This is a genomic window from Amycolatopsis silviterrae, from assembly GCF_042684085.1.
Lineage (GTDB): Bacteria > Actinomycetota > Actinomycetes > Mycobacteriales > Pseudonocardiaceae > Amycolatopsis > Amycolatopsis silviterrae.
In genome coordinates this window covers 135,570-186,968 of record NZ_JBHUKS010000001.1, presented here as the reverse complement: position 1 = coordinate 186,968, position 51,399 = coordinate 135,570, and the positions used below count along the sequence as shown (strand labels likewise).

The following is a 51,399-nucleotide window of genomic DNA, read 5'->3' as shown; positions in this document are numbered from 1 at the left end:
GCGGCGGCTTCCGTCCTGGCGGCGGCGGTGGCGCCCCGGCAGGCGGCGGCGGCTTCCGCGGCGGCGGCGGTCGTGGCGGCCCCGGCGGTCGCGGCGGCACGGCCGGTGCCTTCGGCCGTCCCGGCGGGCCCTCGCGCAAGGGCCGCAAGTCGAAGCGGCAGAAGCGCCAGGAGTACATGGACAACATGCAGGCGCCCAGCGTCGGCGGCGTCCGCCTGCCCAAGGGGCAGGGCGAGACGATCCGGCTGCCGCGCGGCGCTTCGCTGACCGACTTCGCCGAGAAGATCGACGCCAACCCGGCTTCGCTGGTGCAGGTGCTCTTCCACCTCGGCGAGATGGTCACCGCGACGCAGTCCGTGTCGGACGACATCCTCGAGCTGCTCGGCGGCGAGATGAACTACGTCGTCCAGGTCGTGTCCCCCGAGGAGGAGGACCGCGAGCTGCTGGAGACCTTCGACATCACCTATGGCGAGGACGAGGGCGGCGAGGAGGACCTGCAGGTCCGGCCGCCGGTCGTCACCATCATGGGTCACGTCGACCACGGCAAGACCCGGCTGCTGGACACGATCCGGAAGACGAAGGTCCGCGAAAGCGAGGCCGGCGGGATCACCCAGCACATCGGCGCCTACCAGATCGAGACCGAGCTGGAGGGCAACCCGCGCCTGATCACCTTCATCGACACCCCGGGTCACGAGGCGTTCACCGCCATGCGTGCCCGAGGCGCGAACTCGACCGACATCGCGGTGATCGTGGTGGCGGCCGACGACGGCGTCATGCCGCAGACGGTGGAGGCGATCAACCACGCGCAGGCCGCGAAGGCCCCGATCGTGGTCGCGATCAACAAGATCGACAAGGAGGGCGCGAACCCGGACAAGATCCGGCAGCAGCTCACCGAGTACAACCTCATCGCGGAGGAGTACGGCGGCGACACGATGTTCGTCGAGATCTCCGCGCGGCAGAACATCAACATCGACGGTCTGCTCGAGGCGATCCTGCTGACCGCGGACGCCGCCCTCGACCTCCGGGCCAACCCGGACATGGAGGCGCAGGGCGTCGCGATCGAGGCGCACCTCGACCGCGGCCGCGGCCCGGTGGCCACCGTCCTGGTCCAGCGCGGCACGCTGCGCGTCGGCGACTCGGTCGTGGCGGGCGACGCCTACGGCCGCGTCCGCCGGATGGTCGACGAGCACAACGAGGACGTCACCGAGGCGCTGCCCTCGCGTCCGGTCCAGGTCATCGGGTTCACCTCGGTGCCGGGAGCGGGCGACACCTTCCTGGTGGTCGACGAGGACCGCGTCGCCCGGCAGATCGCCGAGCGCCGCTCCGCGCGCACCCGCAACGCGCTCAACGCGTCGCGGCGCAAGCGGGTCAGCCTCGAGGACCTCGACTCCGCCTTGAAGGAGACGAGCAGCCTCAACCTGATCATCAAGGGTGACAACTCGGGTACCGTCGAGGCGCTCGAAGCGGCCCTGCTGCAGCTGGACGTCGGCGAAGACGTCGAACTGCACGTGGTCCACCGCGGCGTCGGCGGCGTGACCGAATCGGACATCGACCTGGCGACCGCGTCCGACGCGATCGTCCTCGGGTTCAACGTCCGGGCGCAGGGCAAGGCGACCGAGCGGGCCACCCGCGAGGGCGTCGACGTGCGCTACTACACGGTCATCTACCAGGCGATCGAGGAGATCGAGCAGGCTCTGAAGGGCATGCTCAAGCCGGAGTACGAAGAGGTCGAACTGGGCCGCGCCGAGGTCCGGGACGTCTTCAAGTCCTCCAAGATCGGCACGATCGCGGGTTGCCTGGTCATGTCCGGCGAGATCCGGCGCAACGCCAAGGCCCGCCTCCTGCGCGACGGCAACGTGGTCGCGCAGAACCTGCCGATCAACTCGCTGCGCCGCTTCAAGGACGACGTGGTCGAGGTCCGGGAAGGGTACGAGTGCGGTCTCACGCTGGGCTCGTACAGCGACATCAAGGTCGACGACGTGATCGAGACCTACGAACAGCGGGAGAAGCCCCGTAGCTGACGGCTTCTTTGCGGGAGGGGCGTGCTCGCAAGCTGCGCTCGCCCCTCCCGCCGTCAGCGTGCTGTGCGGGGGTCGAACCCCCGCGCCCCCGCCAGGGGGCAAGCCCCCTGGACCCCCGCCGGGGTCCAGTCGGGCTTGTCCGTCGAGTTTCGTTTTCGTCGAGTTTGCAGGTGGTGACTAGCTTTGTTTGTCGGAGCTCTAGAGCTGGACCTGCTGCTCGACGACGTGCATTCGTTGAAGCAGAAGCGATCCGTGGTACGGCCGGTGGTGGCCGAACTGCGGAAGCGATTCGCCGTCTCGGTCGCCGAGGCGGGACATCTGGACCTGCACCGGCGCGCGCTCATCGGCGTCGCCGCGGTCGCCCCCGACGGAGAGCACGTCCGGGACGTGCTTGACGCGTGCGAGCGGTTCGCGGCCGGACGCCCGGAGTTCGAACTGCTCTCCGCGCGCCGCCGGCTGCTCGGCCCGGACGACTAGAACACCCGGAAATCCGGAGAAGGAGACCTCAGCCATGGCCGATCCCGCTCGAGCGCGCAAGCTCGCCAAGCGGATCTCGCAGATCGTGGCCTCGGCGATCGAACACGACGTCAAGGACCCGCGACTGGGCGCGGTGACCATCACCGACGCCCGCGTCACTGCGGACCTGCACGACGCCACGGTGTACTACACGGTGCTCGGCGAAAGCCTGGACGCGGAGCCGGACTTCGCGAGCGCCGCGGCCGCGCTGGAAGCCGCGCGCGGCGTCCTGCGCACCAAGGTGGGACAGGGCACCGGCGTCCGCTACACCCCGACGCTCACCTTCATCGCGGACAGCGTCCCGGACGACGCCCGCCGCATCGAAGAACTGCTCGCGAAGGCCCGCGAATCGGACGCCGAGGTGGCCCGCCGGGCGACCGGAGCCCAGCCGGCCGGCGAAGCGGACCCGTACAAGGCCCCTCGTGCCGAAGAGGACGAGGAGCAAGCAGAAGAGGAGACGCGCGGCTGAAGCGATGCGGTCAAAGCCCGGTGTCACGCGACGCGGCCTGCTGCTCGGCGGTACCGCGGCGCTCGTCGCCGCCTGCACCGGGCGCTCCGCCCCGGTGGTTGCGCCGACCTCGGCTGCCCCGGCCTCCAGCCCGTCGCCCCTGAAGGCGTCGATCACGATCCACCGCAGGCACTCCGCGGCCCGCGGCCGGGACGTCGACGTGGTGCTCATGACGCCCGACGGCGTCCCCAGCACCGGCCTCCCGGTCTGCGCCGCACTGCACGGCCGAGGGTCGACCGCCCGCACGTTCCTGGACCTGGACCTGCCCGCGGCCCTCACCGCCGCGGTCCGGTCCGGCACCCCGCCGTTCGCGGTCGCCGCGGTCGACGGCAGCCACTACTGGGTCCCCGACGGCCACGACGACCCGAGCCGCATGCTCGCCGACGAACTCCCCGGCTGGCTGTCCGAGTCCGGCCTCCGCCCGATGACCGGAGTCCTCGGCATCTCGATGGGCGGCTTCGGCGCGCTGAACCTCGCCCGGCACCGCCGCGACGTGACCGCCGTGGCCACCTGCAGCGCGGCCCTGTTCCGCACCTGGCCCGAAGCCCGCGCCCGGCACATCTTCCCGGCACAGCAGGACTGGACGGCCGCCGAACCGCTGCGCCACGTCGACGAACTCCCGTCCCGCGGCCTCGGCGTGTGGTGCGGCGACGGAGATCCTTTCCTCGCGGCCAACCGGAAACTGATCACCGGCGCGAACCCGGAGGTCTCGCGGATCACGCCGGGGGAGCACACGTCGGAGTACTGGCGGGGAGTCCTGCCGGAGGTACTGCGCTTCCTCGGGCCGCGGCTGACGTAGAAGACCACCTGGTCGGGTGACGGGGGTTGTGTAGGCAATTGGTAACAGGGCTACTTGCCGACGTGGACAGCGATCGAGGCGGGCTAGTCGGCAGCCGACTCCGGCGGCAGCTTCGTGGCCGGATCGGTGCGGGCCAGCCGGAGCGAGCCCGGATCGAGACCGCGCACGGACGTCAGATCGACGCCGGCGAGGACAGCGTGCTCGAACACCGCACCCGACACGTCCGCGTGGTTCAAGGTCGCCCCGGTCAGATCGGCGTCGCTGAGGTCGGCGCCGGCCAGGACCGCCTCGGTCAGATCGGTGCCGCGGAGACTGGCGCCGGTCAGCACCGCGCCGCGCAGGTCCGCGCGGCGGCAGTTGGCGTGATCGAGCGTCGCGGCGGACAAGCTCGCGCCGGCCAGCTGCGCCGAGGTCAGGATGGCGCCGGAGAAATCGGCACCGTCGAGCCGCGCGTCGGCGAAGTCCGCGCCGGTCAGCTTCGCCGTGGCGAAGGACGCGCCGCGAAGATCGGCCAGCCGCAGCTCCGCACCGGGCAGCTGCACGCGGATCAGATCGAGCCGTGCCTGCGGGGGAGGGGGATGAGTGCGAAGCGCCCGCAGCGCGACCCGGACGTCCAGCGGCAGCGGGTCGGCGGCTCCGCGGTGGCAGCGCAAGAAGTCAGTCAGCGTTTCGACGATCCGGGACCGGTCGCGCGGGGAATCCTCGTACATCCTTTCCAGCGTCCGGACCCCGCCGGCTCGCGTCGACGGACTCTCCGAGCCGAGATGGCCGATCGCCGTGGCGTAGGTGTCGGTGACGTGCTTGTCGCGGTCGAGGAGAAGCTTTCTGACCGCGACCCAAGCGGGGACGCCGATGCCGAGAGGCGTGAGAAAACCGGCGATCTGGCCGCGAATGCCGCTCAGCACGGCGGCCCGTTCAGCGACGGCGAGGTGCGCGACGTCGGCACCGGCGATCCAAGAAACCAATGGCCCCAACAGAAACCACAGCACGGCGACTGCCCCGGCGGTTCCGGCGGCGGCAACAGCTAACGGCCGGAGGCGGCGGTGAACCGGGAGGCGGCGATGCCGCTCGCCCCTCACCGCTCAGCCTCGCGGGAGGCCGGAACAGACCAGCCTCCCGCGATGTCCCCGCGCGGATCGAGCCCGTACTTCCGGAACTGCTTGTGATTCCAGTCCGGGTCCTTCGCGGCCGCGAGATAGCGTTCGATGCGCCTGCGCGCGCCCGGGTGCCCGTAAGCCAGCGCGGTGCAGTAGAGATCCAGCACCCCGCTCGGCTGACGGGCGTTGCGGCGGAGATCGGCCAGCAGGACATGGGATTCGATGTCGCCGCCGCGGACCCCGCGCTCGGCGAGGTCCCAGGCCTTGTCGAGCTTCCCGTGCAGGATGAACCCTCGCGCGACGCCCGTTACGCCGCTGAAATCGCCGTCCGTGATCTGCCCCTCGACCATCCGCTCGGCTTCGTCCAGATCGCCGAGCCCGGCCAGCGCTTCCGCCCGCAGGCTTTGCCTCCGGGCGGGAGCGAGGGTGCTGCCGGAGCTGAGCAGCTGTATCGCCTCCGCGAAGCTCTGGCGGTCCAGCAAAAGGCGCACGGCGCGTTCCCCCGCCAGCGCTGATCCCGCGCTGGCGGCTTCGGAGTAGAGCCCGGAAGCCACGATCAAGAGGGCGGACGACGCCAGTTCCACGCCGGATCCGCTCACGGTCGCCCGGTCCGTTCCGTCAGGCCGGACGCTGTCCGCGTGGACGAGCGCGTCGGCGACCCAGAGCCGCGCGTGGGCGCGCGGAACGTTCTCGCGGGTGCGATAAGCCGCGACCAAGTCCTCGACATAGAGATCAGTGATGTACCGGGAGACCGGGGCGAGCGCGCCGACAGTCAGCGAAACGGTTCCGACGTACCACTTCAGCGCGTCGGCGATCAGCGGGGAGTACTCGTATTCCTCGGATTTCCGGGATTCCCCGAAACCGCAGAGCAGCAAGGCGATCTCGGCGGGGTCCGGCGCGTCGCCGGCTCGCTGGGCGTTCCGGTAGTAGCTGGCGGCGTCGTCGAGGAGACCGTGCCGTGCCGCGGCGAGCGCCGCGGCACCCAATGCGCGGGGCTCGTGTTCGGCCGCGTCGTAGTAGCACTCAAGGGCTTTCCTCGGGAGCCCGGACGCGGAGAAGGCGTCGCCGACCGCGATCAGCGGACCCGCGTCGCCGCCCGCCGCGCATTCGAGGGCGACTTGCTGCGCGGCGGTTTCCAGGCCCGCGCTCAGGTTCACCTGGACAACGGCGGCCAGCGCTCCCGGAACGTCGTACTGCCGCGCCGCCATCACCCAGTCGAGCGCGTCTTCCGCCCGGCCTTCCGAAGCCAGCACCCGGGCGCCGAGCAGATACGCGTCATGCCGGCCGCGAACGGTCGCTTCCTCCGAGAGCATGGCGATCGCCGCGTCGGGGCCGACGGCGTCGACGGTCAGGTCCGTGATCATCGGCAGCAGGTCGAGCCCGGTGCGTTCGCCCAGTCCGGTCAGGTAGCGGACAGCTTTGTCGAGTTTCGCCTGCCGGCGCCGTTGTTCCTCGGCCCGCACCTTCGGCGTCGCGAGAGCGCGGCGAGGTTGCGGCGAGTTCTCGCGAAACGCGATGCGTTCGGCCACGACAGCCGCCGAACGCAGGTCTCCCTTCTCGGCGAGCCGCTGATGGATGTCCAATGCCAGGTGCGGCTGGTTGAGCTGGGTGTGCGCGACCGCGACCAGCACCTCGGCCGAACGGATCCCCTCGCCGGCGAGCGGGCCGAGCCAGGCGAGGACGTCCTCGGGCCGCCCGGCGGCGAAGAGCGTGCCGGCGCCCTTGTCGATGGCGTCCTTGACGTCGTCCGGATCGGTGCTGGTCCGCACGATCGTCTCGTACTGGCTGAGCGCGTCGTCGATGCGGCCCGCCTTGGTCAGCATCGCGGCGACTTCGGCGCGTGCTCCCGGGCAGCCGTTGTCCGCGGCTTTCACGGAGAACTGGGCGCTCAGTTCCAGCAGATGGCGATTCGCGCATTCTCTCGCCAGCGCGAGGCAATTCTCCGCGTCGGCCGTCTCGAGCAGCACGGGCCACACGTGTTCGCCCGGCAGCACCGGCTTCGTCGCACCGGTCACGTAGTGCCGCTCGAGCGACGGAGCAAGGCAGTAGGCGTCCTCCGCCGCGCCGGATTCCCGGGAGCTCCGGACCAGCACCGCGGCCCCGCCGGCTACTTGCTTCGTCAGCTCGCTCAACGCTCCGGCGAACCACTCGGCTGAATCAGGAGTGCAACTGCCGAGATCTGCCTGCGCGCCTCGACGCAACAGTTCGCGCGGCAGCCATCGGCCGTGCCCGGCGTGCCGTGCCTCGATTAGGAAGTCCAGCAGTGCGCGAGCTTCCGTGCCCACGTCGCGGCACCGCGCGCGTAGCTCCGGCTCGGCGACGAGATTCTGGATCACCCGGCGGTCCGGCGCGCTAGCCGCGGCTTCGGCGAGCCTCGGTTCCGGGGAATCGAGCGCCCGGAGAAGCTCGGCCTCGGTGAAGGAAACGGGCACCCGGATGACGGTTCCCTGTCGCAGGAGCAGCTGGGTGTGGGGACGGTCCGGATCCGGCGACGTCCGGCCGTGCGGCGCGTTGATGGCCTGCCAGCTTTCCCGGGTCAGGCTGGCGAGGATCAGGCAGGGAGCGCGGGTCTCGTCGTCGAGGAGGTCTCGCAGGCAGCGCGCGACCCGTTCGCCGAGTTCGCTGTCGTCCGGCAGGAGATAGCGTTCGGCGGACGGAATCCACACGGCCGTCCGGGGAGCGAGGCCGCCCGCGTTTTCCAGCAGCTCTTCCGGCTTGCAGGGGCTGAGACCGGGCCAGATCCGCCACCCGTCGAGAGGAAAATGCTCCGCGTCGTTCTTCGTGCGCACGGCTTCCCACAAAGCGCGTTTCTTTCCGGTTGCCGGGTCGCCAATAAGAGTGACCATCCGGCTGGTTCCCCCGGCTGCCGCCGCCACGACGGATTCCAGTTCCTCGTCGAGTTTCCGCGGGAAGTAGATCGTCGATTCGGGAGGTGTTTCGCCGCACTGGCCGCCGTTGTCCAAAGGGACCAGCGCGAGCTGGCCGGGAGTGCAGGCCGACAGGTCGGCGGAGGGGACGAAGAGGGACGTCGGGGTGGTCTGCGCTGTCGTTTCCATCTCTCGCCCGAGAGTGCCGGACCGGCCCGGCGCCGCGCTACTTCCCGCCTTCTCCCGGCGGCAAACGGTCTACTCTACGGGTTAAATGCCCGGCGAACTTCGCCCCCGCCGAAGCCTTGTTCACTCAATTCGGTGAACGTGACTTGCGCGTCGTAACGCTATTTCGACTTGGTGCTCAGGCGGGCTTTCCCGCCACCACGAGGTCGCGCACGATCGCCTGGTCCACCCGGTGCGCCAATTCCTCGTACGGACCGCCGGACCGCACCGCCAGCCCCGCCCGTTCCAGGATCGCCACCAGCTCCTCCCGCGGCAGCACGTGCGTGTTCCACGAGATCCCCATCGCCCCGCCGGGCCGCAGCACCCGGTTCCACACCGGAACCGCCGCCGCGAGGAGGTCGCGCGGGCTGCGGGCCAGACCGGTCTCGCGGTGGCTGCCGTGCTGCACGCCGTACGGCGCGTCGGTCACGATGAGATCCACGGACGCCGGGCGCAGGACTTCGTCGGTGGTCAGGGTGTCCGCGTTGAGATAGCTGAGCCGGCGGGTGCGTCCGGCCTTGTAGTCGTCCTTGTCGAACGCGTACTCGATGTCCAGCCGACGGCCGAGGCGGACCTTGTTGCGGCGCAGCTGCCCGGCGTCGGCGGTGTGCTTCACCCGTTTTGTGCGCAGCCACGTCTTCACGAACTGTTCGTATGCTTCGAAATCGCGCTCGCCGACGTCGAGGCCGGTGGCGTCGAAGCCGTACATCACGGCCTGGTTCAGCGTTGTACCGCGGCCGCACAGCGGGTCGAGCACGTGCAGTTCGCGGTCCGGCCAGTCGGCGGGCCGCGCGGTCGCCAGCAGGGTGAGGTTGAGCAGCAGTTTGGTGAACTGCTCGTTGGTCTTGCCCGGGTATTTCTGGATGGTCAGCAGGTCGGAGTCGGCCTTCGCCAGCGGGTGCACGGCGACCGGCCGGAGCACGCCGTCGCCCAGTTCGAACAGGGCGTACAGCGAGGACAGATTCGACAGCAGCGCCAGATCGCGCTCGCCGAGCGGTGCCGCGCAGGCGAATTTCACGTACCCGACACCGCCGAGTTCGATCTCTTCGATCGCCGACACCTCGGCGGAAAGACCAGCGCCGAAGGCCGCCAGTTCGGCGCGCAGCAGCGCCGGCGACGAGGCAGCGTACACGCGGTTGGCGGAAGGCAGAACAAGGATCACATACTCAGGCATCCCGCAGAGCGTAGCGTGACACTTTGTGACAGCTTCCCTGGTACAGGACATCGAGGCCGCCGCCGCACTGCTGGCCGGGGCCACCGACGTGACGCTGCTCGGACACGTGCGCCCCGACGCGGACGCCCTCGGCAGCGCACTGGCCCTCGGCCACGTGCTGCACCGTCGCGGCGCGCGCGTGCGGGTCTCCTTCGGCGAGCCGGACGAGGCCCCCGAAACACTGGCCTGGCTCGACGTCGACGGCCTGATCACTCCCGTCGCCGCCCTGCCGCCGACCGACGGCCTGCTGGTCGCGCTGGACACCCCCACCCTGGCCCGCCTCGGCAGACTCGCCCCGCGCGTCGCCGCGGTCCGGGACGCGGGCAGTCCGGTCCTGGTCGTCGACCACCACGCGACGAACGCCCGCTACGGCACCCACCACGTCGTGGACGAGACCGCCGAGGCGACGGCGATCCTGGTCACGCGGATCGTCGAGGCGATGGGTGCGGAACTGGACGCGGCCGCCGCGCGCTGCCTGTACGCCGGGGTCGTCACCGACACGAGCGGCTTCCGCCGGGCGAGCCCGGAAACGCACCGGATCGCGGCCCGCCTGCTGGAAGCGGGAGCCGACCCGAGCGAGGTGGCGCGCCGGATCGTCGACGATCACCCGTTCGCGTGGCTGCCGATGCTGTCGACGGTCCTGTCCGAGGCGCAGTTGGAACCCGAAGCGGCACAAGGCTTTGGCTTCGTCCACACGGTAGTGCGCGCGGCCGCCGCGGCGACGGTACGGCTCGAAGAGGTCGAGTCGGTCATCGACGTGGTGCGCGCGACGCGGGAGGCCGGCGTCGCGGCGGTGCTGAAGGAGGCGGGGCCCGGTCCGGTGTGGACGGTCTCGCTGCGCTCCGCCGGCGACATCGACGTGTCCGCGGCCGCCGCGGAGTTCGGCGGGGGCGGTCACCGGATGGCGGCGGGCTGCACGGCGGAGGGCCCGGCGGAGGAGGTGCTGGACCGGCTGCGGGAGGCGCTGGGGAGGGCACCGCTGCTGCGGGCTTCCTGAGCGCGGGCGGTCTGCTGCGGTCCGGTGCTCACAGGTCGAGTGGCTTCGCTTGCGCAGGGAGTGCAGCGGTCCGCCGTGCCTGGATTACCTGTATCTAGCGCGGTCCGCTGTGGACCTGGCGCGGGGTAACTGAACGCGACTGCGGTCCGCTGCGCTCGCGGGTCTCCGCTGAACGTCCGTCTACCTGAACGCGACTGCGGCCCGCCGCAGTCGCGTTGGTCTCCGCTGAATGTCCGTCCACTGCGGTCCACTGCGCTCGCGGGACTCCGCTGAACGTTCATCCACCTGAACGCACCTGCGGCCCATCGCGCTCGCGGGCCTCCGCCGAACGTCCATCCACCCGAACCGCGCGGCCGACCCGCCGCGCTCCCGGACCTGCTCGCTCAGCATGCCCGCGCCTAACGCCGAACAGCCCCCCCATACTTCAGGAACCCGGTCCGTCCTGTTCCGAATTCCCTTGCCCCGCAACCACATCCCCCGCCCGTATCACCCTTCCCGGTTAACGCCCGCCCGCCAGCCCGCCAGAATTGTCGGTGCCGGTGGCTAGTCTCATCCACGTGTCCGAAAACCCCACGACCACCGCCGCAAGCGGTGACCGCATCCCGCCCCGCCGAGTGTTCGGGCTCGCCGTGCCCGCGCTCGGCGTGCTCGCCGCCGAACCGCTCTACGTACTGGTCGACACTGCCGTAGTCGGCCATCTCGGCGCGTTGCCGCTCGCCGGTCTCGCGCTGGGCGGCGTGGTGCTGTCGCAGGTCTCCACGCAGCTCACCTTCCTGTCCTACGGCACCACCTCGCGCACCGCGCGGCTGCACGGCGCGGGGCGGCGCGCCGACGCGGTCCGCGAAGGCGTGCAGGCCACCTGGCTCGCCGTGCTGGTCGGGCTGGTGCTGCTCGTCGCGGGGCAACTGCTGGCCGGGCCGATCGCCCGGGCGCTCTCCGGCAGCGACGAAATCGCCGCGGCGGCGGTGTCCTGGCTGCGGATCGCGTTGTTCGGCGCGCCGCTGATCCTCATCACGATGGCGGGCAACGGCTGGATGCGCGGCGTGCAGGACGCCACCCGTCCGCTGCGCTATGTCTTGGCGGGCAACGGAATCTCGGCAGTGCTGTGCCCGGTGCTGGTGTACGCCGCCGACCTCGGGCTGGAGGGGTCGGCGATCGCGAACGTCGTCGCGCAGGTCGTGTCCGCGTCGATGTTCGTCACCGCGCTGGTGCGGGAAAAGGTGCCGTTGCGGCCGGATTTCCCGGTGATGCGGGCACAACTGGGCCTCGGCCGCGATCTGGTGCTGCGCAGTTTCGCGTTCCAGGCGTGCTTCGTGTCCGCCGCCGCGGTGGCCGCGCGCACCTCGACCGAGGCGGTCGGGGCGCACCAGGTGGTCCTGCAGCTGTGGACGTTCCTGTCCCTGGTGCTCGATTCTGTCGCGATCGCCGCGCAATCGCTGGTCGGCGCGGCGCTCGGCGCGGGAGCGGCGCGGCAGGCGCGCGGGGTGGCCACGCAGATCACCGGGTACGGCCTGGTCTTCGGGTGTTTCCTGGGGGTGCTGTTCGCGGCGTTGTGGAGTGTCTTGCCGCACGCGTTCACGTCCGATCCGGGGGTGCTCGGCGAAATCCCGCACGCCTGGTGGTTCTTCGTGGCGCTGCAGCCGATCGCGGGTGTGGTGTTCGCGCTCGACGGGGTCCTCCTCGGTGCGGGGGACGCCGCGTTCCTCCGCACCGCGACGCTAGTCAGCGCCGGCCTCGGATTCCTGCCGTTGATCTGGCTGTCGCTCGCGCTGGGCTGGGGATTGAGCGGGATCTGGACCGGATTGTCGCTGTTCATGGTGTTCCGGCTGGCGGCCGTGGTGGCGCGGTGGCGGTCCGGGCGGTGGGCCGTGGTCGGCGCGGTCAGGGAGGCTTGATGGCATAACGGAGAAACCGGGTCGCCTCCGTCGCCTGGCGGATGCGAGGGTGGGTGCATGCCGAAGTTCACCCAGGTCGACGTCTTCACCGACGAATTCACCCGAGGCAACGCGCTCGCTGTCGTGCACGGCGCGGACGGGCTGTCCGACGAGCGGATGGCCGCGTTCGCCAGCTGGACGAACCTCAGCGAAACCACGTTCCTGCTGGAGCCGTCCGACCCGTCCGCCGACTACCGCGTGCGGATCTTCACCCCGGGCCGGGAGCTGCCGTTCGCCGGGCATCCGACGCTCGGGTCGGCGCGGGCGTGGCTGGCCGCCGGGGGAGTGCCGAAGGCCGGGCACCTCGTGCAGGAATGCGGTGCCGGGCTGGTCCGGGTGCGCCTCGACGGCGACCGGCTGGCGTTCGCCGCGCCTCCGCTGCTTCGCGGCGGTCCGGTGGACGACGCCGACCTCGCCGCGGTGAAACGCGGGCTGCACCTCGGCGACGCCGACGTCCTCGACGCGCGCTGGGCGGACAACGGCCCCGGCTGGGTCGCGTTGCTGCTGCGCGACGCGGCGACGGTGCTCGCGGTCGAGCCGGACTTCGGCGCGCTCGGGTCGTTCAAGGTGGGCGTCGTGGGTGCGCAGCCGGCCGGCTCCGACACGGCGTTCGAGGTCCGCGCGTTCGGCGACGTCGTCGAGGACCCGGTCACCGGCAGCCTCAACGCGTCGCTCGGCCAATGGCTGATCGGCGACGGAATCGCGCCCGAGTCGTACGTCGCGGCGCAGGGCACGCGGCTCGGCAGGCGCGGGCGGGTGCACGTCGAACGAGACGGCGACGACGTGTGGGTCGGTGGCGACACAGTGGTCGGCATCCGGGGCGAAGTGGATCTGTGGTGAAGCACACCCCGGTTACGGCTATGTATCGAGGTTGCTGAGGCGATACAACTATCGAGGCGGCAGCGTCGTCGTCCTCCTCTGCCCGACGCTCGTCTGCTCTCTGGAGGAACCCTTGTCGCCCGCCGGCCGCGCCCCTGTCCGGTCCTGGCTCATTTGGCTCACCGCGGTCACGGTGTACCTGCTCGCCGTTTTCCACCGCACCTCGTTCGGCGTCGCCGGGCTGAAAGCGGCCGAGCGCTTCGGCGTCGGGTCCGCCGCGCTCGGCATCTTCACCGTCCTGCAGGTCGGCGTCTACGCGGCCATGCAAATCCCGACCGGCGTACTCGTCGACCGCTACGGCCCGCGCCGCGTGCTCACCGCCGCCGTCCTGATCCTCGGTTCCGGGCAGCTGCTGCTCGGCATCGCCGACACCTACGCACTCGGCCTGGTCGCTCGCGGCGTCCTCGGCCTCGGCGACGCGCTCACCTTCGTCAGCGTCCTCCGCCTAGTCGCCGCACACTTTCCAGCGCACCGGTACGCGCTGCTCGCGTCCTTCACCTCCTGCGTCGGCTACCTCGGCAACCTCGCCGCGACCGTCCCGCTCACCCTGCTCCTCGACGGTCCAGGATGGACAGTCACCTTCCTCGTCGTCGGCGCGGTGACGGTGCTGTACTCGGTGCCGGTCGCGCTGCGCGTCCGCGACTCCCCGGAAGGCGCACCGGAACGCAAACGCGAACCCGTGCGCCCGGCGGAACTCGGCCAGCAGGTCCTCCTGGCCTGGCGAACCCCCGGCACCCGCCTCGGTTTCTGGGTGCACTTCTCGACGATGTTCGCGCCGAACGTGCTGACCCTGTTGTGGGGCATGCCCTTCCTGGTGCAAGGCGAAGGTCTGCCCGCCGCGACCGCAAGCGCCCTCCTGACGGTCTTCGTTTTCGGCTCAATGGCCGGCGGCCCGCTGCTGGGCGCGGTGATCGGCCGTTCCCCCTCGCTGCGAGTGCCGCTGGTCATCGGCTACCTCATCGGCGCGGCCGCGGTCTGGGCGGTACTGCTCAGCTGGAGCGGCCACGTCCCGGTCGCCGTCCTCATCCCGGCGTTCGCCTTCCTCACCCTGGGCGGCCCGGCGTCGATGATCGGCTTCGCCATCGCCCGCGACTACAACCCCCTGTCCCGCGTCGGCACCGCAACCGGCGTGGTGAACGTCGGCGGCTTCCTGGCGACCACCGTCACCGCGCTGCTGATCGGCGTCCTGCTCGAGGCGACCGGCGGCAACTTCCGGATCGCGCTGCTGGTCATCGTGGCGATGCTGGCGGTGGGCGCGTCGCGAATGCTGGTGTGGTGGCGCCGGGCCCGCGCCCACGTGTTCGCCGCGGAAGCGCGCGGGGAAGAAGTCCCGGTCCGGATCCGGCGGCACCGATGGGACCGCGCTCCGGAAGAGGCCGTGGCAGCAGCCTGAGCCAACCATCCCGTCCGGTTCGACCGCCCAGGGCAGTCGCCCGGGTCGGCTGCCCGAGCCAGCTACCCAGGCCGGTCGACTGCCCAGGGCACTCGTCCGGGTCGGTTGCCCGGGCCGGTCGCTGTGGCCGGTCGTCTCGGCCGGGCGGATGTCCAGGACACCCGCCCGGATCGGTTGCCCAAGCCGAGCGACCGCCCCGGGCATCCGCCCGGATCGCCCGCCGAAGCCAAGCCGCTCCGGCCCCGTCACTACTTCGGACCACCCGCCCAGACCGGCCCCCATGCCGCTTCCGCCATCCCGCGCACCGCCCGGACCACCCGCCCGCCAACCGCTTCCCCCATCCCGCCGCCGCCCCCGCACCCCCGCCCCAACCACCCGCCGCCCGCGATTCCCCGCCTAGGTAGGGTTTCCGCCGTGTCTCGCCCGAAAGAACCGCGTCGCCCAGCCCCTCCTCCCGGACTTCTCATCGTCGACAAACCGGCGGGAATGACGTCGCACGACGTGGTCGCGCGGGCGCGGCGGATCATGGGCACCCGCAAGGTCGGCCACGCCGGCACGCTCGACCCGATGGCGACCGGCGTCCTGGTGCTCGGCATCGAACGCGCCACCAAACTCCTCGGGCACCTCGCGCTCGACCGCAAGACCTACCTCGCCACCCTGTCGCTCGGCCGGTCCACCACGACCGACGACGCCGAAGGCGAGCCACTGGCCGAAGACGCCTCGCCGGAAACCCTCGCCGCGGTCACCGACGCGCAGATCTCCGGCGGCATCGCCGCGCTGACCGGTGACATCCAGCAGGTGCCCAGTGCCGTCTCCGCCGTCAAGATCGACGGCAAGCGCGCCTACGCCCGGGTTCGCGCGGGCGAAGACGTCGTCCTCCCGCCGCGGCCGGTGACCGTGCACCGGTTCGACGTTCTCGGGCTTCGCCGCGAGGACGACCGGATCGAGATCGACGCGATCGTCGAATGCTCGTCCGGCACCTACGTCCGTGCGCTCGCGAGGGACCTCGGCGCCGGGCTCGGCGTCGGCGGGCATCTGAAAGCCTTGCGCCGCACCACAGTCGGGCCGTTCACGCTCGCCCGCGCGCGCACGCTCGACCAGCTCGAAGAGAAACCCGAACTGTCCTTGGACCTCGACGCCGCCGTCGCCGCCGCGTTCCCGCGCCGGGATCTCGACGCGGCCACGGCGAAGGCGGTCCAGTACGGCAGGCGCATCCCGGCGGGCGGAATCGAGGGCACCTACGGCCTGTTCGCGCCGGACGGGCACGTGCTCGCGCTCGCGTCCGACACCGAGGGAGTGACCCGTTCGGTGGTAGTCCTGCTGCCCGCATAGGGTGGGGGCAAAGGCACCGGCTCGGGGAAAGTTGACAACAGTGCAGCGGTGGCGTGGGCTCGGGGACCTCCCGGGCGGCTGGGGACGGTGCGTGGTCACCATCGGCGTGTTCGACGGGGTGCACCGCGGGCACCAGGAGCTGATCAAGCGCACCGTGGCGACGGCCGCCGAGCGCGGCGTGCCCAGCGTGGTGCTCACCTTCGACCCGCATCCGTCCGAGGTGCTGCGCCCGGGCAGCCATCCCGCGCAGCTCACCACCTTGCGGCGCAAGGCCCAGCTGGTCGAGGGGCTCGGCGTGGACGTGTTCTGCGTGCTGCCCTTCACCCTGGAGCTGTCCCGGCTCAGCCCGCACGAGTTCGTGCACGAGGTGCTGGTCGACCGGCTGCACGCGGCGGCGGTCCTGGTCGGCGACAACTTCACCTTCGGGGCCAAGGCCGCGGGCAACGTCGCGCTGCTGCGCGAACTGGGCCGCCGCTTCGGGTTCGTCGCCTACGGCGCGGAGCTGCAGGGCCGTTCGCTCGACGACGACCGCGGCGCCAACGACATCACCTTCTCCTCGACCTACGTGCGCTCGTGCATCGACGCCGGCGACGTGGTGGCCGCGTCCGACGCGCTCGGCCGCCCGCACCGGCTGGAGGGCATCGTCGTGCGCGGCGACGGCCGGGGCCACGACCTCGGCTACCCGACGGCCAACCTGTCCACCGCGCGGTTCGCCGCCGTGCCCGCGGACGGCGTCTACACGGCGTGGTTCAGCAAGCTGTCCGATCCGGACCGGCGGCTGCGCGCGGCGGTGTCGGTGGGCACGAACCCGACGTTCTCCGGCCGCGAGCGCACCGTCGAGGCGTTCGTGCTGGACGTCGACGAGGACTTCTACGGCCAGCACGTAGCGCTGGACTTCGTCACCCGGTTGCGGGACCAGGCGAGGTTCGGCGCGTCGGCCGATCTCGTGAAGAAGATCGACGAGGATGTGGCCCGGACCAGGGAAGCGCTCGGCTCGGACGGCTGAGCGGACCCGTCCCCGGGGCGGACCGGACCCGGGGCGAATCGGGCGTTCCGGCCCGGCGGGGGCGTCCGGGGTGGCAAGATGGGCCGGCGGCGCCGGGCCGGAGGAGCAAGTCCTCCGGCGGCGGGACGACAGCGCTAGGGGAGCGGAGCTAGGTGGAGGACCACAAGATCGTCCAGCGGAACATCGCGCTGCAGCGGGAGTGGTACGGGGAGCCGCTGGGCGATCGGGTGCGCCGGCTGGTGGTGGCCTTCGACGTGTCGCAGGCGTTCCTGGCCGAGGTGCTGGGGATCAGCGCGCCGATGCTGAGCCAGGTGATGAGCGGGCGGCGGGCGAAGATCGGCAATCCGGTGGTGCTGGCCCGGATGATCATGCTCGAACGCAAGATCCTGGTGCCCGAGGTCGCCGCGGGCGACCGCGACGCGATGCAGGCCGCGCTGGAGGACGTGCGCGATTCGCGGCCCACCGTCGGCCGCGACAACATCCCGGTCAGCTCGGACGAGAAGATCCTGCTGTCCGGCATCCGGGACGTCGCCGAGGACGAGAACCTCGCCGAGGCGGCGAAGCTGCTCGACGAGGACTTCCCGGCGATCGCCGACCTGCTCCGCCGCGCCGGAGCCGGCCAGTAGCCGATGCGGCTGTTCACCGCGCTGCGCCCGCCCGCCGACGTCGCGGAGGAAATCGCCGGCGCGCTCGGCGAGCGGGACCGGCTGTTGCGCTGGTCCGACCCGGCCGGCTGGCACATCACGCTGGCCTTTTACGGCGAAGCAGACCCGGCCGAACGCGGCGCCTTCCTCGACCGGGCGCTGGACGGCCGAAAATCCGTTGACGTCCGGCTCGCCGGTTCGGGAACATTTCCGGGAGTGCTGTGGTTGGGAGTGGCGGGGGAAGACCTCGCCGATCTCGCCACCGCCGCGGGCAACGACGACGAGGAACGCCCGTACCGGCCGCACCTGACGCTGGCGCGCTGCTCGCGCGCGCAGCCGCCGACGGAGTGGACGGAACGGCTCGCCGGTTTCCGCAGCCGCTCGTGGACCGCGGACCGGGTGGAGCTGATGGGCGGCGGCAGCCCCTACCGCACCCTGCGGACTTGGCCTCTGCACCGTGCGTGACGCGGTGCTGCCCGGCTAGCCGCACGCGGCTGAAGCCGCAGTTCAACCGGCTGGTAACCTCACTAACCGGGTCCGGCTGCAGTCCGTGGCGGCCGTGACCGTCTCACCCGGCCGCGTGGCGCGGTGCGGGCCTCACGGCACGAGATGCACAAGGAGCACCACCAGTGGCGCTGTCCACCGAAGAGAAGAAGACGATCCTCGCCGAGTACGGGCTGCACGACTCGGACACCGGATCCCCCGAGGCCCAGGTCGCGCTGCTGACCAAGCGGATCATCGGCCTCACCGAACACCTGAAGACCCACAAGCACGACCACCACTCCCGTCGCGGTCTCCTGCTGCTGGTCGGCCGTCGCCGCCGGCTGCTGAACTACACGGAAAAGGTGGACGTGGCGCGGTACCGGGACCTGATCAAGCGTCTCGGCCTGCGCCGATAGCGTGCTGACGAGGGGGAGCGGCTTCGGCCGCTCCCCCTCGCCGCAAGCACACCCCCACACGGCGCGATCGCGCTGGAGGAACGATCTCGCCGGTCCTCGGTAGTGGTTCCCGGGCAACGGACCCGGGGGCTTCGATCGAAGACCGGCCTCACACCTCCTCGAGCGTTCTCGGGCGAACCGGGTCCCACAGTGGGAGACTCTCGCCGTACGAAGGAACCAAAGAGGAGATTGACCATATGACCGACTCCACCGGAGTCACCGTGTTCGAGACCGAAGCCGTTCTGGACAACGGCCGGTTCGGCACCCGCACCGTCCGGTTCGAGACCGGCCGGCTCGCCAAGCAGGCCGCCGGCTCCGTCGTCGCCTACCTGGACGAAGAGACCATGCTGCTGTCGGCGACCACGGCGTCGAAGCACCCGAAGGAGCACTTCGACTTCTTCCCGCTGACCGTGGACGTCGAGGAGCGGATGTACGCCGCCGGCCGCATCCCGGGCGCGTTCTTCCGCCGCGAGGGCCGCCCGTCGACCGACGCGATCCTCACCGCCCGCCTGATCGACCGCCCGCTGCGCCCGTCCTTCGCCGACGGCCTCCGCAACGAGATCCAGGTCGTCATCACCGTCCAGAGCCTCAACCCGGACGACCCGTACGACGTGCTGGCGATCAACGCCGCGTCGGCCTCCACCCAGATCGCCGGCCTGCCGTTCTCCGGCCCGGTCGGCGGCGTGCGCGTCGCGCTGATCGAGGACCAGTGGGTCGCGTTCCCGACCTGGCCGCAGCTGGAGAAGGCCACCTTCAACATGGTGGTCGCGGGCCGCATCGTCGGCGACGACGTCGCGATCATGATGGTCGAGGCCGAGGGCACCGAGCACACGCTCGACCTGATCGCCGACGGCGGCACCGCGCCGGACGAGACCACCGTCGCGCAGGGCCTCGAGGCCGCGAAGCCGTTCATCCGCGTGCTGTGCGAGGCGCAGCAGCGCCTGGCCGCCGACGCCGCCAAGCCGACCGGCGACTTCCCGGTGTACCCGGCCTACCAGCCGGACATCTACGAGGCCGTCGCCGCGATCGCGTCCGACGAGCTGGCCAAGGCGCTGCAGATCGCCGGCAAGCAGGACCGCGACGCCGCGACCGACGAGGTCAAGGCCGCCGTCCTGGAGAAGCTCGGCCTCGGCGAGGGCGAAGCCTTCGAGGGCCGCGACAAGGAGGTCGGCGGTGCGTTCAAGGCGCTGACCAAGAAGATCATGCGCACCCGCGTCCTCACCGAGAAGATCCGGATGGACGGCCGCGGCCTGACCGACATCCGCCAGCTCTCGGCCGAGGTCGCCGTGATCCCGCGGGCGCACGGTTCGGCGCTGTTCGAGCGCGGCGAGACCCAGATCCTGGGCGTCACCACGCTGAACATGCTCCGCATGGAGCAGCAGATCGACTCGCTCTCCCCGGAGACGACGAAGCGCTACCTGCACCACTACAACTTCCCGCCGTTCTCCACCGGCGAGACCGGCCGCGTCGGTTCGCCGAAGCGGCGCGAGATCGGCCACGGCATGCTCGCCGAGCGCGCCCTGGTGCCGGTGCTGCCGAAGCGGGACGAGTTCCCGTACGCGATCCGCCAGGTCTCCGAGGCGCTGGGCTCCAACGGCTCCACCTCGATGGGCTCGGTCTGCGCGTCCACCATGGGCCTGTTCAACGCCGGCGTGCCGCTGAAGGCTCCGGTCGCGGGCATCGCCATGGGCCTGGTGTCCGACGAGGTCGACGGCGAGACGCGTTATGTCGCCCTCACCGACATCCTCGGCGCCGAGGACGCGCTGGGCGACATGGACTTCAAGGTCGCCGGCACGAAGGACATCATCACCGCGCTGCAGCTGGACACCAAGCTGGACGGCATCCCGTCCGAGGTGCTCGCGGCCGCGCTGAAGCAGGCGAAGGACGCTCGCCTCACCATCCTGGAGGTCATCGCCGAGGCGATCGACGGCCCGGACGAGATGAGCCCGTACGCCCCGCGCGTCACGTCGGTGAAGATCCCGGTCGACAAGATCGGCGAGGTCATCGGGCCGAAGGGCAAGATGATCAACTCGATCACCGAGGAGACCGGCGCCGACATCTCGATCGAGGACGACGGCACGATCTACGTGGGCGCGGCCGACGGCCCGTCGGCGGAGGCGGCGATCGGCAAGATCAACGCCATCGCCAACCCGCAGCTGCCGAAGGTCGGCGAGCGCTTCCTGGGCACCGTGGTGAAGACGGCCGCGTTCGGCGCGTTCGTCTCGCTGCTGCCGGGCAAGGACGGCCTCGTGCACATCTCGAAGCTGGGCAACGGCAAGCGGATCGCGAAGGTCGAGGACGTGGTGAACGTCGGCGACAAGATCCGCGTCGAGATCGCCGACATCGACAACCGCGGCAAGATCAGCCTGATCGTCGTCAAGGAAGAAGACGCGGCGAAGCCGGCCGAAGGCGACGCCGCCCCGGCCGAGGCGGCCGAAGCCAAGTAACACCAGCACCCCAAAGGGCCTCCCGACCCGAACGGCTCGTGAGTGCTGATCCCGGTTCTAACCGCGATCACCACTCACGACCCCGGGCAGGAGGCCCTTTGCGCGACCCAGCCCCACCCCGCCGCGCTTCCCCCCTCACCTACGTCCACCGCGGGATCGCCGTCGGCGTCTGACCGAGTGGTGTGCCCGGCCCGCCAGGGCCCAGCACACCACTCGGTCAGACGCCGACCTCAAGGGCGATCCCGCCCGCGACGGCGGAGCCGGCGCAATTAAACACAGTTTGCCGCGCCACCAAACCCCGAAGGACCACACTTGGCACCGCAGGTCTCCGGGCACGAGCAGCCCGTCGGCACCACCCGTACGCTCGAGTCCACTTCGGACGGTGCGGTCGTCAAACGCAGCGTGCTCCCCGGCGGCCTCCGCGTAGTCACCGAGCACGTCCCGGCTTCCCGCTCGGCGACCGTCGGCCTGTGGGTCGGCGTCGGTTCCCGCGACGAGCCGCTCGCCGTCGCCGGTGCCGCGCACTACCTGGAACACTTGCTGTTCAAGGGAACCAGCCACCGCGACGCCACCCAGATCGCGGAGGAAATCGACGCGGTGGGCGGCGAATTCAACGCCTTCACCGCGAAGGAACACACCTGCTACTACGCCCAGGTCCTCGACGCGGATCTGCCGCTGGCGCTCGACCTCGTCACCGACGTGGTCTTCGAAGCGCAGTGCACCGACCGCGACATGGACATGGAACGCAGCGTCGTCCTCGAAGAGATCGCGATGCGCGACGACGATCCCGAAGACCTGCTGCACGAAACGTTCGTCACCGCGATCCTCGGCGACCATCCGCTGGGCCGTCCGGTGCTGGGCACGGAAAAGTCCATCACCGAGATGTCGCCGGTCGCGCTGCGCGGGTTCTACCGCCGTCGCTACACCCTGCCGCGCATGGTGCTCGCGGTCGCCGGGAACGTCGAGCACGGCCAGGTGCTGCGGCTGGTCAAGCGCGCGCTGAAGGAACGGCTCGGCGGTACCGCGACGCCGGTCGCGCCGCGATCCGGCCGCGCGCGGCTGAAGACGGTGCCGAAGCTGGCGCTGCACCCGGACGACACCGAACAGGCGCACGTGATGCTCGGCTTCCGCGCGCTGCCGCGGCACGACGAGCGCCGGTTCACCTTGTCGGTGCTCAACGCGGCGCTCGGCGGCGGCATGAGTTCCCGGCTGTTCCAGGAGATCCGCGAGCGCCGGGGGCTGGCGTACCAGGTGTACTCGTCGGTCGCGAGCTACGCCGATCTCGGGCACATGTCGGTGTACGCGGGCTGTCAGCCGGAGCGGCTGGGCCAGGTCGCCGGCGTGATCCGCGAGGTGCTCGACTCGGTGGCCGCGGACGGGCTGTCCGACGCCGAGGTCGCGCGCGCCAAGGGGCAGCTGCGCGGCGGGCTGGTGCTGGGGCTGGAGGACACGTCGTCGCGGATGTCCCGGATCGGCAAGAACGAGCTGAACTACGCCCGGTATCTGGGCGTGGACGACACGATCGCGCGGATCGACGCGGTCACGACCGAAGACGTGTGTGCGCTCGCTCGCACTCTGCTGCGGCGCCCCGGCGGGGTGTCGTCCGCGGCGGTGGTGGGGCCGTACGCTCACGCCGACGACCTGCCCGACGATCTGCACGAGGTGATCGCGTCATGACCGAGTCCCCGATCCGCGTCGGCGTGCTGGGCGCACGCGGCCGCATGGGCGCCACCGTGGTGAAAGCCGTGGAAGGCGCCGCGGACCAGGAACTGGTGGCCGCGCTGGACGCGGGCGACGATTTCGCCGCGCTGGGCAGCGCCCAGGTGGTCGTGGACTTCACCCATCCGGACGCGGTGATGGACAACCTGCGCTGGCTGATCGCGCACAACCGGCACGCGGTCGTCGGCACCACCGGGTTCAGCGAGGAGCGGCTGGCCGAACTGCGCGGGCTGCTGGCGGAGAAGCCGGAGCTGGGCGTGCTGATCGCGCCGAACTTCGCGCTGGGCGCGGTGCTGGCGATGCGGTTCGCGGCGCAGGCAGCCAAGTTCTACGCCTCCGCGGAGATCATCGAACTGCACCACAACCGCAAGGCCGACGCCCCGTCCGGCACCGCCGCGCACACCGCGCGGATGATCGCCGCCGCTCGCGCCGAGGCCGGGGTCGCGCCCGGCCCGGACGCCACGACGTCCGAAGTGGACGGTGCCCGCGGCGCCTCGGTCGAGGACGTCCACGTGCACTCGGTCCGGCTGCCCGGTCTGGTGGCGCACGAGGAAATCCTGTTCGGCGGCGAGGGCGAGACCCTGACGATCCGGCACGATTCGCTGGACCGGACGTCGTTCATGCCGGGCGTGCTGCTCGGCGTGCGCTCGGTGGTGTCGCGTCCCGGCCTGACGGTCGGCCTGGAGAACGTGCTCGACCTGTGAAAGCCCGCAACTTCGCGCTGCTGATGACGGCGGCGCTCGTGGTGTACCTGGTCCTGCTGGCGGACCGGGCCGTGGCGCTGCTCGGCACCGGGACGCCGACCGGGATCGCGCTCGGCATCGGCGTGTTCCTGCTGCCGCTGCTGGGCGTCTGGATCGTCGTGGTGACCTGGCGGTCGGGCATGCAGATCCAGCGGCTCTCGCGGCAGCTGGACGCCGAGGGCGGCCTGCCGGACGTGTCGGACCTGCCGCGCCGCCCGTCCGGCCGTGTGGACCGCGACGCCGCGGACGCGTGGTTCGACCAGCGGCGCGCGGAAGTCGAGGCGGACCAAGGGAACTGGCGGCCCTGGTACCGGCTGGCGTACGCGTACGACATCGCGGGCGACCGGCGGCGCGCGCGGGCGACGATGCGCAAGGCGATCGAATTGGAAGCCGCGGAACGGAAATAACGCTCGCCCCACCATGGCTTTCGGTGCTTTCTGAAGTCTGTGAGGGGAACCCTGAGGGAATCTGATTCCCTCAGGGTTCCCTTCACAGACCTTTAGCCGCTTAGTGGAGCCAGCCAGCGAACATCGCGGGCGACGCCGCGAGCAAGCTGAACCGCACCCACCGTCCGGCCAGCCCGGCGGCGAGGAACGTCGACAGCCGCATCCGCACCATCCCGGCCAGCACGCTCGTCGCCATGAACGGCGGCAGCCCGACGAGCGAGCTGATCCCGTAGGTGCCGGTCATCCAGTGCGGATGGCGCTGGCAGCGTTCGCGCAGGGCCTCGATCTTGCTCCGGATCACCTTGGTGCGCAGCTGCCAGCGGACCCGGCGCGGGGTGAGCGGGCGTTCCCGGTGCAGCCGGTCGTGCAGGAACTTCGGGAGCCGGATCGAGCCGCGCGCGGCCAGGTAGTACAGCAGTTTCCCGGCGATCTGGCCGACCGCGACCGCGCCGCCGAGCCACAGCCAGTGCACGCTCTGCTGGCTCGCGCAGAGGCCGATGACGAAGAGTTCGGCGTTGACCAGCGGCACGATCGCCGAGCCGAAGGCGACGCCGAGGGTCAGGAGCACCCAGCCCATCCCGTCACCCCCTTCTCCGCCTGCGCATTCCAAGCTATCAGCCATCACGAAAAGATCACGGGGGTTAACCCCACTCTTTCCCCTGGCGCCAACCCCAGAAGATCACCTGGCGGACCGGTCGCGGACACCTTCCGCTGCCAGGATCGGACACGTGCCTGGGGTGCCGATCGCCGACCGTTTCGCCGGACTGTGCGCCGCCGTCGTGCGGATCCTGCCGTTCGGGCTGTCGCGGCTCGTCGCGCCGAGCTTCCTCGGTTTCGCGGTGATCAACGGCTTCACGTTCGGCGTCGACCTGCTGCTGCTGACGTTGTTCCACGGCGGGCTGAAGTGGCCGGTGTGGCTGTCGATCAGCATCGCGTACGTGGTCGCGTTCGGGTTGAGCTTCGTGCTGAACCGCGCGCTGAACTTCCGTTCGCACGCGCCGGTGGGCCGCCAGGCGGTGCTGTACGTGATCGCTATCGGAGTGAACTACGTGGCGTTCCTGCTCGGGCTGGGGGCCGGATTGTCCGCGCTGGGCATGGAATACCACCTGTCGCGGCTGATCGCCGGGGCGTGCGAGGGCGTGTTCATGTACTCGGTGATGCGCTGGGTCGTCTTCGCGAAGCGCGAAGAACCGGTCAGTGCGTGAGTTCCAGTTCCAGCGTGCCGGTGAGCCGGACTTCGCGCAGCGTGCCGCGTCCGGTGTCGAGGGTGCGGACAGTGCCGTCGGGGGACCAGCCCGCCCGGCGGTAGAACCCGAGCGTCGCGTGGTCGGACTGCGCGACCCAGGTGATGCCTCGGCTCAGCCCGTTCGCGCGCAGGTCGGCGGCGGCGGTCGCGAGCAGCCGTCCGGCGTGCCCGCGGCGGCCCCAGCGCGGTTCGACCACCAGCGACGCGATCAATCCGGGGGTGTCCTCGGGCTGCGATCCGTCGGCCGCGGCGGCTTCGTCCTGCGGGGCCGGTCCGGCGACGCAGTAGCCGACCGTGAACGTGCCCTCGGTGGCCAGGTAGACGCGGGAATCGGGGTACTCGATCGTCTCGGCCCAGGTGCCTTCGAGATCGGCCTGGTCGAGTTCGTCGATGGCTTCGGCACCCAGAAGGCCGGCGTAGGCCGCCCGCCAGGTCAGCCGCTGGATGCGGGCGATCTCCGCGGCGTCGGACGGGTTCGCGGGACGGACTTCGGCGGCACTCACGCGGGCAATGTACCGAAACTGTCGGGGGTGGCTGGCACCATGGCGGAATCATGCAGACGATCAGCCTTTCCGCCGCCCGCCGCACCGCTTTGGCCGCGCAGGGGTTCGCCGACCCCCGGCCCGCTTCGGCCCCGACCCGGCGGCACCTCGCCAAGGTGCTGTCCCGGGTCCAGCTGCTGCAGCTGGATTCGGTCAACGTCGCCGTGCGCGCGCACTACATGCCGCTGTTCTCGCGTCTGGGCGGGTACGACCCGGCGCTGGTCGACGACGCCGCGTGGAGCCATCGCGCGCGCAGGCCGAGGCTGCTGGTGGAGTCGTGGGCGCACGAGGCCAGCCTGCTGCCGGTCGAAGACTGGCCGCTGCTGAGGTCCGGCGCGAAACGGGACGGCTGGTGGCGGAATTACACCAAGGTCGTCGACACCGTGCCCGGCCTGCTCGACGACGTGCTGGCGGTGGTGAAGGAACACGGCCCGATCGGCGCCGGGGCGATCGAGAAGGCACTGGAGACCGAGGCGGTCCGGCGCGGGCCGGGGGCGTGGTGGGAACGCTCGGTGGTGAAGAAGGCGTGCGAGTACCTGTTCGGCGTCGGCCAGCTGAGCACCGGGACCCGGCGGTCGTTCGAGCGGCTGTACGACCTGACCGAGCGGGTGGTGCCGCCGGAGATCTTGTCCCGCAAGGTGTCCGCCGAGGAAGGGGCCCGCGGCCTGATCGACCGTTCGGCGCGTGCGCTGGGCGTGGCAACGGAAACCGACCTGCGCGACTACTACCGTCTCGGCCCGGACGTCTCCCGGAAAGCCGTGCAGGAGCTGGTGGAGGAGGGCGTCCTGGAGCCAGTCCAGGTCGACGACTGGCGCGCGGTCGCGTACCGGCACACCGAAGCGCGCACGCCGCGAGCAGTGTCCGGGCGGGCTTTGCTGTGCCCGTTCGACCCGCTGATCTGGGAACGCGCGCGGACGGAGCGGTTGTTCGGTTTCCGGTACCGGATCGAGATCTACGTGCCGGAGCCCAAGCGGGAGTACGGGTATTACGTGTTCCCGTTCCTGCTGGACGGAGCGCTGTCGGCGCGAGTGGACCTGAAGTCCGACCGGGCGGCCGGGGTGCTGCGAGTACAGGGCGCGTTCGCCGAGCCCGGAGCCGACCAGGCCCGGGTGGCGGCGGAACTGGCCGGGGAGCTGCGGACGATGGCCGAATGGCAGGGGCTGGACGGCGTGGCGGTGGGGGAGCGAGGCGATCTGTCCCGGGCGTTGCGGCGCGCGGTCAAGTGAGCGGGGGGTCGTGAGCGGGGATCACGGTTAGAACCGGGATTGCCGCTCACGACACCCGCGCGGAGGCCTTTGCTGCGGCTAGGGCTTTGGCGGGCGCGGGTCTTCGCCGTAGCCGCTGTGCTTGGGCGCGTGCAGGAAGTCCCCGGGGCGACTGTCCTTGGCGCGCGGTCGGATCCGTGCCGAGCCAGCATGCCTTGGCGCGCACGGGAAGTGCTCGGCGGTCGCGGTTCGGCGGAGATAGGAACCTTCGTGGCGGTTGCCGTTTGGCGTGGATGGGAATCCCGTGGCGGTTGCGAGCTGGTGCGCGTGGGAGTCTTCGCGGTGGCTATGCCTTGGCGCGGGCGGGAATCCCGTGGCGGCTGCGGCCGGCGTGCGTGGGAATCCTTGCGGCCGTTGCGGCTTGGCACGCACGGAAGTCCTCGGCAGCCGTGACTTAGCCTGCGGGAAAGCCACGCCGCCGCATGCCTGGCGCGCGAAGGGAGTCGAGCACAGCACGAAGCGGCGGGCCACCCGGAGTCCTCCGGTGCGGCCCGCCGCCTCCCCCTTGCATCCGGTTGCTCGGCGCACCCTGGGATGTGCGGTAACGGGTGTGTCGGCCTGAGCAGCCGGGATGTTTCGCGCGCGAAACCGTCAGCCGGCCGCGCGGGTCACTACGGCGTTGCCGGTTCCGGTGCGGGCGCGGACTTTCAGCGCGACCGCGCCCTCCGGCGGTGTGTCCGAGACGTCCAGCTCGCTCGAAACCCGCCCGGCCGCCGAGGCCAGTTCGACTTCCGCTCGCACTCCGCCGCGGATGCCGACGCGTACCTCGCCTGAGCCGGTGATCAGTTCGAGCGAGCCGGAAGCCGCGTCGGCCACGGAGAGGTCGCCGCTGCCGGTACGGGCCATTACGTCGCCCTCGACCGCGCCCAGCCATACGTTTCCGGTGCCGGTGCCGAGCGTCGCCGGTCCGGAGATCGACGCCGCTTCGACCGAGCCGCTTCCGCTGCGCAGCTGCAGGCCGGCCAGGGTCGGGCCGAGCTTGACGGCTCCGGTGCCAGTCCGGACGGTGGCCGCGCCGTCCGCTCGTTCCAGCGACACCTCGCCGGACCCGGTGAGGATGTCCGCGCGGCCGGCGGCCCCGGTCACCGTGACGTCCGCCGAGCCCGCGCGCACTTCGAGGTGCGACCCGGCCGGCGCGTGGACCGTCACCGCGACCGGCACGTTCCGCAGCTGCCACGCCTTCGCCGCCCGCACGACGACCCGGTTGCCGGTCTTCTCGATCCGCGCCTGGCGCACCGCGTCCGCGACCGAAAACTCCGGCATGCCGCCGAGCTGTTCCCCGAACTTCTCGCCGACCCACGACAGCAGGCTGCTGACCCCGTTCACCCACGACGGCTGTTCGCCCGCGTCGTGCTGCAGCCGCACGGTCACCCCGGACTCCCGCCCGAGCACGACCTCGACCCGCCCGATCGTGACGCCCAGGTCCAGCTCGACCGGACCGTCCGCCTCGAAGTCCTGCAGCCGCACGTACGGACCCGGCTCCGCGGAATCCGGACCGGTCCCGGCCGTAGAGTCCGAAGTGGACTCAGCGACGGATTCGCTGGAACTCGCGGAACTGTCCGAAGCGGACTCGGAGGCCGCCGCGGCCCCGCCTTCTGGCGGGCCAGCCGCAGCATCCGACGCGGCCGCGCTTTCCGAGCCCGCCGCGGAAGCCGCGCCGCTCCCGCCTTCTGTCCCGAAACCAGGCTCCCCAGCCCGGCCTTCGGTGTTCTTCCCCTGATCGTCCCGGTTTTCGCCCATGGTGGTGCCCCCTTCTAGCCTTCGACCCAGCCGTGCAGTTTGCTCTCGGTGCGGCCCCCGCCGCTGCCGCTCTCCTGCCAGCGGTGGTGCCGTTGCTGGTGCTGCTGCGCCTGGCCGAGCGCCCCCTGCACGGCCTGCGCCACGAATGTGTTCAGCGAAACGCCCTGCGCGGCCGCCGCCTGTTCGGCCTGGCCCTTGATCTGCTCGACCAGCCGCAGCGTGATCCGCGAGATGTCGCCGCCGTCGATCGGCGGCGCGGGGGGCGGCGGGGGAGGCGCGGAGGACGAACTGTCCTCGCCGCCGGTCACGACCACGCGCACGTCGCGGCCGTCGAGCCGGACGTCCACGACCTGGCCGGGCAGGGCGGCGGTCACCTCGGCCGCCAGGTCGGCCAGCGCGTTCATGAGCGTCAGCCGGACTGCCGGTTCCAGAGCAGAGGACAGCAGCGCGGCCGCCCGCCGGGTCTGCTCGTCCCCGGCGGAGGCCGTGTTCGCGAGGTCTTCGCGAAGGTTCGCGATGTACGGCGTCAAGTCCATGACACCACTATGGCGTCACGATGACGTCAGGTCAAGGCGCGGTGATGTCACCCGTGCTGCCGGGTTAGGCTGGCAGAGCCGACATGAGGGGAGCGAGACCGGTGCCGCCCAAGGTGCAGCTGATCGCGAAAACCGAGTTCTTCCCGCCCGAGGACGTGCCGTGGTCCACCGATGCGGACGGCGGCGAAGCGCTCGCCGAGTTCGCCGGGCGCGCCTGTTACCAATCCTGGGAGAAGCCGAATCCCGCGACCGCGACCAACGCCGGCTACCTCGAGCACGTCATCGACGTCGGCCACCTGGCCGTGCTGGAGCACGGGTCGGTCACCTTCTACTTCTCCGGGATCTCCCGCTCGCTCACCCACGAGCTGATCCGGCACCGGCATTTCTCCTACTCGCAGCTGTCGCGGCGCTACGTTCCCGAGCGCGACGCCGAGTTCGTCGAGCCGGAGGTCATCGCCGAAGACCCGGTGCTGCACGAGAAATTCGTGAAGGCCACGCAGGCCAGCGCGGCCGCGTACGACGAGCTGCTCGCCGGGCTGGAGGAGAAGTTCGCGGACACGCCGAGCGCCACCCTGCGCCGCAAGCAAGCACGGCAGGCGGCCCGCGCGGTGTTGCCGAACGCGACCGAAACCCGCATTGTCGTCACCGGCAACTACCGCGCCTGGCGGCATTTCGTCGCGATGCGCGCCACCGAACACGCGGACGTCGAGATCCGTTCGCTGGCCGTCGAATGCTTGCGGCAGCTGCACAAGGCGGCGGCCAACGTGTTCGCCGACTTCACGATTTCAACCCTGCCCGACGGCACCGAGATCGCCTCGAGCCCGAAGGTGCTGGAAGGCTGACAACGCACTGATGAAACACCTGACGATCGACCTCCGCCCCGGCCCGTACTCCGTGGTGCGGCTGCCCGCCGACGCCCCTGTTCCGGTCGAGCTGCTGGAGCCGGGCGAGCCCTCGCTCGTGTCCGTGACCCGCACGCCGGACGAGCTGTCGGTGATCTGCCCGACCGGCCGCGAACCCGAGGGCGGCACCGTCGAGGAGGGCTGGCGGCTGTTCACCGTGCGCGGGCCGCTGGAATTCACCCTCACCGGCATCATCTCCGCGCTCGCGTCGGAGCTGGCGGCGGCGGGCGTCGCGCTGTTCTCGCTGTCCACCTTCGACACCGACCACATCCTGGTCCGCTCGGACGACCTCGACCGTGCCGTGGCGGCCTTCCGCGAGGCCGGTCACGAAGTGCTGCTGCCCGCCTGACCAGAGTCCGTGAAGGGACCCTTCACGGACTTTGGTTCCCTATGCCGGGAACTTGAGCTGCGCGGCCGCACATTTGCTGACCGTCCATAAAGGACGCCAACGTGACCGAAATGCCCGATTGCTGGCCAGGTGACCGTTTCTTCAAGTCCGTGAGGGACTCCTTGAGGGAATCAGATTCCCTCAAGGAGTCCCTCACGGACACCCGCTCCCGCCGCCCGCGTCGGCTCCGGCACGAGCCAGCCCGGTCCGCCAGTCGCTTCGGCCTGGGCAGACGCGCCTCAACCGCGCCCATAACGCCGCCTGAAGTTCCTGGCATTGATCCTGGTTCCCTCAAGGAGTCCTTCACGGAACGCCGGCGGGCGTGGAGCGTGGCGCAGCACACCCTTGCCCGACAAAGTTCGGCATGCCTAAACTTTGAGTTAGGGCATCCGACATCAGGGAGTGGGCGCACATGGCGGTGGCGGAAGCGGCACGTCCGCGCGGTGCGGCCCGGCTGAGAGCGGGCGCGGCGCTGCTCGGGCCGGCGTTCGTCGCCGCGATCGCGTACGTCGATCCGGGCAACGTGGCCGCCAACGTCAGCGCCGGAGCGCGCTACGGCTACCTGCTGGTGTGGGTGATCGTCGCGGCGAACCTGATGGCCGTGCTGGTGCAGTACCTGTCGGCGAAGCTCGGTCTCGTCACCGGCCTGTCGCTGCCGGAAGCGCTGCGCGACCGGCTCTCCCGCCGCGCGCGGCTCGGCTACTGGGCGCAGGCCGAGGTCGTCGCGATCGCCACCGACCTGGCCGAGGTCGTCGGCGGCGCGATCGCGCTCAACCTTCTTTTCGGGCTTCCGCTGATCGTGGGCGGGCTGATCACCGGTGCGGTGTCGCTGGTGCTGCTCGCGGTGCAGGACCGCGGCGGCCAGCGTCCGTTCGAACGCGTCGTGACCGGGCTGCTGGTGGTGATCGCGGTCGGGTTCCTGGCGAGCCTGTTCGTCGAGCCGCCGTCGGCAGCCGGGATCGCGAACGGCCTGATCCCTCGCTTCAGCGGCGGCGACAGCGTGCTGATCGCGGCCGCGATGCTCGGCGCGACGGTCATGCCGCACGCGGTGTACCTCCACTCCGGACTGGTCCGCGACCGGCACGGCAAACCGGAACCCGAGCGGCGCCGCCGCCTGCTGCGCGCCACCCGCTACGACGTCGGGTTCGCGATGCTGCTGGCCGGCGCGGTGAACCTCGGCATGCTGCTCGTGGCCGCGACGAACCTTCAAGGCCAGCAAGGCGTCGACTCCATCGAAGGCGCGCACGGCGCGGTCGCCGCGGCGCTCGGGCCGGGGGTCGCGCTGCTGTTCGCGATCGGGCTGCTCGCGTCCGGGCTGGCGTCGACGTCGGTGGGCGCGTACGCGGGCGCGATGATCATGCAAGGCTTGCTGCGCAAGAGGATTCCGATCGTGGCGCGCCGGCTCGTCACGCTCGCGCCGGCGATCGTGGTGCTGGCGCTCGGCGCCGATCCGAGCGCGGCGCTGGTGGTGTCGCAGGTGGTGCTGTCGTTCGGGATCCCGTTCGCGCTCGTGCCGCTGATCCGGCTCACCGCCGACCGCGGCCTCATGGGCGCGGACGTCAACCGCCGGACGACCACGGTGCTCGCCTCGGCCATCGCCGCGGTGATCATCCTGCTCAACGTCGTGCTGATCGTGCTCACGTTCACCGGCTGAGCGAGTCCTAACCGGACGGAACCGGCAGGGCCGCCGGAGGGTCGGACTAGCATCTGCGCGAAGCCGACCGAGGAGCCCGACCCCGTGACCGACGAACAGACCCGCCCGCACGACCCGAATCGCACGGCCCCCGCGGGCCGCGTAGTGGCCGGCCGCTACCTGCTGCTCGGCGAACTGGGCCGCGGCGGCATGGGCATCGTGTGGCGCGCGCAGGACCAGGTGATCGGCCGGCAGGTCGCGATCAAAGAGCTGCGGCTGCCCGAAGCCGAGGGCGCCGCGGTGTTCTCCGAACGGATCCTGCGCGAGGTGCGCGCGGGCGGGCGGTTGAACGACCCGGCCGTCGTGACGGTCTACGACGTGGTCACCGACCAGGGCACCACCTGGATCGTGATGGAGCTGGTCGAGGCGCCCACGCTCGCCGACCTGGTGCGCGCGCACGGCCCGATGCCCGAGCAGCAGGCGGCGCTGATCGGGGAGCGGGTGCTGTCCGCGCTGCAGGCCGCGCACGCCGCCGGGATCGTGCACCGCGACGTCAAACCGGCCAACATCATGGTCGCGCCGGACGGGCGGGTGAAGCTCACCGACTTCGGCATCGCGCACGCCATCGACGACCCGCGGCTCACCACGAGCGGGATGATCGTCGGCTCGCCCGCGTTCATGGCCCCGGAGCGGGTCGAGGGCCGCGAGGCGATGCCGGAATCGGACCTGTGGTCGCTCGGCGCGACGCTGTACTTCGCGGTCGAGGGCATCGTCGCCTTCGAACGGCCCACCACGGCCGCCACGCTGCACGCGATCATGACCGAAGTGCCGTACCTGACCCGAGTTCAGGGCCCGCTCGGCGCGGTCATCCTCGGCCTGCTGGTCGCGAACCCGGAAGCCCGGCTCACCGCGGCGCAGGCGCGGGCGCAGCTCACGCACGCCACCGGCCCGACGCAACGGCCGGCCACCGCCGTCATGCCGCAGCAGGAGACCCGGGTGGGCGGCCAGCCGACCCGGATGGCCGAGAAGCCGGCGGGCAAGAGCCGTCGCGGCCTGTGGGCGGGCGCGATCGCGGTGCTGGTGATCGCCGGACTGGTCGGCGGCTTCTTCCTCGGCAAGCCGGTGTGGTCGCCCAAAAAGGACGAACAGCAGGCCGAGACGGTCACCTACGGCCCGGACGGCTACCTCAAGACCCAGTTCTCCTCGTACGAGATCTGCTACAACGCGGTGGTCCAGCCGGGCGTCGTGATCAGTTCGGACAACAACGTCGACTGCAAGAAGAACCACACGCTCGAGGTCTACGACGCCGCCAGCCCGCTGCCGCTGGAGAGCTGGAGCGACGACGACGCCGTCGTGGCCCCGTATCCCGGGCTGGAGGACCTCACCCGGGCGGCCGAGGCGCGTTGTGCGGCGGCGTTCCGCTCCGCGGTGGTGCCGCAGCAGCAGCGCCTCGGGCTGACCTACCGGGCGATCGTGCCGACCCAGCAGGCGTGGCAGGTGCAGCCGGACAGCGACAGCAGCAGCCGCGGCCCGAACCGCAAGATCTACTGTGTCCTTTCGCGCGCCAACAACGACCAGATCCCGGCGCAGATCACCGCCAAGGTGAAGTAGCGGCGCGAGAAGTTCCGCCGGGACGGCCGCGGCGGCGGAAATTCTCCGAAGTTGCCGGTGGCACACCAGGTCGAGGCCGGGTTCGGCGGTTCGACGAGGTACCGTCGTGGCCATGTCCACCTCACCTGCCGCCGCGCCCGGACGTCCGTTCGGCCGCGTGCTCACCGCGATGGCGACCCCCTTCGACCGAGCCGGCGCGCTGGACGTGAAGCGGGCCCAGGAGCTGGCCGAGTACCTCGTGGACCTCGGCAACGACGGCCTCGTCGTCAACGGCACCACCGGCGAGAGCCCGACCACCACCGACCAGGAGAAGGCGGCGCTGATCCGCGCCGTCGTCGAGGCGGTCGGCGACCGCGCGACCGTCGTTGCGGGCGCGGGCACCAACAACACCGCGCACAGCATCGAGCAGGCGCACGCCGCCGCCGAAGCGGGCGCGCACGGCTTGCTCGTGGTCACCCCGTACTACTCGCGGCCGAGCCAGGCCGGGCTGTACGCGCACTTCACCACGGTCGCGGACGCCACCGAGCTGCCGGTCATGCTCTACGACATCCCGCCGCGCTCGATCGTGCCGATCGAGGTCGACACGCTGCAGCGGCTGGCCGAGCACCCCCGGATCGTCGCGGTGAAGGACGCCAAGGGCGACCTGATCGCGGGCTCCGAGGTCATCGCGAACACCCACCTCGCCTACTACTCCGGCGACGACGGCCTGAACCTGCCGTGGCTGTCGGTCGGCGCGGTCGGCGTGGTGAGCGTGATCGGGCACGTCGTGGCGGGCCGGATCCGCGCGATGATCGAGGCCTACGAGGCGGGCGACACCTCGACCGCGCGCACGAACCACCGCGCGATGCTGCCGGTGCTGCGGGCGATGTCGCGCGTCGGCGGCGTCGCGTTCAGCAAGGCTTCGCTGCGCCTGCGCGGCTTCGAAATCGGCGACCCGCGGCTGCCCATCGTGGCCCCGTTCGACGACCAGCTGGAACAGATCGCGGCCGATCTCGCCCAGGGCGGCGTGCCGCTGGAAGACAGCGCGGCCTCGGACTGGCATGGTGCACGGGTGGCACAAGCAGATTCGCAGGCGGCCTACACCGCCCCCACCTCGCACACCAGCGTTGGGACAATGCCCCGGTGACCTCACTTCCCGCCGGACCCGGCCCGACGCACCTCCCGCCCGCACTTCCCGAGGGAGCCCTGCGCGTCGTCGCGCTCGGCGGCATCGGCGAGGTCGGGCGCAACATGACCGTCTTCGAATACGACGGCAGGCTCCTAATCGTCGACTGCGGCGTCCTCTTCCCCGAGGACGACCAGCCGGGCGTCGACCTGATCCTGCCCGATTTCCGCGCGATCGAGGACCGGCTCGACGACATCGACGGCCTCGTGCTCACCCACGGGCACGAGGACCACATCGGCGCCGTCCCGTTCCTGCTCCGGCTGCGCCCGGACGTCCCGATCTACGGTTCGCGCTTCACCAACGCGCTGCTCGCGGCCAAGGCCAAGGAGCACCGCCAGCGGCCGAAGCTGATCGAGGTGCGCGAGGGGGAGAAGCGCAAGGTCGGCGCGTTCGACCTCGAGTTCTTCGCGGTGAACCACTCGATCCCGGACGCGCTCGCGGTCGCCATCCGCACGCCGGCCGGCGTCGTGCTGCACACCGGCGACATCAAGCTCGACCAGCTGCCGCTCGACGGGAGGCTCACCGACCTCGCGGGCTTCTCGCGCCTCGGCGACGAGGGCGTGGACCTGTTCTGCGTGGACTCGACCAACGCCGAGGTGCCCGGGTTCGTCATGCCCGAGCGCGACATCGGCCCGGTGCTCGACGACGTCATCCGGCGCGTGGACCAGCGCGTGATCGTCGCGTGCTTCGCCAGCCACGTGCACCGCGTGCAGCAGGTGCTGGACGCCGCGGTCCGGCACGGCCGCCGCGTCGCGTTCGTGGGCCGGTCGATGGTCCGGAACATGGGCATCGCGGCCGAACTGGGCCTGCTGGAGGTGCCCGACGGCCTGCTCGTGGACCTGGACCAGGCCAGCAACCTGCCGGAGAGCAAGGTGCTGTTCGTGTCCACCGGTTCGCAGGGCGAGCCGCTGTCGGCGCTGTCGCGGATGGCGCGCGGCGAGCACCGGCAGATCTCGATCCGCGCGGGCGACACGGTCGTGCTGGCCAGCTCGATGATCCCGGGCAACGAGACCGCGGTGTTCGGCGTCGTCAACGGACTGACCCGGCTCGGCGCGAACGTCGTGCACCAGGGCAACGCGAAGGTGCACGTGTCCGGGCACGCGTCCGCGGGCGAACTGCTCTACCTGTACAACGCGGTCCGGCCGAGCAACGTCATGCCGGTGCACGGCGAGTGGAAACACTTGCGCGCCAACGGGGAACTCGCCATCCGCACCGGCGTCGCGCCGGACAACGTGGTGATCGCCGAGGACGGCGTGGTCGTGGACCTGGTCGACGGCAAGGCCTCGCGCACCGGCCGGGTCGAGGTCGGGCACGTGTACGTGGACGGCCTGTCCGTCGGCGACGTCGGCGAGTCGACCCTGTCCGACCGGCTGGTGCTCGGCGAGGGCGGCTTCATCGCGATCACCATGGCGGTCGACTCGAACACCGGCCGCGCGATGAGCAGCCCGACGATCTCCGGCCGCGGGTTCTCCGACGACCCGAAGGCCCTCGACGCCGTCGTGCCGCTCGTGGAGATGGAGCTGGCGCGCACGGAGGCCGAGGGCATCACCGACACCCACCGCATCGCGCAGGCGGTGCGCCGGGTCGTCGGCCGCTGGGTCGCCGACACCTACCGCAGGCGGCCGATGATCGTGCCGACGGTCATCCCTGTCTGAGCCGGCTCTGATTCAGCGGCGCGCGCCCGCCAGCAGCAACGCGACCATCACGATCGCTGCCTGGCGGGCGAGCGCGTTGCGCGCTCTGCGCTGCTCAGCCCTGCTCGGCCGGTTGTCCATGAGATCCCCCTGGTGTCTCGTGCGGCCCGTCCAGTGTGGCGGGTCCGCGGATAGGACACATCCCGCTCGAGGTTGGTTCCCGCGTCCACCCCGAGAGGGAGTCAGGCCACCGCCGCGGTCTGTCGTTGGACCAGGTAGGCGCCGCCGAGCAGCAGCGCGGCGCCGACCGCTTGCGGCCAGGCCAGCGCTTCGCCGAGCAGCGCCCACGCGAACGCCGCTGCCGCGACCGGTTCGAGCAGCCCGACGACGCTCGCCACCGAGGCGGGCAGGTGGCGCAGCGCGGAGATCCCCGTGACGTAAGGGATCGCCGTCGACAGCACCACCAGGCCGATCAGCAGCAGCCACAACGGCGGCGTCCACGGTCCGAACGGGACGGTCTGGCCGGTCATGCCCATCGGCAGCGTCCACGGCGGCGCGGTGACGCTCACGAGCGCCCCGCCGATCACCATGCCCCAGGTGACCAGCCCGATCGGCTCGCGGTCGGCGACCGCGCGTTCGCCGAGCAGGAAGTACCCGGCCGAGCAGAGCGCCGCGCCGATCCCGGCCAGCAGCCCGATCGCGTCGAGCCGCAGCCCTTGCCACACCTGCGCGACCAGCGCCAGCCCGGCCACCGCCACCGCCATCCCGAACCACAGCATGCGCGGCAGCCGCTTCCTCCGCACCACGCGCACCCACAGCGCGATCAGCACCGGCGACAGGAACTCCAGCAGGATCGCGATGCCGACCGGGATCCGTTCCGCGGCAATGAAATACAGCAGCTGCGTACCGGCCACGCCGAGGGCTCCGTACCCGAGCAGCGTCGGCCATTCCCCGCGCCGGACCCGCAGCGTGTGCGGGGCGAACACCAGGGTGCCGATCAGCAGCAGGACTCCCGCCGTCCCGATCCGCAGCACCGCCACCTGCTCCGGCGTCATGCCCGCGCCCATCACCGGTTTCGCGAGCGTTCCGGACGTGCTGAAGAAGACCGCGGCGAGCAGCACGAGGGAGAGGCCGCGGCCCCGGTGGATCACCCGGGGCGGGGGCGCGACGGAGAGTTCGGTGGTCACGCGCGGGACACTACGGAGCGGGACGATCCAGCGAAACCGAGTTATTCCAGGCGCTTCAGACCGGTCGAGACGTGGGTCGCGATGGTCGCCAGCCGTCGTCCCTGCAGCCGCAACGCCTGGAGCGCGGTGTCGTCCGGAGCCGCGGATTTGCGCGAGACGAACGAGCCGCCGTATGGGTTGCCGGACTCCAGCAGATGCGGATCCCCGTAGCCGAGGGGGACGACGATCGCGCCCCAGTGGTAGAAGATGTTGTTGATGGCCAGCACGGTCGCTTCGAGGCCGCCGTGCGCGGTGGACGCCGACGTGAACGACGTCGCCACCTTGTCGGCCAGTTTCCCTTGCGCCCACAGGCCGCCCGTGGTGTCCACAAAGGACTTCAGCTGCGCGGCTGGGCCGCCGAACCGGGTCGGCGTGCCGAACGCGAGCCCGTCGGCCCACTCCAGGTCGGCCAGCGTGGCGAGATCGTGGTGCGGCCCGGCGTCGACCCAGGCCTGCCAACGCCGGTTGCTGGCGACAGCTTCCGGCGGCGCGGTCTCGGCGACGGTGCGGACGCGTACCTCCGCGCCGATCTCGCTGGCGCCTTCGGCGAGCGCGTCGGCGAGGGCGGCGGTGTTCCCGGTAGCGCTGTAGTAAACGACGAGGATGCGGGTGCTCACGTCACGTGACCCTAGCCGGGCTCAGCGAGGTGTCCCACGATCCGGACTCAGCGCTGCGGCTTCCAGGGACTGACCGTGTCGGTGGGCCGCGTCGGGTCGTGGAAGCGCGGGCGGATCGGTTCGTGGCGGCGCAACGGGACCAGACCGTCGGTGATCGCCTGCATGATCTTGGCGTGCGCGCGAACGCCCGCGCCCGGCCGCTCCGGCTCGACGTCGGAGAGGTCCACCGGCGTCCCGAAATGCACCTTGAACCGGGGCCGCCGCAACGGCGCGCTCAACCCGGATTTGGCCAGCGGCACCAGATCCGCGGGCCCGTTCACCGTTTCCGTGCCCCAGTACACGGCCTCGTGCGCGCCCCACTGGCTGATCGGGATCACCGGCACTCCCGCCGCGAGCGCGAGCCGCGCCGCGCCGGTCTTGCCGCGCTCGGGCCACAACCCCGGGTCGTGGCTGATCCGCCCCTCCGGATAGACGACGATCGGCTCGCGCGTGGTCCGCAACGCCTCCGCCGCCTCGGCGAACTGCCCGATCGCGGTCGCCGCCTTCGCCCGGTCCACGCGCAAATGCCCGCTCACTTTGAGCGCCGGGCCGATCACCGGAGCGTCGAGAATCCCGCCGGCGAGCATGAACCGGGGATTGATGCCGATCCGCTTGCACGCCGCCATGAGCACGAAGGCGTCGAACACGCCGATGTGATTGGCCGTCATGAGCAGCGGCTTGCCCCGCAGCTCCCGCGGCACCGACCCGGTGACGGTGAGCCGCCCGACGAGGTTCACCAGGCCCCGGTCGATGTTGAGCATCGTCCGCCAGATCGCGGGGGCACGGCGCGAAGGCTCGTCCTGTTGCAGCGCGAACATGCGCAGAGCATTTCATGCGCCCGGCGGACTGGCCGGAGGTGGTCTGGCCGGTCGTCGATCGCGCGTGAGGCCGCCCCCCGTCGGCTGCGCCGTGTCGTGCGCCGCTGCGAGACGACCGAAGATTCGCGAATGTCTGAAAGATTCCTGAAATCCGCCTCTTCACTCTTCCGGGGGTGTGCTCATTCAGGGGTGATCGGGATGCTTTTTCCTGGGTCGCCTCTGCGGCTTGCGGGAACCCGGGCGAGAGTATTTCGGGAGGGAATATTCCTCGCGCTGTACGGTCGGGTTCTCTTTCTTCCTCCCGTTGCTCGTTGGAGCATTGTTCCTTTTCCTTTTTGAGGAGGGTTCGTGTCTCGTCTGGGTATTACTCGAAAATCTGCGATACTGGTTTCGGTGATGGGGATTTCGTTGCTGGGTGTGGTCGGTTCGGCAGATGTCGCAGCGGAGGGGGTGTCGAATGGCTGTGTGACAGTGGTGGAAAAGATTCCTGGGCAGCACGGAAGATCGAGGGTAGTCTCGCGTGAGTGTTCTTCTCCGGGGCGGACGGTCCGTGCGCCTGCGGCCAGCGTCCTGCTGGTGACCTTCTACGGGGACGTCGGGTACGGCGGCAAGCATGACGACGTGTACGGTTCGTCCGGGTCGTGCGACTCGGACGGATACGGTCTGTCTGATCTTCGCGACGCCACTAGTAATGTCGACGGGATTAGCTCGTATATCTACGGAAATGACTGCAATGTGCAGACTTTCTGGTATGACACAGGTTATTCCGGAGCTTCCTCAAGGCAATCGTGAGGACTGCCCGTGGGTCGGTAACGATTTGAATGACCATGTCTATTCGATGAAGCTGAGGCATGGCTGACGTTCGTCGCGCCGCTGCTCGGCGTTCCCTGCGGGGCCGCCGAGCAGCTTGCTGACCTCGATCAGGGCAGTTTCGCGACCGTTGTCGTGTCTGTGTAACAGGCGTCGAGCCACATGGGGCAGCTGGTCATGGCCGGAGTTTTGTCTCCTGCTGGTTCCGCTTCCGGCTTGATGTCCTCATGGGAGAGCAGCATTCCGATTTCGTTGTCGAAGATGAGGCGATACGTGATTTTCCGCTGGGGGTCGGTGTGGCTGATGGCGGTGCCCGGCCGTCCCATGCGGTCGGTGGTGGGTCCTTCGTCGATCAAGTCCGGCAATTCCGCTAGTCGGGTAAGAAGAATTTTATTCAGAAATGGCGGCACGACCTGGCTCTGCCATATCGTGATGAACGCTTTCACTGCTCCGCCGGTGATGGACCGTTGAATATTTTCACGCAATCGCAATGCTATTTCAGGCAGGTCTTCGGAAGACAGGAACCGCCCGGGCAGGCCGCCGGCCGGATAGTGTCCGCTCGGCTGGATCTCGACATCGCCTCGAGTGACGAGCAAACGTCCGGATCCGTCTGGTGCGATCCACTGTCTCCGATCGAGGAATTCGGTACTCGCTGACTGTATCGGGATGTTGCCCGCCTGGTCCAGAAGTCGGGAGGTGTGTCGGTACCACCCGGCGGTGTGGACGTAATGGTAAGTGCCGCTGCCGCGTGGTTCCGGCGCGGTCGTGGTGCGATCGGACAAGCGAAGAAGGGTTTCGGCGGAACTCGGCATCGAACCTCGGCTTCCGGGTCGCGGAATTGGGAATATGATGCTGGCATGTCATTGGCATTCTCGGCCAGCGCGAGTGACGGTTCGGCCGGTGGGCAGGTTCGAGTGCGTGCGCTTGCTGGCCCTGGCGTCGGTCGTGCTTTCGGGGCGACGCGGCGAGCAGGGGAGCCTCGACACACGGCGGCCAGGCGGACGGTGTGACGAAGGTCCGGTTCCGGGAGGCGAGCGACGTCCAGAAGACGATTGTTTCGGGTGCGCTGCGAGTGGCACATGTGACTATCGGTCCTCTCCCGTTACCGTGGAGGCATGGCTGGGTCGGCGACGAGGAAGCGGAGCACGGCGGGAAGCGGCGGGAAGGCACCGGCGCGTAGTTCGCGTACGCCGGCGAAGTCTCGGACTGCTGCCGCCAGCAGGTCGTCGAAAGGCGGCTCGACCAGGGCCAAGAGCAGCGCCCGGCCACGGACGTCCAGTGCCCGCCGCCCTGCTCCGCGGCGCAAGAACGGCGCGTTCGGGCGTGGGGTGCGCGGCACGTGGAACCTCGTTGCCAAGGGAGTCGGGTCGCTGGCCCGTACCGTCGGGCGCACCCGGGAACTCGAAGCCGAACACCGGCGCGACGGGCTCGCGCTCGGGCTGATCGCGCTGGCCATCGTCGCCGCGGTCGGGGTGTGGTGGCGCGCGGCGGGGCCGATCGGGGCGGGCGTCGAGGTCGCCACGCGGACGGTGCTCGGCGCGGGGGCCGTGACGCTGCCGCTGGTGCTGCTCGTGGTCGCGGTCGCGCTGATGCGGTCGGAACCGAGTCCGGGGACCCGTCCGCGGATGGTCATCGGCACGGTGCTGGTCGTGCTGTCGGTGCTCGGGATGCTGCACATCTTCACCGCGCTCCCGGACACCAACGACGGCCGGATGTACGCGGGCGGCATCCTCGGCGCGTTCTCCGGCGGGCTGCTCACCAAGGGTGTCACCACGTGGGTCGCGGTGCCGCTGCTGATTCTCGCGCTGCTGTTCGGCGTGCTCGTGTTCACCGGCACGCCGGTGCGCGACATCCCGCACCGCCTGCGCACCTGGGGCCTCGACGAGCATGAGCTGGCTGAGTACGAGGCCGGTCAGCACGACGAAGAGCCCGAGGACAAAGAACCCGAGGCCGACCCGAAGTCGGTGCGGCTGCGCAAGCCGTCGCGGCGGCGCCAGGCGAGTGCCGACAAGGACGGCGAGCAGCTCGACATCGACGCCGCGCTCGCCGAGCCCGCCACGCCGATCCGGCCGCCGAAGCCGGTCGCGCCGCCCGCCGACGTGCCGGAGAAGAAGCCGAAGAAGGCTCCGGAACCGGCGTTGTCGGTCACCCGGACCGTCGAGGGCGACTACACCCTCCCGCCGCCGGACCTGCTGAAGCTCGGCGACGCGCCGAAGTCCCGCAGCAAGGCCAACGACCAGATGATCGAGGCGATCACCGGCGTCCTCGACCAGTTCAACGTCGACGCGCAGGTCACCGGCTTCACCCGGGGCCCGACGGTCACCCGGTACGAGGTCGAGCTCGGCCCGGGCGTCAAGGTCGAGAAGATCACCGCGCTCACCAAGAACATCGCCTACGCGGTGGCCACCGACAACGTCCGGCTGCTCGCGCCGATCCCCGGCAAGTCCGCGGTCGGCATCGAGGTGCCGAACTCCGACCGCGAGATGGTGCGCCTCGGCGACGTGCTGCGCGCGCCGTCCACGGTCAAGGACAACCACCCGATGCTGATCGGGCTGGGCAAGGACATCGAGGGCGAGTTCGTCACCGCGAACCTCACGAAGATGCCGCACCTGCTGGTGGCCGGTTCCACCGGTTCCGGCAAGTCGAGCTTCGTGAACTCGATGCTGGTGTCGCTGCTGGCCCGCTCGACGCCGGACGAGTGCCGGATGATCCTGATCGACCCGAAGATGGTCGAGCTGACGCCGTACGAGGGCATCCCGCACCTGATCACGCCCATCATCACGCAGCCGAAGAAGGCCGCCGCCGCGCTGGCCTGGCTCGTCGAGGAGATGGAGCAGCGCTACCAGGACATGCAGGCCAACCGGGTCCGGCACATCGACGACTTCAACTCCAAGGTGCGCTCCGGCGACATCACCGCGCCGCCGGGCAGCGAACGCGAGTACCGGCCGTACCCGTACATCATGGCCATCGTCGACGAGCTGGCCGACCTGATGATGACCGCCCCGCGCGACGTCGAGGACGCGATCGTCCGGATCACCCAGAAGGCCCGTGCCGCGGGCATCCACCTGGTGCTCGCGACGCAGCGGCCGTCGGTCGACGTCGTCACCGGCCTGATCAAGACGAACGTGCCGTCGCGGCTCGCGTTCGCCACGTCGTCGCTCACCGACTCGCGGGTCATCCTCGACCAGCCGGGCGCGGAGAAGCTGATCGGCATGGGCGACGCGCTCTACCTGCCGATGGGGGCCGGGAAACCGGTCCGCATCCAGGGCGCGTTCGTTGGCGACGAAGAGATCGCGGCGGTCGTCAACTTCGCCAAGGAACAGGCGCAGCCGGACTACAACGAGGGCGTCACCAGCGCCAAGGCGGGCGAGAAGAAGGAGATCGACCCGGACATCGGCGACGACCTCGACGTCCTGCTGCAGGCCGCCGAGCTGATCGTCACGTCGCAGTTCGGGTCCACCTCGATGCTGCAGCGCAAGCTCCGCGTCGGCTTCGCCAAGGCGGGACGGCTGATGGACCTGCTGGAAAGCCGCGGCATCGTCGGCCCGTCGGAGGGCTCGAAGGCCCGCGACGTGCTGATCAAGCCGGAGGAGCTGGAGTCGGTGCTGTTCATGATCCGCGGCGGCTCCGACGCGGGCGGAGCGCCCGCCGGCGGCGAGGACGAAGACTTCTGAGCGGCGCGTGCAACCCGGCGGGGCGTCCGGCTCGTCCAGTACGCATGGACCTCAAGAAGCTCGCAGTGGGTATCGGGACGGCCGCCGCGCTGGCCGGATGCGCGGGCGGTTCGGTCGCTCTCGCGCAGACGCCCCGGCCGGCGGCCGCGGAGCCGGGCCAGGACGTGGCCATCGAGCGCGGCCAGGAAGTCCAGGTTTCCGGACGGGACCTCACCGTGCGTTACCGCGACCTGGTCTCGGACTCGCGCTGCAAGCCGGGACGGCAGTGCTTCGTGGCGGGCGACGCGGTGGTGTCGCTGGTCCTGACCGAGCCGGGCCGCGGCGAGCACACGTCGGTCCAGCTGCACACCGACCGGCCGGGCCCGCACGAGACGACCTACGCGGGCACGACGGTCCGGCTGGCCGACGTGACCGCGACGGGGGACCGGATCACCGTGCACGTCTCGTGAGCGGCTGGGCCGGTTCTAACCGGCGGCAGCACTCACGAGGGCCGACCTGCTGCACGGCACGTCAAGGCGCGGTTGCTGCGGGAACGTTCCGAGCAGCGCCTCGTGAGTGTTAATCGCGGTTAGAACCGGGATTAACACTCACGACCCACCACCTGAGGCCGTTCGTCGCTGCGGACTGCGCCAGGGCCGCCAGCGGGTTGCGTGGGCCGGACGTGGGTCCTCGTGAGCGGCTAGGCCGGTTCTAACCGGCTTGCGCACTCACGAGAACTCGAGCAGCATCCGCGAGTTCCCCAGCGTGTTCGGCTTGACGTACGGCAGGTCGAGAAACTCCGCGACCCCCGGGTCCAGCGACCGCCGCATCTCCTCGTACACCTCGTGCGACACCGGCGCGCCGTCGATCTCCACGAACCCGTGCCCGGAGAAGAACGACGTCTCGAAGGTCAGCACGAACAGCCGTTTCAGTCCCAGTTCGCGGGCCTCTTCGACGAGCCTGCCGACCAGCGCGCGCCCGATCCCGCGGCCGCGCGCCGCTTTGTCGACCACGACCGTGCGCAGCTCGCCGATGTCCTCCCACAGCACGTGCAGCGCGGCGGCGCCGAGCACGTCCTCGTTCTCGTCGGCCGCGACCCAGAACTCCTGCACCGCCTCGTAAAGCGTGACCAGATCCTTTTCGAGGAGCACGCGGCCGGCGTCGGAGTCGACGAGGGCCTTGATCTTGCGGACGTCGGCGATCCGCGCGCGGCGGACGGACGGAGCGGGGGAGTCGGGCACCTGGTCAAGATAACTACCGTGCGCACCGGGTGCGCCGAGCGGCTCCATCGGGGGACCCCGGATGCGTGACGGCGCGGGCCGTCACGTATAGCTAGTGGTCGCACATGACCAGTAGTCGGCGGCCCCGGGGCCGGCTACCGGCCCTCGGGAGGAACCTGCATGTCCGGTAGCACCGCGGTCGCCCCGGAACGTCCCGGCACCCCGCCGGCCGGACCGAGCGCGCAGGCCCGGTTCCGCCCCGAGCTGCAGGGAGTCCGGGCGCTGGCGTCGGTGCTGGTGGTCGTCTACCACGTCTGGTTCGACCGGATCTCCGGCGGCGTCGACGTGTTCTTCCTCGTCTCCGGGTTCCTGATCACCGGCCAGCTCTACCGGGCGCTGCTGCGCGGCCGGATCGAGCTGCGCGCCACCTGGGGCCGGATGATCAAGCGGCTCTTCCCGGCCGCGATGACCGTGCTGCTGACCGTCGTGGTCGTGTCGCAGCTGCTGCTGCCGCAGGACCGCTGGTTCCAGACCATCCGCGAGGTGATCGCCTCCGCGCTGTTCTACGAGAACTGGCAGCTCGCGGCCGATTCCGTGGACTACTTCGCCCAGCACAACAGCGCGAGCCTGGTGCAGCACTTCTGGTCGCTGTCCATCCAGGGCCAGTTCTACCTGCTGTGGCCGCTGCTGTTCGTCGGGCTCGGCCTGCTCGTGCGCCGGCTCGGCTGGTCGCTGCGGAGCACGGTGAACCTGGTGCTGATCGTCCTGTTCGCGGTCTCGCTCGCGTACTCGGTGTACCTCACCGGCGCCGACCAGCCGTTGGCCTACTTCCACGGCCTCACCCGTGTCTGGGAGTTCGCGCTCGGCGGCCTGATGGCGATGTTCCTCGACCAGGTCTCGCTGCCGCGGCTGCTGCGCATCGGGCTCGGCTGGATCGGCGTCGCCGGCCTGGTGCTGTGCGGCGTCCTGCTCGAGGTGGACAGCGTGTTCCCCGGCTGGATCGCGCTGTGGCCGACCGTCTCGGCGGGCCTGGTGCTGGTGGCCGGGCAGACCGGCAGCGTGCTCGGCGCGGACCGCTGGCTCAGCTCGAAATTCCTCGGCTACGTCGGCAATCTCAGCTTCTCGCTGTACCTGTGGCACTGGCCGGTGCTGGTGTTCTACCTGATCATCCGCGACCGGACGGAGGTCGGCCTGCTCGGCGGCGCGTTCGTGGTCGGCCTGTCGTTCCTGCTCTCGATCCTGACCTACCACCTGATCGAAAACCCGATTCGGCTGTCGAAGATCGGCACCGCGAAACGGTGGGGCGCCTACCGGTTCGGCGTGCTCGCGCTGGCTCCGGTGCTCGTCACGAGCGGGGTCTGGCAGGGCGTGAGCAGCGCGCGGGCGAACTACGAGATCGCCATCGGCGACCCCGACCATCCGGGTGCGGTCGCGCACGCGCCGGGCTTCGTCTACCGCGGCGAGCCGTCGCCGTCGATCGTGCCGCCCACGGTGAAGCTCGCCGACGACTGGGCCCGCACGCGTCCGGACCAGTGCTCGATCTCGCCGCGCAACAAGGAACTGGAGATCTGCACGGAGGCCCCGGAGGGCCCGCCGACCAAGCGGATCGTGCTCGTCGGCGACTCGCACATCCAGCAGTTCCTCGCCTCTTACCGGCCCGCGGTCGTCTCGGACGGCTGGGAGGTCACGACCATGCTGAAGGGCGCGTGCCCGTACTCGTCCGGCTCGGAGCTGATGCCGGGCGACCAGAACTGCCTCGACTGGAACAAGGCCGTCACCGACGAACTGCTCGACACGCGCCCGGACGCGGTCATCATGCTCGGCACGCTCAACTCCAAGCCGGGGCCGAACGAGACGACGCCGAAGGGCTTCGTCGACGTCTGGTCCACTTTGGACGAAGAGGGCATCCCGGTCGTCGCCGTGCGCGACAACCCGCGCTACACGTTCAACATGGCCAGCTGCGTCGCGCAGCGGAGCCCGGCCGACCCGGCGTGCTCGGTGCCGCGGCCGGACGCGGTGGCCGCGACGCCGGCGTGGGAACAGGTCGACAACGTCCCGGAGAACGTGACGTTCATGGACTTCACCGACTACTACTGCGACCAGAAGCGCTGCCGCGCGGTCGTCGGGAACGTGCTGGTCTACATGGACGACAACCATCCGTCCGCGACGTTCAACACGACACTCGCGCCGATGGCGGTCAAACAGCTCAAACACGCCCTGCAGTGGTGACCGCGCGGGACGACTTCGCCGACTAGCCGTCGCGGAGCGTCCCGGGTTGGGCACAATGGGACGGCGGCGGGTTCGCCGCACGGGCACCTGAGGGGGAGCTGGTTTCTTTGACGCGCGCAGGGTGGGACGCATTCCAGGCCGCACAGTCCGAGGCGGCGGCGGGCCGGACGGCCGCGCTGACCGGCCCGGACGGCGCCGGATGGCTGCTCGTCCCCGGCCAGGCGTGGCAGCGGCGGCTGCCGGACGGGACCTGGCAGTACACCCAGCCGCCCGCCGATCCCGGCTACCGCGGGGCCAGCAGGCTCGTGCCGCCGCCGGGCGCTCCCGGTCCAGGAGGCCCCGGCCCGGGCGGCTACGGCGCGCCGCAGCAGTACCCCGGCGGCCAGCCGGGCTACGCCGCCCCGCCGCCCGGTCCGGGCAACGGCGGCCCGCCCCGGCAGCCTTATCCCGGACCGCCGAGCAACCCAGGCGGATTCGCCGGTCCGCAAGGCAACCCCGGTCCGCCGAGTAACCCCGGTGGTTTCGCTGGACCGCAAGGCAATCCCGGTCCCGGCGGCTACCCCGGGCCGTCCGCGCCGCAAGGCACTCCGGGCGGCTACCCCGGACCGCAAGGCAACCCCGGATACGCCGGACCCCCTGCGCCCCAAGGAAACCCCGCCGGATACAACGGCCCGCCCTCCCCGCCGCAGGGCTACCGTCCGCCGCAGCCGGGCTACCCGCCCGCGCCGCAGGGCACCCCGTGGTCCGGACAAGTCCCGGCGCAGCCGCCGCCCACGCCGCCGCAGCCCGCCGCACCGGCCCCCGCGAGCGCCCCGCCCTCCCCGCCGCAGGTGCGGGTGGAAAACCTGGGCCGGGCCGGGATGTTCGTCGCCGGCGCCGACTCGATGGCCGAGTTCGTCACGCGCGCCACCCGGGTGGTCGCCTGGGCGGACGCCACCCGGCACGGCACCGCGAACGGCCCCGGCGAGCCCCCGCCGCCCGAGCCGGAGCGGCCGGGTTCGGACGGTTCCGGCAACAACATGCTCGGCGACATGGCGCGGCACAGCCGGTCGGTCACGCTCGACCTGCTGGCCGCGGGCAACCGGATGTGGCAGCGCAAGGAACAGTCCCGCTACGAGAAGGCCTACGAGGAATGGCAGCAGGCCTACGCCGAGTGGGAGAAGCGCGAAGCGGCCCGGATGACCGCGGGCACCAAGCAGCCGAACCCGTTCATCCTGCTCGTGGGGGAGGCGAACACCGGCCAGCGCCGGTTCACCCGGGCGCTGAAGGCGTCGCTGACCGACGCCGAGGTCGGGTTCGACACCGCCGAATTCTTCGACTGTGTCGCCCTGCTCGCCGAGTACGGCAACGACCCGGTCGAACGCTCGGTGCCCGCGACGATCAACGACATCGAGAACGGCGGCTCCGCGCTGCTGCTCGTCGAACGGGTCGATGCCCTCTTCGAGAAGGACGCCGCGGGCACGGTCCGGCTCCTGCGCAACTACGCGCGCGACCAGGACAGCTGCCGCCTGATCATCCTGGACGGCACTGAGAAGGTGCTCGACCAGCTCAGCACCGAGGCCCCGGACCTGGTGCAGAACATGCTGCAGTACCGGCTGCCCCGGTTCGACCGGCCCGCCGAAGCGGCCGCGCTGCTCAGCGTCCTCGCCCAGGAACGGTCGTTCGGACTGCCCGCCGACGTGCGCGACCGGCTCGCCGCGCTGGCCACCGAGCCCAGCGCCCGCACGGTCGAGACGCTGCTGGACGCCGCCTCGCGGCAGGCGATCAGCCGGGGCGCGATGCCGGGCAGCCGGATCGAGATCGGCCATCCGGACATCGAGCCGCTCGTGGCCGCGGCGGGCCAGCGCGGCGGATCCTCGATCGAGGAGCTGCTCGCCGAGCTGGACGGGATGATCGGCCTCGCCGCGGTCAAGGAACGGGTCCGTTCGCTGACGTCGGAGATGACGATCGACGCGCGGCGCCGGGAAGCGGGCATGAAGGTCGCCGTGCGCAGCAGGCACCTGCTGCTGACCGGGAATCCGGGCACGGCCAAGACGACCGTCGCCCGGCTGCTCGGCAAGATCTACCGGGCGCTCGGCGCGCTGCCCAAGGGCCACGTCGTCGAGGTGACCCGCACCGACCTGGTCGGCGAGTACATCGGCGAGACCTCGGTGAAGACCCGTGCGGTCGTGCAGCGGGCCGTCGGCGGGGTCCTCTTCATCGACGAGGCGTACAACCTCGCGCAGGGCAAGGACGACGAGTACGGGACGGAAGCCGTCGCCGAACTGCTCGTGCAGATGGAAAGCCACCGCGAGGACATGGTGGTCTTCGCCGCGGGCTATCCGAAGGAGACAGACGCCTTCCTGGAGTCCAACCCCGGCCTGCGCTCCCGGTTCGCCGAGGCCATCGAATTCCCGGACTACTCCAACGACGAACTGGCGCAGATCTTCCAAGTGATGGCGAAGGGCCAGGGCTACGAGCTGTCCGCCGATCTGCTCGCGGCGCTGCCGGAAGCCGTGCGGCGGATCCCGCGCGGCCGTGGCTTCGCGAACGGCCGGTCCGCGCGCGTGCTGCTGGAAGCGGCGATCGGCAAGCAGTCCACCCGGTTGACCACCGACGGCGGCGCGGACCTCGTCACGCTCGTCGCCGCCGATCTGCCGCAGCCCGGCGAGTCCGGGGTGGGCGCGGTGGACGACGCCGGTCCGCGGCGCAGTCTCCCCGAACTGCTGGCCGAGCTGGACGCGATGATCGGGCTCAACTCGGTGAAGCAGCGCGTGCGGTCCATGGTGGACGAGATGGCCGTCGACGCCCGGCGGCGCGACGCGGGCATGAAGGTCGCGGTCCGCAGCCGCCACCTGCTGTTCACCGGCAATCCCGGCACGGCCAAGACGACCGTTTCGCGGCTGGTCGGGCAGCTCTACCGCGAGCTGGGCGTCCTGCCGTCCGGTCACCTGGTCGAGGTCGGGCGCGGCGATCTCGTCGCCGAGTTCACCGGTCAGACCGCGCCGAAGACCCGAGAGGTGTGCGAACGGGCCGCGGGCGGCGTGCTGTTCATCGACGAGGCCTACAACCTCGTGCGGGACGAGAAGGACGACTACGGCAAGGAAGCCGTCACCGAACTGCTGGTGCAGATGGAGAACCACCGCGAGGACCTGGTGGTCTTCGTCGCGGGCTATCCCCAGCAGATGGATGAGTTCCTGGAGTCCAACCCGGGGCTGCGGTCGCGGTTCTCCGGCCGGATCGAGTTCCCGGACTACACCAACGAAGAACTCGCCGGGATTTTCACCGTGATGGCGAAGGGCCAGGGCTACGAGCTGTCGGCGGACCTGCTCGCCGCGCTGCCCGAGGCGATCCGCCGGATCCCGCGCGGCCGGGGGTTCGCGAACGGCCGGTCCGCGCGCGGCCTGCTGGAAGCCGCGATCAGCGGGCAGTCTTCGCGGCTGGCCGCCACGCCGGACACCCCGCCGGACCAGCTGGCGGTCCTGGTGGCCGCCGACCTGCCGGGCGAAGCCGGCGTCGCGGTCAGCGACGACGCCGGTCCGCGCCGGGGACTGGACGACCTGCTGGCCGAACTCGACGGGATGATCGGCCTGGACGAGGTGAAGGAGCAGGTCCGCGCGCTGGTCGCGGAAACCCGGCTGGACGCGCGCCGCCGCAAGGCCGGGCTGCCGGTCGGGGCGCGCAGCAGGCACCTGGTGTTCACCGGGAACCCGGGCACGGCGAAGACGACCGTCGCGCGCCTGATGGGGCAGCTCTACCGCGAGCTGGGCGTGCTGCCGTCCGGGCATCTGGTCGAGGTCGCGCGGCCGGACCTGGTGGGCGAGTACATCGGCCAGACCGCGCCGAAGACCCGCGAGGTGTGCGAACGGGCGATCGGCGGGCTGCTGTTCGTCGACGAGGCCTACACGCTGGTCCAGGGCTCCTCGACGGGTGCCGACTTCGGCACCGAGGCGATCGCCGAACTGCTGGTGCAGATGGAGAACCACCGCGATGACCTGATCGTGATCGCGGCGGGCTACCCGGCGGACATGGACCGCTTCCTCGACGCCAACGCGGGCCTGCGGTCCCGGTTCGGTGCGACCGTGCACTTCGCCGACTACGACAACGCCCAGCTGGCCGCGATCTTCACCGCGATGGCGGGCAAACAGGGCTACCGCCTCGACGCCGGGCTCGCCGAAGCACTGCCCGGGTTCATGGCCGGCCTCGACCGCGGAACGGGTTTCGCCAACGGCCGTTCGGCCCGCGGCCTGCTCGAACGCGCCATCCGGGCCCAGGCGATGCGGCTGGCCGGCCCGGACGTCGACCTGGAGGCGCTGGACGACGCGGAGCTGACCCTGCTGACCGCCCCGGACGTGTCCACCGCGGAATAACCCGCGCGGACTTGCGCCGATCGGCCGTCCGCCGGTCCGTGAAGGACTCAGA

At 70.7% G+C, this 51,399-nt stretch carries 42 protein-coding genes; 29 read left to right on the top strand and 13 right to left on the bottom strand.

Going from position 1 to position 51,399, the window contains the following annotated elements:
- From infB to ACFSVL_RS00815, 4 genes are all read left to right on the top strand, one after another.
- The coding region (infB, locus tag ACFSVL_RS00830; protein ID WP_378299370.1) for a translation initiation factor IF-2 at positions 1-2,021 on the top strand (2,021 nt) is incomplete at its 5' end.
- Positions 2,022-2,204: 183 nt separating this feature from the next.
- Positions 2,205-2,498: a DUF503 domain-containing protein gene (locus ACFSVL_RS00825; protein ID WP_378299368.1), complete on the top strand. Its 294-nt coding sequence runs from the start codon at positions 2,205-2,207 to the stop codon at positions 2,496-2,498.
- A gap of 34 nt (positions 2,499-2,532) precedes the next feature.
- Positions 2,533-3,006, top strand: a complete 474-nt coding sequence (rbfA, locus tag ACFSVL_RS00820) for a 30S ribosome-binding factor RbfA (protein WP_378299366.1) — start codon at positions 2,533-2,535, stop codon at positions 3,004-3,006.
- A 4-nt stretch (positions 3,007-3,010) separates the two neighbouring features.
- Entirely contained in the window at positions 3,011-3,844 is an 834-nt protein-coding gene (locus ACFSVL_RS00815) for an alpha/beta hydrolase (RefSeq protein WP_378299364.1), read from the top strand.
- An 83-nt stretch (positions 3,845-3,927) separates the two neighbouring features.
- Here the strand turns inward: ACFSVL_RS00815 and ACFSVL_RS00810 are convergent, their stop codons facing one another.
- The 3 genes from ACFSVL_RS00810 to ACFSVL_RS00800 all read right to left on the bottom strand — a co-directional run bounded on the left by ACFSVL_RS00810 (position 3,928) and on the right by ACFSVL_RS00800 (position 9,207).
- Complete coding sequence (locus ACFSVL_RS00810) at positions 3,928-4,809, bottom strand: pentapeptide repeat-containing protein (RefSeq protein ID WP_378299362.1); 882 nt, start codon at positions 4,807-4,809, stop codon at positions 3,928-3,930.
- A gap of 110 nt (positions 4,810-4,919) precedes the next feature.
- Positions 4,920-7,997 (bottom strand): hypothetical protein, encoded by a 3,078-nt coding sequence (locus ACFSVL_RS00805; protein ID WP_378299360.1) that lies wholly within the window; start codon positions 7,995-7,997, stop codon positions 4,920-4,922.
- Positions 7,998-8,172: 175 nt separating this feature from the next.
- Positions 8,173-9,207, bottom strand: a complete 1,035-nt coding sequence (locus ACFSVL_RS00800; RefSeq protein ID WP_378299358.1) for a TRM11 family SAM-dependent methyltransferase — start codon at positions 9,205-9,207, stop codon at positions 8,173-8,175.
- Positions 9,208-9,232: 25 nt separating this feature from the next.
- Between ACFSVL_RS00800 and ACFSVL_RS00795 the strand changes: the two genes are divergently transcribed.
- From ACFSVL_RS00795 to ACFSVL_RS00735, 13 genes are all read left to right on the top strand, one after another.
- Positions 9,233-10,243 (top strand): DHH family phosphoesterase, encoded by a 1,011-nt coding sequence (locus ACFSVL_RS00795; protein ID WP_378299357.1) that lies wholly within the window; start codon positions 9,233-9,235, stop codon positions 10,241-10,243.
- A gap of 557 nt (positions 10,244-10,800) precedes the next feature.
- The gene (locus ACFSVL_RS00790) at positions 10,801-12,138 is read left to right on the top strand and encodes an MATE family efflux transporter (RefSeq protein WP_378299355.1); all 1,338 of its coding nucleotides are present in this window, start codon (positions 10,801-10,803) and stop codon (positions 12,136-12,138) included.
- Between the two features lie 57 nt (positions 12,139-12,195).
- Complete coding sequence (locus tag ACFSVL_RS00785) at positions 12,196-13,017, top strand: PhzF family phenazine biosynthesis protein (RefSeq protein WP_378299353.1); 822 nt, start codon at positions 12,196-12,198, stop codon at positions 13,015-13,017.
- Positions 13,018-13,129: 112 nt separating this feature from the next.
- Positions 13,130-14,449: an MFS transporter gene (locus ACFSVL_RS00780; RefSeq protein ID WP_378299385.1), complete on the top strand. Its 1,320-nt coding sequence runs from the start codon at positions 13,130-13,132 to the stop codon at positions 14,447-14,449.
- 414 nt (positions 14,450-14,863) lie between these two features.
- Positions 14,864-15,781 (top strand): tRNA pseudouridine(55) synthase TruB, encoded by a 918-nt coding sequence (truB, locus tag ACFSVL_RS00775; protein WP_378299351.1) that lies wholly within the window; start codon positions 14,864-14,866, stop codon positions 15,779-15,781.
- Positions 15,782-15,821: 40 nt separating this feature from the next.
- Entirely contained in the window at positions 15,822-16,787 is a 966-nt protein-coding gene (locus ACFSVL_RS00770; RefSeq protein ID WP_378299349.1) for a bifunctional riboflavin kinase/FAD synthetase, read from the top strand.
- A 152-nt stretch (positions 16,788-16,939) separates the two neighbouring features.
- Entirely contained in the window at positions 16,940-17,413 is a 474-nt protein-coding gene (locus ACFSVL_RS00765) for an XRE family transcriptional regulator (protein WP_378299347.1), read from the top strand.
- A 3-nt stretch (positions 17,414-17,416) separates the two neighbouring features.
- Positions 17,417-17,896 carry an RNA 2',3'-cyclic phosphodiesterase gene (thpR, locus tag ACFSVL_RS00760; RefSeq protein ID WP_378299346.1) on the top strand — a complete coding sequence of 160 codons (480 nt, stop codon included), beginning with the start codon at positions 17,417-17,419 and terminating at the stop codon, positions 17,894-17,896.
- 164 nt (positions 17,897-18,060) lie between these two features.
- Positions 18,061-18,330, top strand: coding sequence for a 30S ribosomal protein S15 (rpsO, locus tag ACFSVL_RS00755; protein WP_009080476.1), 270 nt, complete (start codon positions 18,061-18,063; stop codon positions 18,328-18,330).
- Positions 18,331-18,566: 236 nt separating this feature from the next.
- The gene (locus ACFSVL_RS00750) at positions 18,567-20,816 is read left to right on the top strand and encodes a polyribonucleotide nucleotidyltransferase (RefSeq protein WP_378299344.1); all 2,250 of its coding nucleotides are present in this window, start codon (positions 18,567-18,569) and stop codon (positions 20,814-20,816) included.
- A gap of 312 nt (positions 20,817-21,128) precedes the next feature.
- Positions 21,129-22,493 (top strand): M16 family metallopeptidase, encoded by a 1,365-nt coding sequence (locus tag ACFSVL_RS00745; protein WP_378299342.1) that lies wholly within the window; start codon positions 21,129-21,131, stop codon positions 22,491-22,493.
- Positions 22,490-23,239 (top strand): 4-hydroxy-tetrahydrodipicolinate reductase, encoded by a 750-nt coding sequence (gene dapB, locus ACFSVL_RS00740; protein ID WP_378299341.1) that lies wholly within the window; start codon positions 22,490-22,492, stop codon positions 23,237-23,239. The genes ACFSVL_RS00745 and dapB overlap by 4 nt, the downstream gene beginning before the upstream one ends.
- Positions 23,236-23,685 (top strand): hypothetical protein, encoded by a 450-nt coding sequence (locus tag ACFSVL_RS00735; RefSeq protein ID WP_378299339.1) that lies wholly within the window; start codon positions 23,236-23,238, stop codon positions 23,683-23,685. The genes dapB and ACFSVL_RS00735 overlap by 4 nt, the downstream gene beginning before the upstream one ends.
- A gap of 100 nt (positions 23,686-23,785) precedes the next feature.
- On the opposite strand, the gene ACFSVL_RS00730 is transcribed toward ACFSVL_RS00735, so the two are convergent.
- Positions 23,786-24,301 (bottom strand): hypothetical protein, encoded by a 516-nt coding sequence (locus ACFSVL_RS00730; RefSeq protein ID WP_378299337.1) that lies wholly within the window; start codon positions 24,299-24,301, stop codon positions 23,786-23,788.
- A 151-nt stretch (positions 24,302-24,452) separates the two neighbouring features.
- On the opposite strand from ACFSVL_RS00730, the gene ACFSVL_RS00725 reads away from it, so the two are divergent.
- Positions 24,453-24,929: a GtrA family protein gene (locus ACFSVL_RS00725; RefSeq protein WP_378299335.1), complete on the top strand. Its 477-nt coding sequence runs from the start codon at positions 24,453-24,455 to the stop codon at positions 24,927-24,929.
- On the opposite strand, the gene ACFSVL_RS00720 is transcribed toward ACFSVL_RS00725, so the two are convergent.
- Entirely contained in the window at positions 24,919-25,473 is a 555-nt protein-coding gene (locus ACFSVL_RS00720) for a GNAT family N-acetyltransferase (RefSeq protein ID WP_378299334.1), read from the bottom strand. The genes ACFSVL_RS00725 and ACFSVL_RS00720 overlap by 11 nt on opposite strands.
- 50 nt (positions 25,474-25,523) lie before the next feature.
- Here ACFSVL_RS00720 and ACFSVL_RS00715 point away from each other — a divergent pair, with 50 nt between their 5' ends.
- Positions 25,524-26,738, top strand: coding sequence for a winged helix-turn-helix domain-containing protein (locus ACFSVL_RS00715; protein WP_378299332.1), 1,215 nt, complete (start codon positions 25,524-25,526; stop codon positions 26,736-26,738).
- 630 nt (positions 26,739-27,368) lie between these two features.
- Here the strand turns inward: ACFSVL_RS00715 and ACFSVL_RS00710 are convergent.
- Complete coding sequence (locus ACFSVL_RS00710) at positions 27,369-28,244, bottom strand: DUF4097 family beta strand repeat-containing protein (RefSeq protein WP_378299384.1); 876 nt, start codon at positions 28,242-28,244, stop codon at positions 27,369-27,371.
- Between the two features lie 287 nt (positions 28,245-28,531).
- Positions 28,532-29,053, bottom strand: coding sequence for a toxin-antitoxin system HicB family antitoxin (locus ACFSVL_RS00705; protein ID WP_378299330.1), 522 nt, complete (start codon positions 29,051-29,053; stop codon positions 28,532-28,534).
- Between the two features lie 83 nt (positions 29,054-29,136).
- On the opposite strand from ACFSVL_RS00705, the gene thyX reads away from it, so the two are divergent.
- From thyX to ACFSVL_RS00675, 6 genes are all read left to right on the top strand, one after another.
- Positions 29,137-29,895, top strand: coding sequence for an FAD-dependent thymidylate synthase (gene thyX, locus ACFSVL_RS00700; RefSeq protein WP_378299328.1), 759 nt, complete (start codon positions 29,137-29,139; stop codon positions 29,893-29,895).
- 10 nt (positions 29,896-29,905) lie between these two features.
- Positions 29,906-30,304, top strand: coding sequence for an ACT domain-containing protein (locus tag ACFSVL_RS00695; protein WP_378299326.1), 399 nt, complete (start codon positions 29,906-29,908; stop codon positions 30,302-30,304).
- A gap of 451 nt (positions 30,305-30,755) precedes the next feature.
- Positions 30,756-31,997, top strand: coding sequence for an Nramp family divalent metal transporter (locus ACFSVL_RS00690; protein ID WP_378299324.1), 1,242 nt, complete (start codon positions 30,756-30,758; stop codon positions 31,995-31,997).
- 84 nt (positions 31,998-32,081) lie between these two features.
- Entirely contained in the window at positions 32,082-33,587 is a 1,506-nt protein-coding gene (locus ACFSVL_RS00685; protein ID WP_378299322.1) for a serine/threonine-protein kinase, read from the top strand.
- Positions 33,588-33,699: 112 nt separating this feature from the next.
- Positions 33,700-34,713 (top strand): 4-hydroxy-tetrahydrodipicolinate synthase, encoded by a 1,014-nt coding sequence (gene dapA / locus ACFSVL_RS00680; RefSeq protein ID WP_378299320.1) that lies wholly within the window; start codon positions 33,700-33,702, stop codon positions 34,711-34,713.
- Complete coding sequence (locus tag ACFSVL_RS00675; RefSeq protein ID WP_378299319.1) at positions 34,710-36,407, top strand: ribonuclease J; 1,698 nt, start codon at positions 34,710-34,712, stop codon at positions 36,405-36,407. Before dapA ends, ACFSVL_RS00675 begins: the two co-directional genes overlap by 4 nt.
- Positions 36,408-36,628: 221 nt before the next feature.
- Here ACFSVL_RS00675 and ACFSVL_RS00670 read toward each other — a convergent pair whose 3' ends face one another.
- The 5 genes from ACFSVL_RS00670 to ACFSVL_RS00650 form a co-directional block, all read right to left on the bottom strand.
- Positions 36,629-37,573, bottom strand: coding sequence for an EamA family transporter (locus ACFSVL_RS00670; RefSeq protein ID WP_378299317.1), 945 nt, complete (start codon positions 37,571-37,573; stop codon positions 36,629-36,631).
- A gap of 41 nt (positions 37,574-37,614) precedes the next feature.
- Positions 37,615-38,229, bottom strand: coding sequence for an NAD(P)H:quinone oxidoreductase (wrbA, locus tag ACFSVL_RS00665; RefSeq protein WP_378299315.1), 615 nt, complete (start codon positions 38,227-38,229; stop codon positions 37,615-37,617).
- Positions 38,230-38,276: 47 nt separating this feature from the next.
- Positions 38,277-39,086, bottom strand: a complete 810-nt coding sequence (locus ACFSVL_RS00660) for a lysophospholipid acyltransferase family protein (protein ID WP_378299313.1) — start codon at positions 39,084-39,086, stop codon at positions 38,277-38,279.
- Positions 39,087-40,006: 920 nt separating this feature from the next.
- Positions 40,007-40,678: a hypothetical protein gene (locus tag ACFSVL_RS00655; protein WP_378299311.1), complete on the bottom strand. Its 672-nt coding sequence runs from the start codon at positions 40,676-40,678 to the stop codon at positions 40,007-40,009.
- 320 nt (positions 40,679-40,998) lie between these two features.
- Positions 40,999-41,235 carry a hypothetical protein gene (locus ACFSVL_RS00650; RefSeq protein WP_378299309.1) on the bottom strand — a complete coding sequence of 79 codons (237 nt, stop codon included), beginning with the start codon at positions 41,233-41,235 and terminating at the stop codon, positions 40,999-41,001.
- Between ACFSVL_RS00650 and ACFSVL_RS00645 the strand changes: the two genes are divergently transcribed.
- Positions 41,225-43,570, top strand: a complete 2,346-nt coding sequence (locus tag ACFSVL_RS00645) for a DNA translocase FtsK (protein WP_378299307.1) — start codon at positions 41,225-41,227, stop codon at positions 43,568-43,570. The two genes, ACFSVL_RS00650 and ACFSVL_RS00645, sit on opposite strands and share 11 nt — an antisense overlap.
- Before the next feature lie 65 nt (positions 43,571-43,635).
- Complete coding sequence (locus tag ACFSVL_RS00640) at positions 43,636-44,019, top strand: hypothetical protein (protein ID WP_378299305.1); 384 nt, start codon at positions 43,636-43,638, stop codon at positions 44,017-44,019.
- 258 nt (positions 44,020-44,277) lie between these two features.
- Here the strand turns inward: ACFSVL_RS00640 and ACFSVL_RS00635 are convergent, their stop codons facing one another.
- Complete coding sequence (locus tag ACFSVL_RS00635; protein WP_378299303.1) at positions 44,278-44,790, bottom strand: amino-acid N-acetyltransferase; 513 nt, start codon at positions 44,788-44,790, stop codon at positions 44,278-44,280.
- Positions 44,791-44,949: 159 nt separating this feature from the next.
- Between ACFSVL_RS00635 and ACFSVL_RS00630 the strand changes: the two genes are divergently transcribed.
- Positions 44,950-46,998, top strand: coding sequence for an acyltransferase family protein (locus ACFSVL_RS00630; protein ID WP_378299301.1), 2,049 nt, complete (start codon positions 44,950-44,952; stop codon positions 46,996-46,998).
- A 107-nt stretch (positions 46,999-47,105) separates the two neighbouring features.
- Positions 47,106-51,347 (top strand): AAA family ATPase, encoded by a 4,242-nt coding sequence (locus ACFSVL_RS00625; protein WP_378299299.1) that lies wholly within the window; start codon positions 47,106-47,108, stop codon positions 51,345-51,347.
- The last annotated feature ends 52 nt before the right edge of the window (positions 51,348-51,399 follow it).

Coding starts and splice junctions, on each gene's coding strand:
- rbfA (WP_378299366.1), top strand. CDS start 2,533: ATGGCCGATCCCGCTCGAGCGCGCAAGCTCGCCAAGCGGATCTCGCAG.
- ACFSVL_RS00815 (WP_378299364.1), top strand. CDS start 3,011: ATGCGGTCAAAGCCCGGTGTCACGCGACGCGGCCTGCTGCTCGGCGGT.
- ACFSVL_RS00805 (WP_378299360.1), bottom strand. CDS start 7,997: ATGGAAACGACAGCGCAGACCACCCCGACGTCCCTCTTCGTCCCCTCC.
- ACFSVL_RS00800 (WP_378299358.1), bottom strand. CDS start 9,207: ATGCCTGAGTATGTGATCCTTGTTCTGCCTTCCGCCAACCGCGTGTAC.
- ACFSVL_RS00785 (WP_378299353.1), top strand. CDS start 12,196: ATGCCGAAGTTCACCCAGGTCGACGTCTTCACCGACGAATTCACCCGA.
- thpR (WP_378299346.1), top strand. CDS start 17,417: ATGCGGCTGTTCACCGCGCTGCGCCCGCCCGCCGACGTCGCGGAGGAA.
- ACFSVL_RS00750 (WP_378299344.1), top strand. CDS start 18,567: ATGACCGACTCCACCGGAGTCACCGTGTTCGAGACCGAAGCCGTTCTG.
- dapB (WP_378299341.1), top strand. CDS start 22,490: ATGACCGAGTCCCCGATCCGCGTCGGCGTGCTGGGCGCACGCGGCCGC.
- ACFSVL_RS00730 (WP_378299337.1), bottom strand. CDS start 24,301: ATGGGCTGGGTGCTCCTGACCCTCGGCGTCGCCTTCGGCTCGGCGATC.
- ACFSVL_RS00715 (WP_378299332.1), top strand. CDS start 25,524: ATGCAGACGATCAGCCTTTCCGCCGCCCGCCGCACCGCTTTGGCCGCG.
- ACFSVL_RS00705 (WP_378299330.1), bottom strand. CDS start 29,053: ATGGACTTGACGCCGTACATCGCGAACCTTCGCGAAGACCTCGCGAAC.
- thyX (WP_378299328.1), top strand. CDS start 29,137: ATGAGGGGAGCGAGACCGGTGCCGCCCAAGGTGCAGCTGATCGCGAAA.
- ACFSVL_RS00695 (WP_378299326.1), top strand. CDS start 29,906: ATGAAACACCTGACGATCGACCTCCGCCCCGGCCCGTACTCCGTGGTG.
- ACFSVL_RS00690 (WP_378299324.1), top strand. CDS start 30,756: ATGGCGGTGGCGGAAGCGGCACGTCCGCGCGGTGCGGCCCGGCTGAGA.
- dapA (WP_378299320.1), top strand. CDS start 33,700: ATGTCCACCTCACCTGCCGCCGCGCCCGGACGTCCGTTCGGCCGCGTG.
- ACFSVL_RS00660 (WP_378299313.1), bottom strand. CDS start 39,086: ATGTTCGCGCTGCAACAGGACGAGCCTTCGCGCCGTGCCCCCGCGATC.
- ACFSVL_RS00630 (WP_378299301.1), top strand. CDS start 44,950: ATGTCCGGTAGCACCGCGGTCGCCCCGGAACGTCCCGGCACCCCGCCG.